Consider the following 54,680-nt stretch of genomic DNA (forward strand, 5'->3'; position numbering starts at 1 on the left):
CGTCGCTACCCGTCGCCGACGGCGCGACGATCGCCGCCAGCTCCGCATACAGCGGCGCGGCGGCCGGCGCGTTGAAGCGCAATACGTGCGGCAGCACGAGCGCATTCGACAGCCCGTGCGGCACGTGGAAAATGCCGCCGACCGGATAGGCCAGCGCATGCACGGCCGCCACCGGCGCGTTCGCGAACGCCTGCCCCGCGAACATCGCGCCGACCAGCATCGCTTCGCGCGCGTGACGATCGTTGCCGTCGTCGCAGGCCTTCAGCAGGTTGCGCGACAGCAGCGTCAATGCCTGCACGGCCAGCATGTCGGACACCGGGTTCTTCAGCCGCGACGACGTATAGGCCTCGATCGCATGCACCATCGCGTCGATGCCCGTGGCCGCCGTCGCCGCGCGCGGCAGCCCGAGCGTCAGTTCGGCGTCGAGAATCGCGACGTCCGCGAACAGGTGCGGCGACACGACCCCCATCTTGCGCGCCTCGCCGACCGTCACGATCGACACGGCCGTCACTTCGGAGCCCGTACCGGCCGTGGTCGGCATCTGCACGAGCGGCAGCCGCGACGTCGCGACCTTGTCGACGCCGTACATGTCGGCCAGCGCCTGCCGGCCCGGCGCGAGCACCGCGATCAGCTTCGCGACGTCCATCGACGAGCCGCCGCCGAGGCCGAGCACGATCTCGGCATCGGCCGCCACCGCCCGCTCGGTCGCTTCGAGCACCACGTGTTCGGGCGGATCGGCGATCACGTCGTCGATCACGCTCACCTGCCAGCCGTGCGCGGCGAGGCTCTCCAGGGCGGGCGCGAGCACGCCGCTGCGATGCAGGAACGCGTCGGTGACGACGCATAGCCGCACCAGCGCCGGAAAGCGTTCGCGCAACAGCGCGCCGAGCCGGCGCGCGGCGCCGAATTCGACGATCTGGGTCGGAACGGTACGGAATTGAAACGGGTTCATCGGCCATCTCCCGGTGGCGTCGCCGTGCCGGTGTCGGGCTGCACCATGTAGCGCGTCACGTCGCGGCGATCGAGCAACGGAATGATCGCTCCGACACCGATTCGCTGGAAATGCGGCGTTTCCCGATGCGTATCGAGCCCGTCGGCGTCGCGGTAACGCTCGAGGATCACGATGTGGTCGGGGTCGACCGGCGAGCGGAAGTACGCGTAGTCGAGGTTCTTCGGCTCGGCGCGCGTGGCCGGCGCGAGTTCGGTCAGCAGTTCGATCACGCGCTCGCCGTTGCCGGGTTTCGCGAAGTAATGGGCGATGACCTGCAGGTAAGGCTCGTTCATGCTGCGCTCCGGGTTCGACAGGGGGCCGTCACGACGGGTCGACGTTCAGGACGGCGGCGATCGTCCGCACGATATCAAGCAGACGGCTCGACGTCGCATTGTATTGAACCGGCGCGGCGTTCGCTGCGGGCCGCTCACCTGTCGAATACCGGCCGCGCCGATGCCGGTCGTCTCCCGCGTGTGGCGGTAGTCACCGATGCACCGGCTACTACCACGGCACGGTGCGCCCCAGGTAATCGAGGTATTCCAGCCCTGCCCGCCCCTGTTTTCCGACCAGCACGTTCACGAGGCTCGGCACGCTTTCCTCGATGGTCAGTCGCGCGTCGGGGCCGCCGAGTTCCGTGCGAACCCAGCCGGGCGCCATCAGCACCATCGCACGCGACGTGCCGGCCTGGCGTGCCGCGAAACTGCGCATGAACTGGTTCAGTGCGGCCTTGCTGCCGCGATAGACCTCGCGCATTCCGGTGACGTTGTTCGCGACACTGCCCTGCCCCGACGACATCGCACCGATCAGGCCATCCTCGGTCACGAGATCCTGCAGCGTCTCGATCACGCGCATCGGCGCCAACGCATTCGTGATCATCACGCGCACGAATTCATCGGTCGTCACTTCGCCGATCGTTTCGTTCGGGTCGTTGGTCGTTCCGGCATTCACGAACAGCATGTCGAAGCGCCGGCCCGACAGACGATCGCGCAGCGCGGCCAGTTGCTCCGGCTCGCAGATGTCGAGTGTCTCGATCTCGAGCCGGCCGTCGAAGCGCCCGGCGAGTTCGTGCAACTTCGTTCGCCCCGACCCTGCACGGACCGTGCCCGTGACACGCCAGCCCTTGCCCAGGAATTGCTCCGCCATCGCGAGGCCGAGCCCTCGTGACGCGGCGACGAGCAGGATCGAGGGTGCGCCCGGGTTCGATACAGTCGATTGCATGGTTTCGGCCTTTGTGGAAATCCGTCATGCAGCCACTATAGGTGTGCACGGCAAGCAGCACCAGACGCACCGAACTCAAGGAATAGTTGCACCGAACGCCATGCCAAACCGCGCAATGCCGTATGCTGACCGGATGGAAGACATCGACCTGAACCTCGTCACCGCGCTCGACGTGCTGCTGACCGAAAACAGCGTGACCGCCGCTGCGCGCCGGCTCGGGCTGAGCACGTCAGCGATGAGCCGCACGCTCACGCGGCTGCGCGTCGCCACCGGCGATCAGCTGCTCGTGCGGGCCGGACGCAAGCTCGTGCCGACGCCGCACGCAACGGCTTTGCGCGATCGCGTGCATGCGATCGCGAGCGACGCTCGCGCGGTGCTGCGGCCGGCCACGGCCGACCCGGACCTGTCGACGCTCGCGTCCACCTTCACCCTCCGCGCGGCGGCGTCGTTCATGGAAATGCTCGCCGGCCCGGTGGTCGCCGCGATCGGCGACATCGCGCCGGGCGTGCGCGTGCTTTTCGTCCCGAAGCCCGACCGCGATCCGGGGCCGCTGCGCGACGGCACGGTCGATCTGGAGATCGGCAAACGCGGCGACGATGCGCCCGAGCTGCACACGCACCCGCTCTTTCACGACTGGCACGTCGCGGTGGCACGTGCCGGGCATCCGCTGTTCGCATCGGGCAAGATCACGCCCGCGCGCTACGCGGCCTGCCGGCACGTGATCGCATCGCAGCTGGGCGATTTCAGCGGGCCGGCCGACGCTGCGACAGGCAAGCTCGCGCCCGCCCATGACGTCCACGTCGTCGTGCCCGGGTACCCCGATGCGATGCGCGTCGCGGCCGGCACCGACCTGGTTGCGCTCGTGCCGCGCTCGAGCCTCGGCAATGCATTCACGCCGGGGCTCGCACAAGCGCTGGGGCTGCGCAGCTTCGACATCCCCGTTCGACTGCCCGGGATCCTCGTTGCAGCGCTCTGGCACCCGCGCATGCACGGCGACCCAGTGCATCGCCGCCTGCGCGATACCGTCATCGACACCTGCAAGCGCGCGTATCCGGATTCCCGTCCGCCGCGCACGTCGGCACGCGGCACGGGTTCGCGCGCGGCCGGCTGAGGCCGCCGGCCCGCGCGAAACGCGCCCGCGTCACACCAGCCGGCCGTCCAGGACCTGATCGACGGCGGACGGCTCGTCCGGCTGCTGCCGAAATGGCAGATGAGCGTGCCGCACGCGCTGCATCTCGTGTACGCGTCGCGCCGCCATCTGCCGCTCAGGACCCGCACGTTCCTGCAGTACATGGAGCAACGGCTTCCCGAACTCCCCGGATTCCGCGCGACGCAGGCGCCATCGCAGCAAATACGCTGACGGGCACCGCGCATCCCCGCGATGCGCAGCGTCGCCAGAGCCCCTTTATGCTGATGACGGGCACGGGTACGCGAATCCGCTCGACCAGGTCCTGCAGCAATATCTGTCGGCTTGCGCTGACCAGGTGCGCAGCCGAGCCGCCGAATCCCCACTATTGCAGCGCGCCCGGGCGGCGCCGGCGGGCCCTTCGGCTAAAATGCCGCACTTTCCCTTTTGTCCGGCCCGCTCGCCATGCAACCCGCTTCCCCCGCTCGATCCGCCCCCCAAGGCGCCGACGCTACCGACCCGTCGCACGACCTCGTCTATGGCCCCAATGACCGGCCCGCGCCGATGGTCGCGTTCGTCGCCGCGCTGCAGCACCTGCTCGCGATCATCGTGCCGATCGTCACGCCCGGCCTGCTGATCTGCCAGGCGCTCGGCGTATCGAGCCGGGATACGACCCTGATCGTGTCGATGTCGCTCGTGATTTCCGGCATCGCCACCTTCGTGCAGTGCAAGCGCTTCGGCCCGCTGGGCGCCGGGCTGCTGATCGTGCAGGGCACGAGCTTCAACTTCGTCGGCCCGCTGATCGCCGGCGGCAGCGTGATGGTCAAGCAGGGCACGCCGGTCGAGACCGTGATGGCCGCGATCTTCGGCGTCGTGATCGCCGGTTCGTTCGTCGAGATGAGCGTGTCGCGCATCCTGCCGTTCGTGAAGCGCCTGATCACGCCGCTCGTCACCGGCATCGTCGTGCTGTTGATCGGCCTCACGCTGATCAAGGTCGGCCTCATCAGCATGGGCGGCGGCTACAGCGCGATGGCCAACGGCACGTTCGCGAGCGCCGGCAACCTGACACTGTCGTGCCTCGTGCTCGGCACGATCATCCTGCTGAACCGCGTGCCGATCGTGTGGGTGCGCAGCACCGCGCTCGTCATCGCGCTCGTGATCGGCTATATCGCCGCCGCGGTGCTCGGCCGCCTCGACTTCACCGGCGTGCACCAGGCCGCGCTGTTCCAGGTGCCGACCCCGCTGCACTTCGGCATCGGCTTCTCGTGGTCGCTGTTCATCCCGATGCTGATCATCTACCTCGTCACGTCCCTCGAGGCGATCGGCGACGTCACGGCCACCAGCAAGATCTCCAAGGAACCCGTCGAAGGGCCCGTGTGGATGCAACGGATCAAGGGCGGCGTGCTCGTCAACGGCGCGAACTCGCTGCTGGCCGGCGTGTTCAATACGTTCCCGAGTTCGGTGTTCGCGCAGAACAACGGCGTGATCCAGATCACCGGCGTCGCAAGCCGTTACGTCGGCATCTGGATCGCGGGCATGCTCGTGGTGCTCGGCCTGTTCCCGGTCGTCGCCGGCGTGCTGCAGGCCGTGCCGGAGCCCGTGCTGGGCGGCGCGGCGATGGTGATGTTCGGCGCGGTGGCCGCGTCGGGCATCAACATCCTCTCGGGCATCCCGCTCGATCGTCGCGCACTGCTGATCATCGCCGTGTCGCTCGCGCTCGGCCTCGGCGTGTCGCAGGTGCCGGACATCCTGAACAGCCTGCCGCACGCACTGAAGAACGTGCTCGAATCGGGTGTCGCAACGGGTGGCATCTGCGCGCTCGTGATGAACTGGTTCCTCCCGGAACAGAAGTAACGCTACGCACTCCATGACGATGCGGCCCGATCGACGGGCCGCATCGCGCCACACCGACTTGGCCGGATGCCCGACACTGGTTAGAATCGGTTCATGCCTCAAGCCCCCGTCTCCACGAATACCCCTGAAGTCGCCGTCGCTCCGGTCAAGGAGCGGGCCACCGTGCTCTGCTATCGCGACGAACAGGTCTTGCTCGTCGCCCGCGCATCGTCGCGCTGGGCGCTGCCCGGCGGCACGATCAAGCGAGGAGAAACACCGCTCGAAGCCGCGCACCGCGAATTGCAGGAAGAGACCGGCATGACCGGCCAGGATCTCGTCTACTCGATGCAGTTCACCGGGCTCGCGAAGATCCATCACGTGTTCTTCGCGGAAGTCGGCCCCGACCACATTCCGCAGGCGAGCAACGAGATCGAGAAATGCCGGTGGTTTCCCATCGACAGCGTCGACGAGTTGCGCGCGAGCATTCCGACGAAGCGGATCGTCGAACTCGTTTACCGGCACGAGCTGCACAAGTAGGTAGACACCCCAACCCCGCTGGCTCGCCCGAGCCGATATGATGCGCCCACGGTCCGTCGCCGCGTTCCCTTCCGAGCGAGCTGCAGATGAACAGTGCGTACACCTACCGCGGATATACGATCGATGTCCGCTGCGAATTCCGGCTCGACCTGCCGCGCGACCACGCGCCGCACGACCCGCTGCGGTTCGGGTTCGTCGCGATCGTGCAGGTGCGAGCGGCCGGCGTCGCGCCGCGCGTGCTGGCGCCGGTCCGGCTCGGCGACGAGGGCGGCCGCCTGTTCCGCAACACCCGCAACGCGATGCGCGCAGGCCGTGCAGCCGGCGAAATCCTCGTCGACGATCTGCTCGTCGGTTCGGGTTCGGCCGAAGGACGCGCGCACTCCTGAGCCGTCGGACGGCCCGATGCGTTTTCCGGCGCAACGATGCGCGTGCGCTCAGTGCAAGCGCTTTCTTCGCAGTTCGTGGGTGGAATAGACGACGAGGAAGATACCCAGCATCGCGACGCCGGATGCCATGAAGTCGTTCGCGCTTCCCGGGCCGTCCAGCGATTTCGGGAGAATGTCGAGACCCAGTCCTGCGACGGCGAGGAGCAAGCCTGCCGCCACACCCCAGACCGGTCCCGCGGTCTTTTCGATTATGTTTTTCATACAGCACCCGTCTACAGTCATTGCCCGGACGGTGTCGGCGCATGATGCATGCGTCGTCCGCCCGTGCTTCAACTATAGCGAGGAAATAATCGGTGCAAATTCGGGGCTTTTACCGACCAATATTCCGGTTGCGCGGTCGCTGTGCGGGGTGCCGCGGCGAAAAAGGCGCGTTCGGGAATCGGGAAAGAAAGCCCGGATGGCGGAAGGCAGCAAACTACAACTGCCGCTCGCACAGGTCCACCAGGTAAGACTCCCTCTATCCCAGATGGCTTCCTACCCACGATCCTACCCATAAATGCGCCATCGGCAATCAAATACTGTGACCCTGGCCCACAAAACTGCCCCACTTGGGAGTGGAAAATTCGCGGAATGCTGATCCATCCGACAGGGGAGCGCAATACGTCAGCATTCGGTACAGTGAACATTTGGCTGACGCGGGTATCGAGCCGTCCGTCGGCAGCCGTGGCGACAGCTACGATAACGCGCTGGCCGAAACGATCAACGGCCTGTACAAGACGGAACTGATTCATCGGCGCGCCCCGTGGAAAACGAGGGAATCCGTCGAACTGGCGACGCTGGAATGAGTGGCCTGGTACATGTATGGACGCCCCCGGTTTGCCAAGCACCGCGCGAGGCTGATAGTCAATAGGTAGATTGCAGCCATGTATCCGGATTTCGTTCGGGCACATGCCCGCGATCCCTGATGGAATCCGCTGACCGGTGCCCCATCAACCATGTGAACTCGAGGTTCGTTGTACCAGTCGGGCTTTGCCAGTCACGGTCTGACCTGTCTTGCCATCAATCTGTGCGTTGCCTGAGCAATCTATGGGGTGTGTAATTCGGCTCCGGGCTATAGGTTGATTGGACGTAAATCCACTCGGTTTCCGCTATGCAAGAACGCTGGCTTTCCCATGCGAGAAACCGGTGTGATCAGAAGTAGAATTTTCTTGTTGAGGGAGTTCTACGGAATGAAGAAATCGAGATTCACGGACAGCCAGATCATGGACGCGCTCAAGCGCGTGGAATCGGGGCTGTCGGTGCCGGACCTGTGCCGGGAGTTGGGCATCAGCACGGCGACGTTCTACAAATGGCGTTCGAAGTACGGCGGCATGGACGTTTCGCTGATCGCGCGGATGAAGGAACTGGAGGCCGAGAACGCCCGGCTGCGCAAGATGTACGTCGAGGAGAAGATCAAGGCCGAGATCGTAGCGGAGGCGCTCGCAAAAAAAGATTGAGGCCATCTTGCCGGCGTGAGATGGCCATGCATGCGGTGTGCAGCCGGGGCGTATCGATCCGGCTGGCATGTGAGGCATTTGGGATCAGCCAGGCCTGTTATCGGTACGTCGGTCGGCGCAGCGCCGAGAACGACGAGATTGCGAACTGGCTGCTGCGCCTGACGGACAACCACCGGAACTGGGGCTTCGGACTGTGCTTCCTGTACCTGCGCAACGTGAAAGGCTTCGGCTGGAATCACAAGCGCGTGTACCGGATCTATTGCGAACTGGAGTTGAACCTGCGAATCAAGCCGCGCAAGCGACTGGTCAGGCAGGTCCCGGAACCGCTGGCGGTGCCGTCTGCCGTCAATCAGGTCTGGTCGATGGACTTCATGCACGACCAACTTGCCGACGGACGTAGCATCCGGCTGTTTAACGTGATCGACGACTTCAACCGCGAGGCACTCGGCATCGAGATCGACTTCTCATTGCCGTCCGAACGCGTGATCCGTGCGCTGCGGCAGATCATCGGTTGGCGCGGCAGGCCCAAAGCGATTCGGTGCGATAACGGGCCCGAGTACCTGAGCGCGGCGATCATCGAATGGGCCCGACAGTACGGCATCAGGCTCGACTACATCCAGCCGGGCAAGCCGCAGCAGAATGCGTATGTCGAACGATTCAACCGGACCGTACGGTACGAATGGCTGTCGCAGTACCACTGGGAAGACTTGGACCACGTGCAGCGCTTCGCGACCGATTGGATGTGGACTTACAATCATGACCGCCCGAACATGGCCCTGGGCGGATTTACGCCAAAGCAGCGGTTGGCCATGGCCGCTTAGTTTCTACTTCTGAACCCCGTGGAAAACGGGGGGATTACCGTCCGGCCGCGATCCGCGCCCTAAATGGCTCGTCGTCAAGTTGCTACTATCTGGTCGAGCGAGCAGCGAAGCCGTGGCGACTCGAAAAGGACGCCTGACGCATAGCGACAGATATCTCGGATTCGATCGAGCATGCGCCCCCCCTATTGCTCAAGCGGCCCGAGACCAACGATCCGCCTGAGTTTCGATGGCATCGAAGCGATTGGATGGCGCCTGTTGGCCCGCGGCTGATCAACCGCAGTCTGTCGCAAGACACATGAGAGCGCATTTACCGGCATCCTGGTGCCGAGACAGCGGAGGTTCGCTTTCCGACGCGACTCTTGTCCAGCCCATGACCTGCTCGATCGCATGCGAACCGGGTCCGTGGCTACGGGATGCTACCGATCAGAGAGAGGTCGAGCGTACGTTCCCCAAGAATCGTGTATGTGGAGACGGCTCGTCCTCACGACGTAGCGCAGAACTTTGGAATCCCTTCCCCAAGACGCCTAGAATTCAGTCACGACTGCATTCCACGAGGAGGCTGTCATGACTCAGTCGATGGTTGGTTGGGTGGTTGGTCTTGCGGTGGTCGCGATGGTTGCCGTCGCGTTGGTGCGCCGTTACCAGAGCGAACATCCAAGTATGGAAGTCGTTCAGTGGTTGGATTCCCATCACTTGGGTTGGATGCATCGCAAACATTGACGTTTCCGCGCTGGCGGTAATAACCCTGCCTTGCCGAAGTTTACCGGGGACCAAACGCACAGATGCAGGCGGGCGCGCGAAGTCGACTATATCGTTATCTCACCAAGGGTCTTGGCAAGGAGGCCATATGGATGATGAAGTGTGTACAACACATACGCACGTGGCACGCCTTCGCGTAATGAAGACCGTGTCTGGGCGCTATCGCGGAATCGTCCACGTGCACCGCATTGGAGAGGATCCGGACTCCTCTGAGGAACACGATACCGAAGGGGATTTTGCAACGGACGTAGACGCGCGTGACGCCGCTCGAACGCTCGCGTGCAGTTTGCTCGACGAGCAAATCGAGGCGCACAAAAAAGTGCAAGGAATCGATTGAATCTGCGTCGGCGGATTGGTCTCTACTTAGCGTCGCTCGGCAACGCGACGTCCATCAGCGCGTAGCGCGCTAGTCGCACAATACAGCCGCTCGTCCGTTGATCTGCTTTGAGAGCAAAAAAAAAGAAATGTCGGTGTTACGACGCGAGCTTCCCGTTGACCGGCAGCATGGCATCGGCTCGCTCAATTTCAGATCGGGGCTCGAGTCTCCGATTGACGCGAGCGCCCATGCATTGCTGTTCAACAAAGAGCCGTATCAAAGAACTGCGTCGTGCATCCAATTTTCGCCTCGGTCCTGGTCGATAATTTCTTCTGCGTAACGTTGTGAGGCCCGGCGTGCGTCCCCGGCACTGGCAAATGGCGAACCGTCGACAAGCTTGAAGGTCTGGCTCCGGGTCAGCGTGGTGTCAGTGCCGCGCAAGCAGACTTTGACCGCCGCGTCGAAACCGGCTTCGTAGTTGTGAGTACGGCCAGCGCCTGCGTGAAAGTGAGGGTAAATCAGCGGATATATTTCGAATCCGCGATAGGTACGCATACTCATGACGAACTCCTGGTGATTGATAGCAACAAATTGCATAGTCGAGCGCAATCAATCCTGCACCGGCGCCACATACCGCGACAGATGAGGGCAGAGGGAATATGTCGACGTGGGATGCCGGCATCCCTGCATGAGTGACGAAACGCCACTCCAACGGTTAGCGTCGAGCAAATCGGTTTCACGGCGCACGGGGTTAAGCCCGTTCGTCTTTGTGCCGGAAATTGATACACCCTTTGGTCAGGTCATAGACTGACAATTCCAGCAGACCCAGTCGCCATCGAGAATACGAATGCGGTGTTTGCGTATGCGGCCCGGTGGTGCCTTGGGTGGCACCCAGTTCAGCGCCGCGCTGAGTACCGACAAATCCTTAGAGCGCCGTGGTCTCACGAGTGATTTTTTGTTGCGCAATTGACTCATGGTGCATGTTACCTCTATATGCGTCGATCGCGAATTCACGATGAATGAGCAGTCCGATCGTTCGCTGCCAGATACGCGCCTCCGCCCTCTTCCTTGGGATGTACATTCACAAATATCCGAGCAGGTCGTCTTGAGGCGAAACGGTAGCCACAGCAGGACTGTAGGCACCTGAGGCGGATGCGAAAAATCCCCGACCGATGACTACGTGACCGATTCCGCACGCAGGACCGGAGAATGATGTGGATTACTGACGAGTGATGTTCGAATCCTCCAACCCCTTGGGTCCGCGCTTCGTCTCGCAGCTGACCTTTTGACCTTCGTCCAGCGTCTTGAAGCCATCGCCGCAAAGCCCCGAGAAGTGCGCGAACAGATCATCGCTGCCGCTGTCAGGCGTGATGAAGCCAAAACCCTTGTTATCGTTGAACCACTGGACGGAACCGAAATCCATGGGAGTTCTCCTGATATTGAACAAACATATGCGCCCCGCTAGGGGTGCACGAAAAAAGGATCAAGGAGGGAGAGGACAACGAATACCGCGTTCCGCGGTTAGTGATGAGCAGCAATCGCGCTTCTTGAAGGCTTCACACATCGACCCTACGCGGGGCCACACACCCTGTCAAGCTGTTTCGACCGGAGCATTTCGGGTGGCAGCGCGAGAACCGCGATCGGCCCCGATTGTACCCCATTGGACCGGTGTTTTTTAGTTGCTTCGAACTTCTAATTGAAAATTCGACGATACCATCAGGACACAATCTCCTCGCGTATCGGCTATTGTTCACACGTGGCGGAGCGGGTCCGTCCTGCGCCCAATCGGGGCGGCATCCTATGCAGCGGTTCGCGCAGAACTTTCGCTGTACAAGTTCGCCAATGGGCGTAGGATGGATTTGTTGACTGACTCGCTACCGATTCCCGCACCACTCAAGGCGCGCCCCCTCCGAACGTGATCGGGCCTCTCATCGAAACCGCGCAATGTGGACGAGCGCGACGCGTATCGACTTCCTATACGAAGCGTCTGATCGATGCGTATCTACAGGACATGAGCGTGTTGGATAGCGCGCCCCGATCTCTTCCTCGGTCCGTCCTGCTTCTGCGTTCTCGGCAGTACCACAGACTCGAACACGCCTGGCGCATGGCACGCCGGCATCGGCGGGAGACTGAATATGAACAGGAAAGACCTATTTAAATGGATTCGACACGATGGTTCTGGCGTCATCGAGCAGTTCCTGCCGTATGACGCTCGTGCCGAGTTGGATGACGTCATTTTCGATCGTCGTCATGAAATCGATTAGGAAGCCTTTATGATGTTTTATCGATACACGCGCTATTTCTCAAAGGCGGAATGGCGTGACTCGAATCGGACCATGAGTCATGCTTATATAATTGCAATCCTAAATATTTGATGATCCCGCTCACGACGAAACACTCGCAGTTGCCACTGATGCCGCAGCGACTGAAGGAGGAAGGCAAATGCAGCTCGATTCAACCCGATTCCATATCGACCCGACACCGCGCAGAGCCGACGGGGAATACATGGCACACACGCGGATCAGCATCAATCGTTCGGATGGCAGTGAGTGTGACGTGCAACTGAGCGGAGATCTGGCTGGCTTCGATGTGCGCGAGGATGCGATTGTCTTTGCGAAAAGCTGGGCCGTCGAATGGCTCGAGGCGCATTGGGTCGACGAACTCCCAGCGTCATGATTTGAACTTCGGGTGACACGCCAGCAGCCCGAGCAATTAGGGAGTCGCCGGGATCGACGCGGACGGCAATATAGGCTGCTGGCAAGTCAGCAAGCACGCCCTTCAACGGGCTCATCAGCGCGAGTAGTGCGGTGATCGATGCTGCAGCCGTCTTTGTCTGTCTCGGCGCCTTCCTCAAGCCACGCCCAGCGATCCCGTCAACACTTTTGAGAACTGGCTCCCCCGCTTGGTCCGGTCGACCTCTGAAAGGAAGCGCCCCCACTGTGCCGCTCATCTTTCTCGCACTGACGCCATCGGGCCGCACGAGTCCCGCGTCCACGAAGTCCGCGACTTTCATAAACCGAACTTCCTCCCAAGTGCGGCGCGTCGGGATATCACGCCAGTCTATCGAAGGCACCCGCTTCGAGATCTTGCCTGAAATGCTGCAGCCAGTTGCTTTCGTCCCCGATCACGTATTCCTTCGTAATCTGCGTCGAGAACCTGGTTATGGTGACATAGCCCTGTAGACCGAGGTTCTCTTCACCCTTCGGGTCAGTCGTATCCGTTTCCTGCAGATCGAAATCGCCCTCTGCCACACCACGGCGCTCCAGCGGCGCTAGAAAGTCTCGGTGTTCATCCGGTTCGATCAGCCGCATATTCCGCCCCCTCGTGTTCAACGAGATGTCGCGGGGCTTGATGTCACGGGGCTGACGGCACCCGTTGGCGCAGCTCAAGCAGATCTGCGGCGTTGTGCGCTGCAATTCGGGTGCGGCGCCGGATAGCGCTTGATATGAGTCAAGGTGCTCGGTTGCCCAAGGAGCAAGATTGATTATGGGAGTGGTCAGGACGAAGCGTGACCGCCACGACTGCGATCCGAGGAGAATCGATCATGACAAACGCCCCCCGAAGGGGGGCGAGAGCAGAAGAGTCGCAACTAAAGGTTCAACACAGTTGCGGCGACCCTGCACGTGACGGACGGGTGCTCCATGCAATCGCCGTCAAGCGTTTCCCCACGTGACATCAAGCACCGTTAGCGCGGCTTGTGCGGCGCGAGTCTCAGGGCCTTGCGCAGACGATGGCGGTGAGAATGAACGGAATGACCTCATGCGCGACGGCCTTGCTGCCCGCAAGCCGAGAATGCTCTTCGACCGACTCGATCGGCGCCTTGACGACGACGCCGTAAATCGAGCCCGGCAGAGGGTGGCCGCTTCCTTGCCTGAACAGCGCGTCATACTGCTCATAGGCGAAAACGGCATAGACGTTGAAGCCGAACACCGTGAGCGCGGCGTCACTTGTAGGCCGGAATGCGTTGATCGAATTCTGTTCGACCCGCATCGGATCGCGATCGATATAGCCGTGATTAAACAGGCGCACGATGAACGCGTGCGCGTTGGTTTTACAGTCGAACTGAGCGTCTAGCGCATACGCGTGGCTCGGCGCAGGGGCAAGCCAGACTCCGCCCGCAAAGAATGCGGCCAGTGCATTGAAGAGGATTTTTCTCATGGCAGTTTGCGCGAACCTGATAGGTCCGCCGTGCTCGTCATCCGTACCACATGCCCCGGTTGGACAGGCACGCTCCAATCCGAGATCTTTCTGCCGATCTTGTCGCGCAGGTGCATGCCGACCGTCTTGCGATCCGACAACAGCGAGGCTGACATCGACGCCCCGATCATCTCTCGCACCGAGGCTTGCGCAACGCGCTCGATGGCTTGCCGATAGTCGGTAATGGCGAGCGTGGCCTTCTGCACGTCATGGACGTGCCAGAAGATAGCGGCGTCGACATTGACGGGCACGGTGTCCTTGGTCGGCGCTTGTTCGGTGTTGAAGGAGGTGGTTTGAATGCGTTCTTTGGTGCCCGCATCTACATTGTCAGGGATCGTGATGCGCATGAAAAAACCGGCACCCTCGACGCTCTGCATCTTTCTGATCCGCAGGATAACGAACTTCTCCAACACGTTAGCGCCCCGAACGGACAGCGCGATGAGGACGGCGATGATGCAGAGGAGAACCGCGGAGTTCAGGTTGTCCCACGCGCCGACCGCGAATGCCGCGGCGACAAGCGCGGCGGATAGAACCCGTGTGATGGCATTCATGGTGGCTCTCCGTTTCGGTGACGACGCCCGGCCGTAAGCGACGTAACGCGTCGCATCCCGAGTCGTCCTGCGCGCTCTGGCCACAGGGACCCCGGCGCTTGGTCCGAACGTGCGCCCGATCACTCGAAGCCGAACCGCACCGCCAACCTCCGATTTGCGAAACGATTTCTATGACGAATCGCAGTGCACCGGCGCTGGCGCTCGCGTATCTCGCAGGCTCGTCCCCAGCGCTACTGCTTGGTCTGCTGCCGCAGGTATTCGTCATATTTCACCTACATGTACTGTTGCCTATCCATTTCATGCAGTTGTCGCGGATATCGCTCGCTGGCGTCGAACCAGTCGGTCAGGCGTTGCTCGAGTCGCTTGTCGGGCGGGCTGGACAGCGCGCCGAGATACGCATCGATGGCCAGGTAGTAGCGCATCGTGTTGCGCTCCATGAGGCCGCGCATTCCGCCGATGTATTCCGCCTGAGCCGCGGACGGATTGGCGATGTTGGTGAAGCCGACCTTGCCGCGACCGAAGGCGGCCAGATAGGTTTTCATCGCAAGACGCCCGATCACGCCGTAACTATAGGCATAGGTCAGATGCAGGAACGTGCGGTTGTCGCCAAGCGCCACCGCTTCCAGCGCGATCCGATAATCGCGAGTGTTCAATGGTCCCCGGTCCGCATGGAGCTTGACCTGCAGGTATCCCGGGCCGGTGGTCGCCGCGTCGTATTCGAATTGCACCCGGTAAGTCGTGCTGAGCTCCTCGGCAACTTCCTTCTTGCTGACGTTCACGATCAGCGTATTGCCGCCGCCGCCGGCGTCGGCAGCACGGCAATACTTGATATTGGGGTGCAGGATTATTGCGTCGCACCGGTTCAACGGGCCTCGCGAATGGTCATTGAACGCGCCGTTGACGGTCGCGAACGGGTAGGCCATCACCGCGTAGACCTCGCCCTTGAGCGTGGAAGACGATTCCTCCGAGTCGAGATACAACGGGCGCTCGAACTGGTTGTGATCGAGCCGGGGAATCAGTTGCCGGTAAGCCTCTCGCAAGTTGGCCGCCTCGTCCGCACCGTCCGCAGGCGTCCCTCCCAGGCATGGCAGGCTGCACGCCATCAGCATCGACGCCATCAGCGCCGCCTTGCGTAGCGCGTGGCTGGTTGGGCTTCCGGCAGATGCACTCATCGATCTGCTCCGGCTCGCGACGGCATGCACGTTAGGCTGATCGAACGCGAGACATTTCTTTCGTCGACGCGGCTGGCGGATGTCGCAGCGCGTCGCGGCGCGCACGGGCTTGCCCGGCGCCAATAAGTTGGGTGAAAAACCTGCGCCCCTACGTTCTGTCCTGCAATCTGCGATACGAGGTAACGCCCGACTGCGGCGATTGTGCGGCGATGGATGCCGCAGTATCGCGGCATCCATCTGTCGCGGCCGACGCAACGATCAATGCGTCTTCTTCGCTTGCTTCGCCTGCTTCCTGATCGCTTCCATGGCGTCGCCGTACTTCTTCTGCACTTCTCCGACTGCTTGCTGGGCATCGCCTTTGACTTCCTGCTTCGTGTCGCCAGTGGCTCGGTCAATTTCCTCGTTGACCTTGCCCTTTGCCTTCTCCGCGACGCCCTTGACTTGATCCTTGTTCATTGCGAATGCTCCGGTCACAGCTGCTGGCTGGATGACCTGCCGCCCGTCGCGATGAGCGCATCGAGCGATGCACGCGATACGGCAGAATGTGAAAAAGCAGCAATCGCTCACCGCATTCCGCAGTCACGCTGGCGCGTGCATGGCGGAATGCCGGCCGAGCCTCCTGCTGACGTGCCGCTACATCGGCGGCGTATTACCCGAATGAAGCGCCCCGCTCCATTGCGAATCCGCCACCGCCGGCCAATGGTCCTTGTCGAATCCGGATGCGCTCTTCATCCGTTCTTCTGTTACGTCGAGCCGGAAGCATTTCTTGCCGGTATCGAGGGTGAATGCGCTCCACGGCACCGCGAAAAGTTTGTCGCCTATCCCGAGGAAACCGCCACACGACAGCACGGCGTACGCGATCCGGCCGCTGCCAACGTCTAGCATGATGTCTACGACCTTCCCGATCTCCTTGCCATCGGATGACAAGACGTTATCCCCAGTCAGCGTGGTTGCCGCCATGACATCAGGACCAGGCCCGCCTGTGGTGGTTGCGCGACCGATGATGCGTGCGCCGCTGCCGTTGCTCGGAAGTGGATTGCTGGGAGAAACAGGTGTCATGATCAGCTCCGGTATTCGTTGCACGAAATGCCGGCGAGCGTCGCCGGCCAGCGTGACGGTGCGAAGCGCGCGCCGATCCGGCTCTGTTCCGAGCCTGGACGATGCGCGCCTCGCCTGCAATCGCCCGCCGTCATTCGGGCCGAAAACATTCTCGATTCGAGCAGCGTTTCGGGCTGAAATGCGCGCTGGTTTCCGCGCTATGCCCAGCCTGGATCATTGCCGTATCACACTGCGCATCGCCTCGAGCAGCACCGGCTTTCGGCCCCGGTATCCATTGCTGTCGACGAGATGACATTGGAAGTGCGACGCATGTACGATGCGCGTCGACGTGCCATGGCGAGGCTCCCCCGGTGTCGATGTGTGCTCGGTGCGCGTACCGGGCATGCGGCTGGAGGACACATCCGAACTGTCGTGGCATGCGTACCAGTCAACTCAACCTACCCTATGCGTGAGCAGCCCGGGAGTCGGTACGCTGCCGTACCCATGGGAGAACGGCAGTGATGCGGTCGCATCGTGGGGGCGGTCACAGATCGCCTGTTGCGACGCTGTCTTGGTCTCAAGCGTCGATTGAAAACGGCATGCCGATTTTCGATCCATGCGGACATCGACAATGACGTATGCGCCTCCACCCTCCGCATACCGGGGTCACTCAAGACAAGTCGGGAACGGTCAGCCGGTGGCGGGCGACTTAACCGAAGTGATTCGGCGATTCGGGGATGGAAAGCGTGTTGCCGGTCAGTCCCTGTCGCTGCGCATCGTGAGAAATCATGCCGTCCTCCAGGATCGCGCACATTGCGACGAGCAGCATGATCGCGACAGCCACGAGTCCCGCATAGCCGATGATCCTGAGTGCTTTCATTTTGCTTCCTGCGATAAACGATGGCTGTCGCGACCTGGATCGTTTTGATCGCGGTCGTTGACCAGCCATCGCGTGACGAGCACGTAAACGAGATGCCCTATCTCAATCCCAAATAGCCGAGGACGAACAGAACGATGACCACGGCTCCAACGAGCCAGACAATGTTGTACACCCCTCAAGTTAGACGCCGACGTGATCTGCTGCGCGGCTTGTGGGCCACGAAGCCACGCGGGCGAAGCTTCCAGCGATACCCGGCGTTTTGTCGCAGCAAAGACTTGCGCGATTGAGCCGGTTATTGGTTCGAAGGCGCACCCCGCGACGGGGCAGGGAACCCGATGCGCGAAGGACGCAACTCGACGTTCTCACATTCTCACATCCAATAGCGGATGTCTGTACGGTAGTAGCCGCAGTGAGGTTGGCACGATGCGGAAGCACCGTGCGAGAGGGGAATAGCTCCCTCGTGAAGCCTCTGTGCCCAATCAGGTTTTTTTGACAGCTTCCTTGGCGTCGCCAAGATTCTTGCGCGCCTGGCCGGCTGCTTGCTGGAGATCGCCTTTGACTTCCTGTTTCGTGTTGTGCGTGGCACGGCCAATGACCTCATTCACCTTGCCTTTGACCTTCTCCGCAGTTCCCTTGACTTGATCCTTGTTCATGGTAGAGCTCCAATACGTAACTGATCTGTGGATGCTGCTGCTATCTGTTGCCGTCAGGTGATGACACCGTCCGACCGGTAAATCGGTATTCGATGAAAATCATCAGATATCCATATTTTTACCGTTTGGCAAGGGCGTTTCAATGTGCGGACGGACGATTCATGGCGACGTCTCGGGTCGCTGCCCAGTACGGCTGCCGATTGTAGAACTGGTGAAGCGACGAACCCCACTGCTCGTCCGCCATCGATGGCCAATGGTCCTTGTCGAACGCGGGGGCATTTTTCACGTGGTCTGCGGTAACGTCGAGCCGGAAGCATTTTTCGTCCGTGTCCAGGGTCAGCGCACTCCACGGAATGGCGTAAAGTTTTCCGCCGATGCCGAGAAAGCCCCCGCTTGACAGCACGGCATAGGCAACCCGGCCGCTGCGTACGTCCAGCATGATGTCTGAAATCTTCCCGATCTCCAGCCTGTCGGACGTGAAGAGCTTGTTTCCCTTGAGCGTATCGGCTTCCATCACGTTGGGGCCGGGCCCGTCGCCGGCCCCACTGCCGACAATCGCCGCACCTGTATCGCTGGTCGATGGCCGATGGGTCGGGTCTAGTATTGTCATGATTCCCTCCTGGGTTCATTTCGCGGGACGCCGGCGCGGATCGCCGGCTCGCCGCGATGGACAGCACGCACCGGTCACGCGATATGAACGGTTACGTGCCGGACAGGTGTCGCCTCTGGCCGCCCTACCCGCTGCGCACCTGCCGCTCACGCTGAGCGCCCGGTGCATTGAAGAGGGAGAACGAGTCGCAACGATGCGCGCAGCCGGGAGACGAAGTCGGTACGGCGCCGTACCGGGCCGAGAAAAGGAACGATCGGAGCCGATGCTCAGATGAAAACGAACATCGCGATCACGGCGGCGCCCATCACACCGGTTGAAAGCCACCCCACCCACCGCAGCAGCACGGGCGTGACGAAGGTGCCCATGACCTTTGGGTTCGACGCCATCAGCATCATCAGCACCATGATCGGCACCGACGTGACGCCGTTGATGACCGCGCTCCAAAACAGCGCCTTGATCGGGTCGATCGACGTGAAATCGAGCGCGAGGCCCACGACCGTCGCGAGCACGATGATCGCGTAGAACCGTTTCGCCAGTTGCGGCTCGAGCGCGAGACTGTTTTTCCACTTGAACGTGCCAGCCATCGCGTAGGCCGCCGAGCCGGCCAGCACCGGCAGCGCGAGCAGCCCCGTGCCGATGATGCCCAAACTGAAGAGCAGGAACGCAAACTGGCCGGCGATCGGTTTCAATGAGGAGGCGGCCTGCGCCGACGTCTGGATATCGGTGATATGGTGCGCATGCAGCGTGACCGCAGTCGTGAGAATGATGAAAAACGCAACGAGATTGGAAAATGCCATTCCGATCGACGTATCGAGGCGGATGCGGCTCAGGTTTGCCGGCCCTTGCGACGGCATTTTCGTCAGCGCCTGCTGTCCCTCCTTCGCCTGCAGTTCCTCGACCTCCTGTGACGCCTGCCAGAAGAACAGATACGGGCTGATGGTGGTGCCGAACACGGCGACTACCGTCGTGATGTAGCCGGTGCTCCACGAGCCGTGCGGAAGTACCGTGCGCAGCGCCACGGTCGCCCACGGGATCTGGACCGCAAAGATCACGCCGACGTAGGCGAACAGCGCCAGGGTGAGCCACTTGAGGATACGGACATACCTGCGGTACGGCACGAACATCTGTAACACCAGCGAAAACACGCCTAACACGACCGTGTAAGCCCGCGTGGGGCCGCCGACCAGCAGGTTGACGGCTGCGCCCATGGCCGTCAGGTCGGCCGCGATATTGATCGTATTCGCCACCAGCAGGAGGATGACGGTGCCATACAGCAGCCACCGCGGGTAATGACGTCGCAGATTCGTCGCGAGACCATGGCCGCTCACCCGGCCGATCCTCGCGCTCACGACCTGAATGGCAACCATCAGCGGATAGGTCAGCAGGACGGTCCACAGCATGTCGAAGCCGAATTGCGCACCCGCCTGCGAATAGGTGGCGATGCCGCTCGGATCGTCGTCCGCCGCACCGGTGATCAGTCCAGGTCCGAGCTTCGTCAGCCACGAGTCGGCCTGGCTATCGACATCGCTGCTGAGTGTTGCGGACGGAACCTTGTCGTATTCCATAAACGTCCCGAGCGGCGCGCCACCTGTTGATTGCATGAGCGAATCTGCTATTCATGCCGCGCACCAGTCTTGGTTTGGCACCCGCAGTGATTGACCAGGGCGCCACCGCGAACGCGTGCGGCGTGCCGCCGATTGAACTGTGCCGGAACGGCTGTCCATTGCGAAGCCGTAACATCGGACATGATGAAACGGGCCTCAAGGAACCTGACCGGCCGGGTTCACGTGATGACCGCAGCCGACCTACCATCCTTCCCGTTGCCCGGACCCATGCGCCCCCTGGTCATCGGCACGCCCCGAGTGATTCATGTGGTCACGGGAAGGGCCGCGTTGATTCCACCCGCTTTCGTGACCACCACCGTACGAGCCGCCATACCCCCCGCCTCGATCACCACGATAGCCGTCGCCGGGTACCCAGAGGCATCCGGCAAGCATGGTTGCAATGGCGGCAAGACCGACATAGATAGATGAACGCATGTTGCTCTCCTTACCAGTCGCATTCGAGTGTGGCGCTTCGTTTGATCGACCGGAGACGAATGACGGAATCATTCTCCACAGATGTGAACCACGTCGATGTTCGTGAAGAGATCGCGCACGAATGCATGGTCGCGGGAGACATCCTCCTGTAGACGAGGTTGCGTGTCTGTACGATGAAGGACGCTTGCGGTGGCGGACCGGTGGAAGCACGTTGTCGCCATCGCGATTCTCCGCAATGCGGTTTGACATACGTTGCCGGACCGGTTGCGCGACATTGACCGACACGGGCCAACCTTGTTGTCGGCTTGCCAAAAGCGACATGCCGGACGTGACGCGCGCCGACGATCGACATTCCGCCCACACGGCGGGCGTGCTGCAAAGCTGAACGAGACGCGGGCTAAGGCGGATGTTGCGTCTTTGTACGCTGTCGTACCGCGTCCGCGGCCGCCCTGGCGTAGCGTCGAAAACGCCATCAACAACCAGGAGACGATGATGCTGAGACGAACATTCATATTGGGTACGCCGGGATCCATCCTTGCCATTTCCCTTGCGGTTTCGGGTTGCACGACAACCGGCACATCCGACGCCAGCGGCCACCAGGCCGACAAACGCCACTCAATTGATACAGGTGTCGACGCGACCCTTGCACGTCTTTACACCAGCGCGAACGGCTCGCATGAGCTCGTCGGCAAGGCGCGTGGCGTGCTGGTGTTCCCGTCCGTCATCGCGGCCGGCTTCGTCCTCGGCGGCCAGTACGGCGAAGGATCGCTGCGCGTTGCCGGCAACACGGTTGGGTACTACAGCACCACGACCGGCTCGATCGGGCTGCAGATCGGCGCGCAATCAAAAGCCATCATTTTCCTGTTCATGACCGCGGATGCGCTTGATCGCTTCCGTAACAGCGAAGGCTGGTCGGTGGGCGGCGATGCATCGGTGGCGGTACTGAAAGTCGGCGCGAACGGCAATGTCGACACCAGCACCGCGACCGCGCCGATCGAAGCGTTCGTCCTGACGAACAGCGGGTTGATGGCCGGTGTGACGCTCGAAGGAACGAAGATCACGAAGCTGACGGCGCTGTAGCGCTCACGCTCAAGGCCTGCTGGACGAACGAACCGGCCAACACGTCGATCCGATGGCGCGGCGGCAGATCAGGGTTCAACACACCTGATACGCACATAGGCGTGCTCGTGCGCGGCGCTTGTCCGGCAACGTACCGGACGCACGCGAGTCATCGCGGCATACCGTTCCGCGGTCGACACCGGGTAGGGCTGGCGACCGCGATTTCCCGTCACCCGCTCCGTGAAATATCAGTTCCGTATCGAGCGCGCGAGATTGCGCGCACCTTGATGAGACATGTGTCGGCACTATAATTTTCGAAGGTAGGCTCGTATTCGAACGGCCATCCCGCACTCATCGAGAAAAGGGACACATTGCCGTCTTCCGCCGATTCCCGCAGCGCCCACGTCTGCCGGATGCTCGATCGTCAGCCGGACGCAAGCGCAGGAGCCACACATGCAGGACAACCCGCCCCTTACCGAAAATCACCTGCTTGCCGCGCTGCCCGAAAACGAGCGCGCCCACTTCGCCGAACACCTGACGCTCGTCGAGATGCCGTTGGGAAAAGTGCTGTACGAGTCGGGCGGCCAGCTTCATCACGTCTTTTTTCCGACCACGTCGATCGTTTCGTTGCTGTATGTGATGGAGGACGGCTCGTCCGCTGAAATCGCGATCGTCGGTCATGAAGGCATGATTGGCGTGTCGTTGTTCATGGGCGGCGAAACGACCCCGAGTCGCGCCGTCGTGCAAAGCGCGGGGCAAGCTTACCGCCTCGACGCGCGTATCCTGAAAGAAGAATTCCGGCGCGGTAATTCGATGCAACGCCTGTTGTTGCGCTATACGCAGGCGCTCATCACGCAGATGGCCCAGACCGCGGTGTGCAACCGGCATCACTCGATCGATCAGCAACTGTGCCGCTGGCTGCTGCTCAGCCTCGACCGCCTGCCTTCGAACCAGCTGCGCATGACGCAGGAGCTGATCGCCAACATGCTGGGCGTGCGCCGGTCGGGCGTGACGGAAGCTGCATTGAAGCTGCAGGACGCGGGTCTCATCCGCTACAACTACGGCCATATCGAGGTGCTGGACCGGCCCGGGCTCGAAGAGCGCGTGTGCGAATGCTACGGCGTGGTCAAGCGCGAATTCGATCGCCTGCTGCCCGATCTGAAGCGACTCTAGCCGCCTCTGCACCGCAGCGCGGCGCGAACGACTCCGAATGCTCGATTCCGTGACCATGCGACTGCCGGTGCGACGGAATCCCTACCCGACCTCATCTCATCCGACCACCCAGTACGGCGTCCGGTTGTAGTACTGGTGAAGCGACAATCCCCACTGTGATTGCGTCATCACCGGCCAATGCTCGTCGTCGAAGCCCGGGGTGCCCTTGACGTGGGCGGCGGTCACGTCCAGATGGAAACATTTGTCGTCGGTATCGTATTCCATCGCACTCCACGGAATGGCGCAAAGCATCTCGCCCGTTCCTCCGCTGCAAACAACCGCGTAGGCAATTTTGCCATGGTGCAAGTCGAGCACGATGTCGAAAACATTCCCGATATCCTCGCCGTCCGACGCGATGATCCTGCTGCCCTTCAACGCATCCGCGGTCGTCACCATATGACCGGATTCATCGCCGGTATCGCGTTCGACAAGCTTGGCCCCGTTGCTATCATCCTCAGATCGATTCGGGGTGTGGAGCATCCTCATGATGTCCTCCTTGGACAAGATCCGGGAATATCCATGGCGTGCACAGTCTCGACATTGACACCCAACGCACGAGAAAACGCTGCGCGCACCGGCATCGGAAGTCGGTACGGTTCCGCACCTGGACACACCAGGAATATCGGCTCGCCGTCGCTCTGACAGATACCCCTGCGTTCGTCGATATCGCTGAATACCGGTGACAACTCGATGGGTCCTGGTCACGCGAGGCGCCGATGAGCGCCGCGCAACCTGCGCTAACTGTGCTTGATGTTCGACGACTTCCGGTAATGCTTTCGATGGGCCGGGGTGGCACTCATCCTGGTGACACCGCCCATCGACGGCGGATCGCTGGCGGGGAACGTCCCCTCGGCGACTTCGTCGACATTGCGTTCGCTCTAGCCGCCGTTCGTATGCTGCTCTCGATACCTGCTGCGCATAACCGCCTCCAGGGAGCTGAGTGCCGGACGAGGCTGGCCCGGATTCGACGGGCTGCGTGCGGGCGACACGCCAGCGTGGAATGCCGTCGGTCACGACGCCAGCATAGGCCCGATTTGAAAACTCCACCGGGCACGCGCGCGGCTCGCGTCGCAGCCGGATCGGCCGTGATCTCGACTCATCTGGACTGCGCCGATAAGCGCGCATGCCGGTCCGCGCAAGCGCAAGGCCATTCCGGTTCCACTCGCCAGGTGGACCGGCAAACCGTTCGGCACCGGACAGACTGAGCCCGCGCATCCCGCGTAGAGTTGAGCTATCGGGCCGAATTCGCCGCCGACCGGATGCGTCGCGGTACATCGACTCCTTCCCGATTTTTACCAGGATCCGCCATGACACTCGCTCTTCTCCCCCTCCCCCGACAGATTGCCAGCGCGTTCGCCGTGGCGGCGACAGTTGCCCTCGGCACAGCCGTCTTCCCCGCGCTCTCGATTGCCGCCGGACCCGCACCGGGTCAATCACAGCCCCACGTCATGACCGTGGCCGCCCAAAAGTCGGTCGACGGGCGCATCAACAGCCTGCACCAGCGACTTGGCATCACACCCGGCCAGGAATCCCTGTGGCAGCCAGTCGCGCAGGTCATGCGCGATAACGCGAACGCGATGGAGACGCTCAGGAAGATCCGTAGCGATCATGCGAGCAGCATGAGCGCGATGGACGATCTCCACTCCTATGGCGATGTCGCCAACGTGCACGCCGATGGCGTCAAAAAGCTGACCACGGCATTTCAGCCGCTGTACGACAGCATGTCCAATACGCAAAAGCAGAACGCGGATGCGATTTTCCGTGGCAACGACCACCACCTGATCAAGAAACAATAGTTCCGGACCGTCCGCCGATACCGGCTGTCGATGGCAGTCACTGACCAGCGGATTCCGGATTCGTACACAGGAGAACATGATGGACGTTTCTATCGGACATGCACGTCGAACCACAATGGCGCCGAGATCGGGCATGCGACTCGTCGGCCTGATAGTCGCGATCGGCTGCCTTTTCGCCGCACCGCCGTTGCATGCGGAGAGAATGAATCACGGTTTGGACCAGGGCAATCACGCGCGCATGACACATCAGGATGGTCGTCACTACGGCCATTACCGGAACGGTGGCCACGACGGTTATAACGGCGACGAGGAGTATGCGTATGGCGCGCCTCCGATGGTTTACGCGCCGGTACCGGAACCGGGCATCTCGCTGTTCATGCCGCTGCGGCTGCGCTGAGACACGAACCGAATCCGGCAGCCTCGGTCGCCCGGCAGCCCGTCGACGTGTTGATCCTAACTGCTTCGCGATCCTGATGATGAAGACCGAGAGGATGTTCCGCGACATATCGGGAAGGGTGGCTCGCCGCCGGATGGATCACCCCCGTGCTCAAGCGGGTGCATGCTTTGTACGGTTTCGTACCGCATCGGCCATTCGGCGCGTGTAGCGTTTCAACCATGCCGACCATCCGAGGGTACGCGATCGGCAGGAATCGCTCCGCACCAACGGACGAACGACTGGATGCCACGGTGTGGCAGGCAGTTCAGCCAGATCACCGACGTGCCGGGCATCGCTCTGGCGAGGACATCATGTTGCGAAGCATCCGAAGATTGCATGGAGACACGGTTCGAGCGAAGGACGGCGATATCGGGCACATCCACCAGGCCTACTTCGACGATGACAACTGGTGCGTCCGTTACCTCGTCGTCGAGACGGGCGACTGGCTGCACGACAGGCCGGTGCTGATCTCGCCGTATTCAGTCACGCATGCCGAATTCCGCACGCTATATGTCAGCCTGACGCAACAGCAGGTGAGAGACAGCCCGAACATGGACACGCACAAGCCGGTATCCCGCCAGCACGAAATCGAGATCCTGCGTTACTACAACTACCCGACTTACTGGGGCGGCCCGAACCTTTGGGGAATGGGCGCGTACCCGGCTTTCGATCCCGCGGGGCCGTCGCAGGACCCTGAAGCGGGCGATCCCATTTTCTCGCATACTGCGCCGGCCAGCGCAGCGGCAGATACGCATCTGCACAGCACCGGCGAGGTCGACGGATATCGGCTCGAAGCCACGGACGGACATATCGGCCACGTGTCGGACTTCATTTACGACGATGAAGCCTGGGTGATCCGCTATCTGGCGATCGACACGTCGAGCTGGTGGTCGACCGGCAAGGAAGTGCTGGTCGCGACCCACTGGCTCGACCAGGTGGACTGGTCAACGGAAACGATATCGACCACGCTCACGCGCGATGCAATCCGCCGGAGCCCTCTATACGACGATTCGCAGCTCGTTCATCGCAGCTACGAAATCGAGTTGCACGACTTCTACGGCAAGCACGGCTATTGGCACGGAGACCGATGACGCAGACCCGCGCAACGGGTAGCCAACGCAACCACCATGCCGTACGGGATTTCCCGTGACCGGACGCCAGGGAGCAACTGCATGACCTCAGCCGTTTTCCCGCCAACCGAAGATTCGGCACTCGATACGCTTTGCATCAATACGCTGCGCTTCCTGTCGATCGATGCCGTGCAGAAAGCGGCGAGCGGTCATCCGGGCTTGCCGCTGGGCGCAGCACCGATGGCCTATTCATTATGGATACGCCATCTCAAGCATCATCCCGCCAATCCGGCGTGGCTTGATCGGGATCGCTTCGTCCTGTCGGCCGGACATGGCTCGATGCTGTTGTACAGTCTGCTTCACCTGACCGGCTACGACCTGCCACTCGACCAGATCGGTCGCTTCCGGCAATTGGGCAGCCTCACGCCCGGCCATCCGGAGCGCGGCCTGACGCTCGGCGTCGAAACGACAACCGGCCCGCTCGGCCAGGGCTTCGCCAACGCCGTCGGTATGGCGATTGCGGAGACACAGCTTGCTGCGTGCTACAACCGCCCCGGCTTCGAGATCGTCGATCACCACACCTACGCGCTCGTCAGCGACGGCGACCTGATGGAAGGCGTCGCAGCGGAAGCCGCATCGCTGGCCGGCCATCTCCGGCTCGGCAAGCTGATCTGCCTGTACGACGACAATCGGGTCACGCTGTCCGCCGGCACCGCGATCACCTTCACCGAAGATCGCGCGCAACGGTTCGACGCCTACGGCTGGCATACCGAAACGGTCGACGACGGCAACGATCTGGCCGCCATCGACGCGGCGTTGGTCAACGCGCGTGCCGAGCAACTGCGTCCGTCGTTGATCCTCGTGCGCACGCATCTCGGCTACGGCTCGCCCAACCGGCAAGACACGTACCAGGCTCACGGATCGCCGCTCGGCGACGCCGAGGTGCACCTGACCAAGCACAACCTCGGTTGGCCGCCCGACCCCGCGTTTCATATCCCCGCACCGGCGCTCGCGCATTTTCGCCGGGCGCTGGCGGAGGGGCAAATACGGGAAGCGCACTGGAACACCTTGTTCGCAGCCTATGCGCGCGTGTTTCCCGAGCTGGCGGAGATGCTGCTGAGCTCGGTGCGCGGCGCGCTGCCCGACAGTTGGGACCGCGATATCCCGGTCTTTCCGGCCGATCCGAAAGGCATGGCGACGCGGGTCGCATCCGGCAAGGTGCTGAACGCCCTCGCCCCCCGCGTCCCGTCGCTCATCGGCGGCTCCGCCGATCTGAATCCCTCCACCTTCACCGCGCTGACCGGGCACGGCGATTTCGAGGCCGCCGACATGAACGCGCTCGACCGGCAAGGTTCCGACGGCGGCGGCTGGAGCCGCAGCGGCCGCAATCTGCATTTCGGCGTGCGCGAGCATGCAATGGGCGCGATCCTGAACGGCCTGGCGGCCCACGGCGGCATCCTGCCGTTCGGTGCGACCTTCCTGATCTTTTCGGACTACATGCGTCCACCGATCCGGCTCGCCGCATTGATGCGTCTGCAGGTGATCTACGTGTTCACGCACGACAGCCTCGCCGTCGGCGAGGATGGTGCGACGCATCAGCCGATGGAACAGCTTGCCGGCCTGCGCGCGGTCCCAGGCCTGCTGGTGATTCGACCGGCCGATGCCAACGAAACGGCCGTCGCGTGGCGCGTGGCGCTCGAAGCGCGAGAACGGCCGACCGCGCTGATCCTGACCCGCCAGGACGTGCCGACCATCGATCGCCTCCGGTTCGCGCCGGCAGAGGGCTTGCGGCGCGGCGGCTACGTGCTCGCCGATGCCCCCGACGGTCGCCCCGCGCTGATCCTGATCGCGACAGGCTCGGAAGTCGGGCTCGCGCTGGCAGCGCACGCCGAGTTGCTCGCGCGCGGCGTGGCGGTTCGGGTGGTGTCGCTGCCCTGCTGGAGATTGTTCGACGCTCAGCCCCAGTCGTATCAGGACGCCGTGCTGCCGAAGTCGGTCGGTGCGCGGCTGGCGATCGAAGCGGGCGTGTCGCAAGGCTGGCACCGCTATGTCGGCGATCGTGGCGACGTACTCGGCATTGCGGGTTTCGGCGCGTCGGCGCCGGGCGCCGAGCTGATGCGCGATTTCGGCTTCACGGTCGAGAACGTCTGCGACCGCGCACTGAAACTGCTCGCGTGACCGTTGGGCGGCCCATGCGCGTATCAGGCGTTCGAGCCGCCACCGGCATCGCACGTGCCGGTTTCGAGCACCGCGTCGACCATCGACTGCGCATCGGACACGATGCGCGCCACGTGATCCTCTCCGTTGAAGCTTTCCGCATAGATCCGGTAGAGATCTTCGGTGCCCGACGGCCGCGCAACAAACCAGCCGTGCTCCGTCATCACCTTGATGCCCCCGATCGCGGCCCGATTGCCCGGCGCCCGATCGAGTATCCGGACGATCGCCTCTCCCGCCAGTTCGGTGTGCGTGAACTGATGCGGCGTTAGCCGCGCCAGCAGCGCGCGCTGCTCAGGTGTGGCTGCGGCCTGTACCCTCCGTTCGGCGGGCGCGCCGAAGCGGTGCGCCAGGTCGCGGTAATGCTCCGCCGGATCGCGGCCGGTTCGGATCGTGATTTCGGCCGACAGCAACGCGGGAACGATGCCGTCCTTGTCGGTCGTCCAGGGTTGCCCGTCGAGCTGCAGGCAGGTGGCCCCCGCACTCTCCTCGCCGGCGAACCCCAGCGTGCCGCCGAGCAATCCGCCGACGAACCACTTGAAGCCGACGGGCACTTCGTAGATTGCGCGATCGCGTGCGCTGGCGACACGATCGATCATCTCGCTGCAGACGACCGACTTGCCGACCGCCGCGCGAGCGGGCCATTTCGGCCGATGCGCGAGCAGATAGTCGACAAGCACCGCGAGATAGTGATTGGGCGGCAGCAAACCGTCGCTGCGTGTGACGATCCCGTGCCGGTCGTGGTCGGTATCGCACGCAAACGCGACATCGAATTGGTCTTTCCGCGCGATCAGGCTCTGCATCGCATACGGCGACGACGGATCCATGCGGATACGCCCGTCCCAGTCGACGCTCATGAAGCGAAAAGTCGGATCGACTTCCTCGCTGACGATCGCGAGATTCAGTTGGTAACGCTCGGCAATCGCACCCCAGTAGTGCACGCCGGCGCCGCCGAGCGGATCGACGCCGAGCCGGATCGGCGCGCCGCGCAGGATGTCCATGTCGATGACGCTGGCCAGGTCGTCGACATACGCCGCGAGGAAGTCGTACCGGTGCGTCGTGGCGGCATTCGATGCCGTCGACAACGAGGCGCGGCTCACCCCCGCGAGCCGCGCCTCGAGCAGATCGTTCGCGGCCGCTTCGATCCATCGGGTGACGTCCTCCCCGGCTGGGCCGCCGGTCGCCTGGTTGTACTTGATGCCGCCGTTGTCCGGCGGATTGTGCGACGGCGTCACGACGACGCCGTCGGCGAACCCGGCATTGCGTCCCCGGTTGTACGTCAGGATCGCGCGCGAAACGGCCGGCGTGGGCGTGTATTCACCCGGCGGCGCCAGCATGACCTCGACGCCATTGGCAGCCAGCACTTCAAGTACGCTCGCCTGCGCCGGTTCGGAAAGCGCATGCGTATCGATGCCGACAAACACCGGACCGTGGATGCCGTGCGAACGTCGATACCGGCAGATCGCCTGCGTGATCGCGAGGACATGCCACTCGTTGAAGCTGCGGGTCAACGCGGAACCCCGGTGTCCTGACGTGCCGAACGTCACGCGTTGCGCCGGGACTGCCGGGTCCGGCATATCGGTGTAGTACGCGGTCACGAGGCGGGGAACGTCGATCCACAGCGCGTAAGGCGCGAGCCGGCCTGCCAGCGGACTGACGGGCATCGCGGCCGGCGCGCCCGGCGGGTCGGATGTAGCGGGATTCAACATGCCTCCTGTCTGGGACACAGCCGCCATTCTCGTTCGAGCGCGAGCCATGACTACCGCCACGCGCCCGGCGGATGGCGGGCGCCGCCGCGCCCCCTCGAACGCGCGACGCGGCGGCCGTGCTCAATGCGCGGCCAGCTTGCCCGCTCGACGCTCGAGCATGAGGAGAAGGGCGATGATGCTGACGAGATGCATGCGTTCCGAGGGTGCCAAACGGCCATGTTCCAGAATCGATTCCAGCCGAATGCGCCAGAGGGCCCATGGCGCAGGCTCACCGAGCGTGACGCGTGCAATGAGTCGTTCAAGTGAACGTAGATCTCCCTCGATTGCTGTATGCGCCATGGCCATGCTCCGGTTGTCATGAGGATCGGCGAACAGTCTATGACGAAGCACTGCTCCGCTCTGCCCGCTACCGTACATCGCGTGCATGCCGCTTCGGGCGCGCCTTCCCGGCCGCGTCAGCCGCAGCCACGCGTCATTTCGATCGCGATGGTTGCGACGGTTGCGCCCGGTTCTTTGTCCGCCATCGGACAGACGCCGGACCGACTCGCTGCGAACGTGGTACGACCGGAGCGATATTGTGCGACGAATGCGAGACATCGACGCCCGGTCCGGTGTGTGCCGTCCCGCGCGTGCCGCGTGCAGCCTGGACGACACCGCATGGCGACATGCGCTCGACGCGCGGCGAGCGCGACGTTACCCATGCAGGACATTCAAAGTGACCGAAACCATCGGATGCCTCATCTTCGGAGCCCTGCTGATTTTCATGGGACTCATCGGGTCGTCGCTCAAGCGTCTGCCGCTGAGCGCGGCCATGGTGTATCTCGGGATCGGCTTTCTGATCGGACCGGCCGGCCTCGGCTTCCTGTCGCTGACATTGCCGGACGACGTCACGCACTTGCGCATCGCAGCCGAAATCGGTTTGCTGATTTCGCTGTTCGCGATCGGCCTGAGACTGCGTGTCCCTCCCGCCGATCCCCGCTGGATGCTGCCGCTGCGGCTTGGCATCGTCGCCATGATCTTCACCGTCGCGTCGATCGCCGCGCTCGGCGTGCTGGTGCTGCATTTGAGTCTCGGTGTCGCGGTGCTGCTGGGCGCGATGATCGCACCGACGGACCCGGTGCTCGCTCATGACGTCGGCGTGCGCGACGCGGGCGACGTCGAACTGGTGCGCTTTTCGTTGTCCGGCGAAGGCGGGATCAATGACGGCACGGCCTATCCGTGCGCGGTGCTCGGCCTGCTTTTGTGCGGTTCCGGCACGACGTCGGCGCTTCACTGGAGCATGGTCGGCGGCATTGCATGGGGCATCGCCTCCGGTGTAGGCGCCGGCTGGCTGCTCGGCCTGGCCACCGCCCGGCTCGTCGCGTTCCTGCGCAGCCGTCACGGACAGGCGCTCGGCCTCGAAGGGTTCTTCGCGCTGGGCCTGATCATGCTGTCATATGGCGTGGCGCTCGCCATTCATGGCTACGGGTTCCTGGCCGTGTTCGCTGCGGGCGTCGCGATGCGGCGCGTCGAGCATCGCACGAGCGGCCGGAAGACGTCGAAGGAGACGGTCGGCGTCGTGGACAGCGAGGATGTCGAAGCCACTTCCACCGACCCCGACAAAGCTCACGCCTTCGTCGCTGAATCGGTCATGGGATTCACGATCGAGCTGGAACACATCGCCGAAGCCGTGTTGATCCTGCTGATCGGCGCGCTCGTCTCCCGCTATTGGGCCGACATGCTCACCTGGACGGGCGCGGCCGTGGTCGTGACACTGCTGTTCGTCATCCGGCCGGCCTCTACCTGGCTCGCGCTGACCGGTTCTCGGGCGTCGCGCCACCAGCGCCGGCTGATCGGCTGGTTCGGCATCCGCGGCGTGGGTTCCCTGTATTACCTGATGCTGTCCCTCGAGCACGGGCCGCGCGCGGAACTGTTGCCGCTGGTTCCGCAGGTACTGGCCATCATCGCCGTGTCGATCGTGCTGCACGGCATTTCAGCCGCGCCGCTCATGCGCCGCTATGCGTGAGATCCGGGCGGACGCCGTGGCGCGCTGCGCGCCAGGGTCGAGCGGTCCGGTACGATGCCGTCCGGCACGCAAGGTGCCGGGCGGCCGTCTTTCCATGAACCTGCGGCGTCGATGATGTCCCGCGTCACAGCCTGCCCAGCAGCATCAGGACGAGCAATACGATCAATACCAGGCCCAGCAATCCGCTTGGACCATACCCCCAGCCGTTGCTATAGCGCCAGGTCGGGATCACCCCGATCAGCAGCAGCACGACAACGATCAGTAGAAGAAGTCCCAATGACATGTCGTCTCTCCTCAATCGATCATCCGGCCGGTCATCGCGCAGTGCCTTCACGCCGATGGCCACGGAATGCAATCGAACCGATGTTGCCGTCGATATGCTCCCGCCTCGACGCGCGCACACGCCGTTCGCGTTGAAATCTGCGGTGCCGTGTCTCGAATGCCGGAGTAGCCGGGACGTAAGCCGCCCTGCCCCTTCATGCAGGACACGTGCTCGATGCACCCGGTTCGGAACGTGCATCGATTCTTTCGATATCAAGGTAGACGGACGCGGGCGTGGAGTCTGTCCGGCAACGTACCGGACGCACACGGATCATCGCGGACATCGCCGAAAAGCACCCGCATGACGATTTGAAGCGACGCTAACCGCCACTGCACGGCATCGTACCGACTCTCCCCTTTGTCTCGCCCATTCTGTGTCTGCACGCATTCGCGGCAGTGGTCGATATCGATACGCAGTACGCTCCCGTCAGGAGGAACTATGAAACATCATTCAGGCACACCACTTGATCAACGCGATCAGGCGACCCGGCAGAAGCAGCGGGAAGATCTCGCCCGCGCCGACATCGAGCGGTCCGAAAAGCGCATCCGTCAGGATGCCGGCATCAATTCCAATGCGAGCAAATGGCGTTATTCGCGTCCCGACAATCGGGCGAGATGAGCGACGCTAGGCGCCTCGTGGCCGCCACGAGGCCGGGCCGGCGTTCAGCTCCGTGTCCGGGGCCCATACCGTCCGATTTTGCGAATGGTCCGGCAGCGCGGAAGGCCCTCCGGATTCAGTGGAGATGTCCGCCGAACAGCCCGAGCAACCCGATGACGATCAGGTAGATCGCAACGATGTAATTCAACAGACGGGGCACCACAAGAATCAGAATGCCCGCGATCAACGAAACCAGCGGGCCCGCGCTCGTGAGAGTGTGCATATACCCTCCGCAAGATTGAAAACGACCCATGGATCGTGGCGTTTGTCGAACTGGCGATCACCGGCGTCGGACCTGTCGGTCGCCATGCATCCCGAAACCGCGCGGCCAGTAGCCGGGATCGATCCCGGAGTGCCCGACGGCAACGCTCGTCGCTGCATGACTCGATCGAGGTTATTCATGGATATCCCTGACGCTACACACAGGCAAATGCGAATGCGGTACGAAAGCGTACCGACTGCCATCACGATGGCGCATAGCATGTGTTCGGGCGCCTTGGATGTCGTGCGCTAAGCGCCCGATACGAGGCTTCGATCGGTTCGTGGCTTCGTATCGGTGAAACAGGCGACCCATGCCAAGGAGCAATGTGATGAACAGGGATCAAGTGAAAGGCCGCATCGCGGAAGCAAAAGGCAAACTGAAGGAAATGATCGGCAAGGTCATGGGGAATCGAACGACCAGAATGCAGGGCACGGTCGAGCAGGTCGTCGGGAAGACGCAAGCCTCATTCGGTGACGCGAAAGCGCAATTTAAGAGGCGACCGTAGGGTGTTCGCTCGAACCGTTCCGAAGCGCCACGCGATCGGGAAAATTACGGTCGACTCGCCGGGTGCCGATAACACACATGGCACACGTCCGCACCCGGCACATTCCGTTTCCCGGCCGGCCGTCATGATGCGGCAGTGTGTCGGGCGTCGTCGCTGTGCGCGGCGGCAAGTGGTGTGTGCTGCTCGTCTCCCACGCCGGGAAAGAATGCGTTCCACACGTCTCGGACACCTTTCGCGGCAGTCGCATCCGCTCCAATCGTCTCCTGGTCGCTCGAACTGGCCGGATCGGCGCGCAAGCCTCGCCAGCGCGTAAAGGCGAGCACCGGCTTTTCCGTCCATTCGCCGTCGCCAAACTTCGCAAATGCCGTGTCGCCGCTCACCAGACGCACCTCATACCATCCGTCGCGAACAGGCGCATAGCGGTCCAGCACAAACCATCGTGTAGATTGGATTTTTACCATTCCTCATAGGTCCATGGATCGTTGTACAGGACAAAAACGCCGGTCCCGTACGGTCGGCGCGTGCGCGCTAATCGGCGCACCGATTCAGCCACATCCGGCCTGCGGCCGTCATATTGATCGAGCCGCCGGTACGCGATTCGTTCGCGAGACCGCGAGTCAACAGTTCATTGGCTATGGCGCGCGGGATATCGGCCTGGGAATCGGGAATTCGATCAAGTGATTTGAGGGCCTCGACGGCCTCGGGCGAAAGTGGGACGTACATGGCAGCCTCCTCGGTATCGAGTCCATCCTGAACCGGACGACACGCGCTGGTCTGTACGGCAGCGACTATTCTCTGAGGCGGGTTCTTCAGAAGCCGCTCTGCAACCCGGTGCTTCATCCGCATCGAAAATATGATTCGGCATCCGATGTTTTCATTGCGAAACCATTGTCGGGCGCGCACACTGAGGATACCTGCCGGTTTTTTGTCAAGGCATCGGCGCCCTTGAATCCTTCGGCGTCAACGGTTGCTCTGTCAGGAGCAAAGCATGACCATCCCCACTCTCGAATATCGCGGACATGAACTTCGTGTCTATTCACAAATGCTTTTCCCGCCGTTCGGCGATCCCCACGCCCCCGGTCCGAAGCGCTTCGGTTCGATCGTACGCATCGATACGATCCCGGCGACCTCGGCAGCGGCGCCACGGTACTCGACCATTTTCGAGCATGGCGCCCCGCAGACGGCGGCGCTCGCACTCGACCTGGCGATGCAATTCGGCAAGGACATCGTGGATGGCAAGATCGCCCCTCGAGCGATATGATTCGTCCGCCGCCCCCGTCTCGATGCGGGCACCGATTCCAATGCGAGCAAGTGGCGCCATTCGCGCCCTCGCATGCCGGTGTTCCGCATCGCGGGTCGCGGGCGGCCCCCGATAATCACGCATACCGGCACAGGCGCATCGAAAAATCGGCGATCGCGTCGATGCCGCTCTGGTCCGCGCAACGGCACCAATTCTTGTGCAGTTCTTCTCCGCCGATCACGATGCCCAGCGGGAAAAGGTTGGTGCTCGCATCGGACGTCGCGAAATTCCGATAACCGTTGAAGCGACCGCAACCGTTGACCACGCCGCCACGCCGGGCAGCCCGAACAGCCCGGCGTCGATCACGGCCAGCAGCCCGACGCCAAGATTCGGATAGCGGGCATAGACGCCGCGTTCGAGCCAGTCATCCGGCGTACCCGATCCGTATCGGCGCAGCGTTTCCTCGTTGCGCGCTTCCGCGCGGTACAGTTCCGCGCCGCGCAGCAGCACGGTCGCGAGGCCGCGGGTTCGCGGGCTGTGCGGATCGTCCGGAGTCTCGCTCCTCGCGTGATGCTTGCGATGCACCGCGACCCATTGCAGGGTCAGCATGCCGGTCGTCAACCACAGCCAGAACCGGAAGAAGTGATCGATGCACGGATGCAGATCCAGTGCGCGATGCGCCTGACAGCGGTGCAGGTACACCGTCACACCGACGACGGTGACATGCGTGAGCGCGATCACGACCCACGCAAGCTGCCACCAGGACAGCCTCAGCTCACCGTTCAGAAGAAATGCCGACATACCGCTCGCACTTCACGCCATGCTCGCATCCGCGCGCTTCGCCATGACGGCAGGTACGCGTACCGATTCCCTTCGGCCAACCTATTTCCCGACCTGATTGCCGACAACCCCGCCGACGGCCGCTCCGCCAACGGTGCCCAACGCACTGCCGCCCGTCAGGACCGCACCTGCGACGCCGCCGACACCGGCGCCGATCACGGTATCCGTTCCACGGTGGGACATATCGCCGCAACCCGCCAGCACGATCGTCGTCATGGTGACGATCGCCGTCCCGACCGCCACGGAATGTAGCTTTCTCATGATCATCTCCTCGGGTCGCCGCGGCGCCGTCCGGTCCGGCAAGGCGCGCAAAAACCCCTGGGCTGACGTCCCGATGAAATTCGGGACGTCGATTCACGATGGGGGGTAAATCGCGCGCAGTCCGTCCGCTAACGTACCCGCTCGCATCTCGACCGACCGTCTCACGGAAGCACTGCTTGCGCCGCGCCCAGCGCCAAGCCTGGCGTTGACCTGACTTCCTTGTAGGCGACACCGTGCGGCGAACGGCTCCGTGAGCCTTGCCGACCACGGCCGTCCCCGGCTCATCGGGAAATTGGGCATGTTTCGGCCACCGTACCGTCGAGTTGCGAGCGACGAGATACGATAGCGAATCCGGCTCAATCCCCGCTGCGCCCGAATCGACCGGACAACTCCGTCGCGCCAGATGCGAGCCCAGGAGCCACGCATGCCAGACAACCCGCCCGTCACCGAAAATCACCTGCTTGCCGCATTGCCGGAGGACGAGCTTGCACGCATCACCCCGAACCTGACGATCGTCGACATGCCGCTCGGAAAAGTGCTGTACGAATCGGGCGGCCAGCTTCAACACGTCTTTTTCCCGACCACGTCGATCGTCTCCCTGCTTTATGTGATGGGGGACGGTTCGTCCGCCGAAATCGCGATCGTCGGCCATGAAGGCGTGATCGGCGTGTCGCTGTTCATGGGCGGCGAAACGACCCCGAGCCGGGCCGTCGTGCAAAGCGCGGGGCAGGCGTATCGCCTCGACGCGCGCATCCTGAAAGAAGAATTCCGGCGCGGCGACGCGATGCAACGGCTGCTGCTGCGCTACACCCAGGCGCTCATCACGCAAATGGCACAGACCGCCGTATGCAACCGGCATCACTCGATCGATCAGCAACTGTGCCGCTGGTTGCTGCTCAGCCTTGACCGGCTTCCCTCGAACACGCTGCGCATGACGCAGGAACTGATCGCCAATATGCTGGGGGTGCGCAGATCGGGCGTGACGGAAGCGGCATTGAAGCTGCAGGACGCGGGCCTCATCCGCTACAACTACGGCCATATCGAGGTGCTGGACCGGTCCGGGCTCGAAAAGCGCGTGTGCGAATGCTACAGCGTGGTCAAGCGCGAATTCGAGCGCCTGCTTCCTGACCTGAAGCGGCTCTAGGAATCCGTCCGCAACGCGGCGCGGTCCGAGGCCGTCTGCTTCACCGATCCAGGACGGCCGCAAGAACCGGCGATACCATCAAACAGCGCAGCAATCCGACAACGGCTCCCGGCCTGCAACGGCGCTGGCCGACACTGCGCGGCATCGTACCGACTTCTTCGTCCTGCCCGGTCATCCTGTATTCGACACGCGTGCGTCGTCGATGCCGATACGCCCGTGCAAGACGAATTCACGGGAGCAGGCAGATGAACGACCGCAAGCAGAAAGACGACGCCGTCAGGCAGCAACGCCGTAAATACGAGCAGGACAACGCAACGGACGACGGTATGCCCGTCGCGCCCGAAGTGCCGACACATACGCGCCCGGCCGGGCAAGAGCGGCTGCGGACCGCGAAGCAACGAATCGCCGATTCGAGAAAGCGCTGGGGCATGACCTATCCGCAGAATTGAGCACGCACCGTGATAATGATGCGGCGTTGCTCCCGACACAGGCGGAGCATGACATTCGCGCTCCGCGTTGTCGTGCGTGCGTCCCGCAGGCTGCGTCGCCGATGCTCCGGCATCAGTCCTGCTGGCGCAGGCGGATCAAGAATTCGGCAATGGCCTTGACCCGCGCTGCAGTGACGGGCGGTAAAGTCATCGAGAAAGCCTGCCTTTTCAAGTTCGATTGAAGGCGGCGTCGTACGGAGCCTTGCCCGCGAGATGCGCCGGTCACACCAACTTGCGGAAAATGGCGTCGAATTTGTTTCTGGAAAAGCAACGGCCGGACAGTTCATCCCCGAACCGGTTGTCCTGGAACCACTGGATCAAGCTGTGCCACTGGCGCATCGATTCGACGGCGATCATGCGATAGGGAACCCCGGAGTCGTTCCGGACGGCGATCTGCATGCGGGGAAGCGACGCCCACAGGCGGACGGTCTCGATCGAAAGCCCCGCCACGATTTCTGCGTCGAACGTCGCGAGGCTCGCACCGGCGACGATGCGGCTTTTCGTGGCGACGAGCGGTAACGCGGCCTGGTCGGGGATCACGCCGGCGACATCCGATGGCGATGCGGGCAAACCTTCATCGCAAGCCATTGCCGTTCGTTTACAACGAAAGGCGTGCCCTCGGTCCAGCACACGATGACGTAACCGTTCGAATGCGCGAGGTATCGCAGGCGTCTGCCGCTGCCGGCATCGACGCGATCCCTGCAATCGAATGCCGGCTTCGTGACGGTAGCGGGCAAATCGTCGGGATTGAATCCGTCATGCACAACGGCAAATGAGCCCTTTTCCAGAACGAGGGCCGCGCGCTCGCCATTCGCCCGACAGCGCTTCAATTCAGCGAGCGCCAGTCCGGCCAGACTTTGCGGACCGAACGTCTGCGCCAGTCGGGCAGCCAGTGCTTCGGTATTCATGTGCCGCTCCCCCAGCAATCGCCTGGCCACCCTTCGAAGGATGGCTTAATCATCGATCGGTATGCCGATCGATCCGTCCGAGTGCTTGAGCAGTCTAGTATCGGGCGAACAATTCTTCTGTCCGCTACCGTGCCCGGGATTCGCAGCCGAGCGCAACACGCGGCCGCGCGGCATGGAGTAGCCGGTCAGCAGATTACGGGCGGTGCAGCCGGTTCAGGCGGGCTGCCGTCGGGCTCGTCGACGAGCATCCGGAGAATTCGCTGCAGTTGCCGAGCGCATCGGCGAGCATCCTCGGGAGCATTCGCATCGATCGCCTCGAGCAGGCTGACGAATGCAATGAGGAAGGAATCGGAGACGGGCGTCTCACGCGCATGCTCGCGCAGATAAGCGCTATAACCGAAAACGCGCTGAATGAATTCGATCTGGTGAGCGGCAAATTCGTCATCGCCCACGGAAGGCGGCACAACGGCGAGAACACTGTCGGACAACGAAGGAGGAAGACGGATGTAAGACGGGCGATCACTCATGCGGGTCTCGTGAAACGCACGAGCGCGGCGTGAATGCCCGAAGCACGGACGCTGTTTCACGACGGAAGGCGCCTATGCTATAAGTGTCTCTAGGATTTGACATGCCAACGCTCATCGTATTCTTTCATCGGCCACGCGTGATGTCAAATCAATTTGACACCAAACTTAACTATCGATCCATGCGATTTGATTGGGGCAAGTTGTTCGACGAACTGAAGCGCGAGGGACAGTTCGGCAGCGATGCGCAACTGGCCGACAGCCTGGGGCTGACGCGCGCGCAAATCTCGGCATGGCGCACCGGCAAAAGCGATCTCGGCATCCTGACCAAGATCAAGATCCTCGATGCGCTGGGCCACGACACGTTGCGTACGTCGCTGTCGAGCTTGCTGCCCGAGAAAAACCGGGAAACACAGGCCGTACAGCATGCGAAGCTGCTTGCGCGCATCGACCGAATCCGCTCGGGAGCAGACGTCGAGCCCGCCAAGCGGGGCGACGCAGCCTACTCGCCCGTAGCAGCGAACAATCTTCTTGGCGAATTGCCCTTGGACGAGCGCAAGCGCATCGAGCCCCATCTGTCGTGGGTCGCGCTGCCGCTTGGGCATGTGGTGTATGAACCGGGCGATCACCTGAGCCACGTCTACCTGCCGACGACCGCGATCATTTCGATGCTGTACGTGATGGAAAACGGTTCGTCCGCGGAGATTGCCGTGGTCGGACGCGACGGGCTGCTGGGCGTCGCGCTGTTCATGGGCGGTGAAACGATGCCGAACCGGGCCATCGTCCAGAGCGCGGGCGAAGCGTTCCGCCTGAGCGGACAGATCGTGAAAGAGGAATTCGCGCGCGGCGGCGCGTTGCAGCGCGTGTTTCTGCGCTACACGCAGGCGCTCATCACCCAGATGGCGCAGACGGCCGTGTGCAATCGCCATCACTCGATCGCGCAGCAATTCTGCCGCTGGCTGCTGCTGAGCCTCGACCGGCTGGATTCGCGCAACGTACGAATGACGCAGGAACTGATTGCCGACATGCTCGGCGTGCGCAGAGCCAGCGTGACGGAAACCGCAAAACGGCTTCAGGAAGAAGGCATCATCCGTTATTCGCGCGGATTGATCGAAGTCGTCGATCGCAGCGCCCTCGAGCGGCGCGTGTGCGAATGCTACATGGTAGTCAAGAAGGAAAGCGACCGGCTGCTGTCGCAAAAGTAGGTCATGCCCGGGCTGCGTCCCCCCATCGGCATGACCCGCATACCTGCCGAACGCGTTTCTCAGCCAGTCGATGTCCATGTCGTCCCAATCGCCCATGTACCGGGTCTTCCGAAAACGCCCGACCTATTTCCCGACCTGATTGCCGACAACCCCGCCGACGGCCGCTCCACCAACGGTGCCCAACGCACTGCCGCCCGTCAGGACCGCACCGGCGACGCCGCCGACACCGGCGCCGATCACTGTATCCGTTCCGCGGTGGGACATATCGCCGCAACCCGCCAGTACGATCGCCGTCATGGTGACTATCGCCGTCCCGACCGCCACGGAATGTAGCTTTCTCATGATCATCTCCTCGGGTCGCCGCGGTGCCGTCCGATCCGGCGAGGTGCGCGGAAGCCCATGCGCTGACATCCCGATGAAATTCGGGACGTCGGTTCATGATGGGCGGTGAATCGCGCGCAGTCCGTCCGCTAACGTACCGGCCCGGGTGCCGACCTGTCGCCTCACAGAAGCACCGCTTGCGCCGCCCCCAGCGTCACGACCACGCTGTGACGCCGACCGTCGTCCACGAGTCGCACCATCGCTTCTCCGGCGGCGAGCCGCACGCCATCCACGACGAGGCGGGACACGCCGCCGCTGACGTCGTCCGGATTCTCGACGACGATGTCGTAGCGCGACGCCCCGTGGCGCAGCGTTGCCCTGAAGCCCGGCCAGGATCGCGGTATGCACGGTTGAATGGACAGCATGTCGCCATGCCTGCGCAGGCCGAGCAGGCCTTCGACGCCCGCACGATATAGCCAGCCCGCCGAGCCGGTGTACCAGGTCCATCCGCCGCGGCCGACATGCGGCGCGACCGAATAGACGTCGGCCGCGACCACGTACGGCTCCACCCGATAACGATTCGCGCCGCTGCGCGTGCGGCTGCGATTGACTGGATTGAGCAGTGCGAACAGCTTCGCGGCGCGATCTCCGTCACCCATTTGCGCAAACGCAAGCACCGACCACGTGGCCGCATGCGTGTATTGGCCGCCGTTTTCCCGGATGCCCGGTGGATAGCTCTTGATATAGCCGGGATCGACCGGCGATCGATCGAACGGCGGCGCGAACAGCAATGCCAAGCCATCGTCGCGGCGGATCAACCGCGCTTCCAGCGCGTCCATTGCCTGCGCGGCGCGCGCCGGGTCCGCCGCGCCCGACAGCACGCTCCACGACTGCGCGATCGCGTCGATCGCACATTCGGCGTTGCCGGCCGAGCCGAGCGGCGTACCGTCGTCGAAGTAGCCACGCCGATACCACTCGCCATCCCACCCCGCATCGGCGAGCGCATCGCGCAACGCGCCGGCGCGCGTCAGCCAGCCCGCCGCCAGTTCGCCCGAGCCGCGCGCTGTGGCGAGCGGGGCGAACGCCGTGAGCGTCGCATGCAGGAACCACCCGAGCCAGACGCTTTCGCCCCGCCCGGCCTCGCCGACCCGGTTCATGCCGTCGTTCCAGTCGCCCGTGCCGAACAGCGGCAGACCATGCTCGCCGACCTGCGCGAGACTCGACTCCAGCCCGCGCACGCAATGCTCGAACAGCGACGCGCTCGTTTCCGAGATGCGCGGGATGAAGAACGCGTCGTGCTCGTCGGCGGCCAGCGGTCGCCCGTCGATGAACGGGATCGACGCATCGAGAATCGCGCGGTCGCCGCTGACGTCGACGTAGTGCGCAACCGCATGGGCGAGCCAGACGCGGTCGTCGGAGATCCGCGTGCGCACGCCGCTGCCGCTTTCGGGCAGCCACCAGTGCTGCATGTCGCCCTCGGGAAACTGGCGCGCCGCCGCCCGCAGCAGATGCTCGCGCGTCAGGGCCGGGCGGGCGACCGCGAGCGCCATGCCATCCTGCAGCTGGTCGCGAAAACCGTACGCGCCGCTCGCCTGATAGAAGCCCGCACGCGCCCAGATCCGGCACGACAGCGTCTGGTACAGCAGCCAGCGATTCAGCATCAGATCCATCGCGCGATCAGGCGTTTCGACCTGAACGGCGCCGAGCGTCTCGTCCCAGAACGCCGTCACGGCGGCGAATATCGCGTCGAGATCCGCCCGACGGTAACCCGCTCGGTGCGTGGGAGCCGACGACAGCCGGCGGCGGATCCGTGACGTATGTCGGCGGAACACCCGCGTCCGAGCTGGCCGCGATCTGGCACACGCGTACCGGTGATTGCTACGTCTGCCCGCACGGCAATGTCGGTGATCGGCTATGGGTTCGCGAAACGCACGAGGTACGCCGCATCGGTACCGAAACGTTCGAAGGCGGCCGTCCGACGCGTCGCTATGCCGGCATCGCTTACCAGGCTGACGACGGCCGCGCAGAGGTCGACATCGACCTCAACACGTTCCAAGCGCTCGACGCCAAGGAATCGCGTGGCTGGTCGCCGTCCATCCACATGCCGCAGTGGGCGTCGCGCATCACACTCGAGATCACCGGCGTGCGCGTCGAGCGGCTGCAGTCGATCAGTGAGGCCGACGCGCGCGCCGAAGGCGTGACGATCGCGGACCACCACATGCGCGGGTATTGCGGGGGCGCCTTTCGCGCCGCCGAGCATACGCGCCTTTCATGACCTATGGGACAGCCTGAACGCCGCTCGCGGGCATGGCTGGGATGCGAACCCCTGGGTGTGGGTTGTTGAATTCCGGACTGGACGGTGTCTTGAAACTACTCCTCCCCGAAACTCCCCTCGTCGATGAGCAAATGAGAGTAGGCGTCGGAGGCGTCGAGTGCCAGGCCCTCCGAAATGAAAGTGCCAGGCACGCTCATCTGCGAAATCACGGTTTCGGTGGTGCCGTTCCAATGGCGCCGAAGAACATCTATCGTGCCGCGCCACTGGCCATCGTCGCCGAAATTTGCAGAGACTCGGTAGAAATAGCCACGATATGGCTTGAATCCGTCCAGGTCCATTGCTCCCCCCGCTCGCCGAGCAATCATCGTAGCACGCGGCGGCGACTGAGATTTCGGGAAGCGGCACACTGTTTGAGGTTGACAGCGCACTTTGGCAGGCGTGACGCGAAATTTACGACGCCACCGCTGTATCCGGATCTCGCTTGGTCACCTCAATCTCGACGTCGTCGCAGAGATAGGTGTTGCTCCTGCTCCGTCACGCGTACCGGCTCAGCCATTCTTCAGAAAAATTCTTCGCGTAGGCGACAGCCTCGGCTTCGGTGCCAAACACGCCAAGATTCCGGAACGCAGCTTCCCGGCTAAATCCCAACTTCGTTACCTCTACCTGGGCGGCGTACTTGCCGTCCTCCGTCGCGCGCGGTTCGCAGTTCATCTCGTACCCGCGCATCAAGAATTTCTTCTGCATCGGTTCAACACCTTTTTGAGACCAGAGGATCGCAGCATGGACCTATCCAAAGGCAAACGCGTGAGCGCGAAGGAGGCCGCAGCGGTCCTTGGCGTCCCTTACCAGAACATCAGCCGCATCGACCGAAGCTGTACGGTTATACAACGATTCAAGTTGGGGCACAAAACCTACGTCTACGATCTCGATTCGCTATACAGGTACCTCGCATCATGCCTATCGAAACCATCACAAAAAATGGCCGCAGGCGCTTCCGCTGGACGTTCGAACGCGTCATTGAAGGCTCGCGCATCCGTAAAACAAAACTCATCCCTGCGGGACTTTCTGCGCGCGAAGCTGACGAATTAGGCCGCCAATGGGACGTGGAGGTCTATGCGGTCGCAAGCGGGGCGCGTAAGCCCGTCGTCACAATTGGCGAGTGCGTCCGGATTCACGTCACTGACAAAGGCGCCGAATGGAAGGATCGGAAGGCTCGCCTGCAAATTCTGACGAAGTACGCGGCCGAATACGAAGATCAAGATGCTCTCGACCTGTACGATTGGTCGATTCAATTTGCAGGATTCATGCGCTCGAGCGTTGATCGTCAGGGGCATCAGAAGAAGCCGAGTGCCGATGGAACGATTCACAACACGCTCGGCTATCTCCGGGCTGCGATCAAATACGCCCACAAGATTGGCAAGCTCGAATACGATCAAACTGCCAAAATGGTCATACCGAAACAGTCGGAGGAGCGTCACCTTTACAAAGGCCGTCGCGAAATGCTACAGATCGCCAAGGCATGCACGCACCGACAAACCCGTGCTGCAATCCGCGTCGCGTTCTACTCCGGAATGAGAATGAGCGAAATTCTGCGGGCCGTCCCGACGAGAGATGGATTCTCCCTCGGCAGGACAAAAAATGGGCGCCCCAGACTGATCCCCATTCACCCGCGCATTGCCGTCGTCGCTCGGCGCGTGAAATTCGACGTTCCACCGTGGAAAGTAAAGGACGAGTGGATAAAAGCCCGGAGGAAATCGGGCCACATCGACGTCCGGTTTCACGACCTCCGGCACAGCGCTGCTTCGGAAATGATCAACGGTGGGATTGACCTCTATACGGTAGCCGGCGTGCTCGGCCACAAGACGACCACGTCGACCAAGCGATACGCGCACCTTGTGACGGATCGGCTTGCCGAGGCCGTCAAGAAAATCGGCCGCTCATAACCCGCAAACACGAATCAGGCAGAAAAACCCACACCTCAGGCGGAAATGACATTCCACGCGGAACGTCAAAATTGCTTGAAACCCTTGTGGCGGAAGGCAGCAGGAGTCGAACCTACCCGGGAGCGTCTGACGCCCCCAACCGGATTTGAAGTCCGGCCGTACCACCGGATACGAATGCCTTCCGTGGGGAAAAAACCAAAAAGAGCGAGAAGAACGACGAGCGCCTACGCCTGAATACTCACCCAACCGCTGTCAGGCCGCAGGAAGTGAAGATCGCGGTGGAAGCGAGTATACCCAACCCGATCGAAGAACTCGAGAATCTGGATCGCCCGCTTGCGGCCGAGCCCGGTCGCGTCGCGAAACGTCGCCGCGTCGAGCCCGCCGCCGCGCGTCGGCGCGAGATGCGCCACCAGCCCGGCCAGCTCGCGCACGACATCCGCGTGATAGAACAGGTCGCGCACGACCTGATGCACGTCGCCGCGCCGCGCGAGCTTGCGCAGCAGCGTGCGCACGGCGTCCTCGGCCGCGCCGGTGTCGCGCGCCAGGTCGCGTACCCACGGCGGATCGAAGCGCCCCGCATGAATCAGCGGCAGCAGTTGCCGTGCCAGCGCTTCCTCGCGCGCATCGAAGCTCACCGAATGCGACGCCAGATGCAGCCACGGCCCGCTTCGCGCGACGTCGCCGCCCGTCACCAGCGCATCGACGAGCGCACGCCACAATGCATCGCCGACGAGCGGCGCCGCCATCCGTCGCAGACGTGCCGCATCGAGCCCCTGCTCGTCCGGCATCCGCTCGTGATACGCACGCAGCGTGTCGATCGCCCGCGCCTGCAGCGCATGCCAGTGCGTGCGCGCCATCACCGTGCCGTCGCCCGACGCCGCATCGCGCTGGCCGATCGCCAGCGCCTCGTCCGGCAGCGCCAGCGCGTCCGGCGCGAACCCCGTCAGATGCATCAGCATCGTGCGTGCGATGCCGAGCGGCGCCTGCGCGAGCAGCGCATCGAGCCGCCCTTCGTCGAGCCACACGGCCAGCGCGTCGAGCCATGCGCGGCGCGCTGGCGTGCGCCGCTTGCGCGCGGGCCCGAACGGATCGAGCACGCGGCCGCCGCCGACGGTGCGCGTCGCTTGCGGATTGCGGACGATGAAGTGATCGCCCGGCAGCGCGAATACCGGTTCGTCGAACACCAGTTGCACGCGCATCTTCTGGCCGGCCGCGAGCGTATCGCCGTCGAGCAGCGCGACGTGCGCGACGCGATGCAGCGTGCCGAGATGAACGTGCAGCGGTGCCCAGTGCGTCAGCGTCAGCCCCGCATCGGCCAGCAGCGTCAGTTCGACGTCCAGCCGCGGCGACGTCGCGGCGAGCCGCGCATCCGCGACGGTATCGCCACGCTCGACGTCCGCCTTGTCGACGCCGGCCAGGTTCAGCGCGCAGCGCTCGCCCGCACGGCCCGCTTCGACCGGCCGGTTCTGCGCATGGATGCTGCGCACGCGTGCCGCGTCGCCGGAGCGGACGACCGCGAGCGTGTCGCCGGTCGCCACGCGGCCCGCGAACGCGGTGCCCGTCACGACGGTCCCCTGCCCCGCGAGCGTGAACACGCGATCGACCGCGAGCCGGAACAGGCCGTCGTCGCGGCGCGCGCGCCACGCGAGCGCCGCGTCGGCGAGGTATCGCTTCAACGCGGCGACGCCGGGATCGTCCGCACGCGTCGCGCAGGTTTCGAAGATCGTTGCGCCGTCGAGCGTCGAGCCGTGCAGCCACACAGCGATCTCGTCGCGCACGGCGGACAGACGCGCGGCGTCGACGCGATCGCACTTCGTCAGCGCGACCACGCCGTGCGTGACGCCGAGCAGTTGCAGGATCGCGAGATGCTCGCGCGTTTGCGGCATCACGCCGTCGTCGGCGGCGATCACGAGCAGCGCGAAGTCGATCCCGCACGCGCCGGCCGCCATCGTATGAATCAGCTTCTCGTGGCCCGGCACGTCGATCAGGCCCAGCACGTCGCCGTTCTCGAGCGGCGTATACGCATAGCCGAGTTCGATCGAGATGCCGCGCGCCTTCTCTTCCTTCAACCGGTCGGTGTCGACGCCCGTCAGCGCCCGCACGAGCGTCGTCTTGCCGTGGTCGATATGTCCTGCAGTCCCGACGATCATGCAGCCGGCCCCGCGATCAGCGCGCATTGCGCGACGAGTGCCGCTTCGTCCGCGGCCTCGAGACAGCGCAAATCGAGCCGCAGCGCGTTGTCGGCGACGCGGCCGATCACCGGGCGCGGCCATTCGCGCAACCGCTTCTCGAGCTGCGCGAGCGCGCGGCCGCTACGCTTGCCGTCCGGCGTGCGCACGACGAGCCCGGCGCTCGGCAACTGGTCGACCGGCAGCGCCCCGCTGCCGATCTGGCTGAACATCGGTTCGATGCGCACGTCGAAACCGCTGCCGAGCGCGGCCTGCAATACCGGGCGCACGCGCTCGGCGGCTTCGGCGATGTCGTGCTGCGGCCGCGTCAGCAGCCGCAGCGTCGTGAGCCGTTCGCGCAGGAATTCCGGCGCCTGATAGAGCCGCAGCACGGGTTCGAGCGCAGCGAGCGTCAGCTTGCCGACGCGCAGCGCGCGCTTGAGCGGATGCTTCTTGATTTTCGCGACGAGCGCGCGATCGCCGGCGATCAGGCCGGCCTGCGGGCCGCCGAGCAGCTTGTCGCCGCTGAACGTGACGAGGTTCGCGCCGGCCGCGACGGTTTCCTGCACGGTCGTCTCGTGCGGCAAGCCCCATTGCGACAGGTCGGCGAGCGTGCCGCTGCCGAGGTCGACCGCCACCGGCAGCCCATGCTCGCGCGCGAGCGGCGCGAGTTCGGCGAGCGCCACCTCCTTCGTGAAGCCGCTGATCGCATAGTTGCTGCAGTGCACCTTCATCAGCAGCGCCGTGCGCGGGCCGATCGCGTCCGCATAGTCGCGCAGATGCGTGCGGTTGGTCGTACCGACTTCGTGCAGCTTCGCACCCGCGCGGCTCATGATGTCGGGAATGCGGAACGCGCCGCCGATCTCGACCAGTTCGCCGCGCGACACGATCACTTCGCGTTTCGGCGCAAGCGCGGACAGGGTCAAAAACACGGCCGCCGCATTGTTGTTGACGACGGTCGCGGCTTCCGCGCCCGTCAGTTCGCACAGCAGATCGTCGATCAGGTCGTCGCGGTCGCCGCGACGGCCGGTGCCGAGATCGAATTCGAGGTTCACGGGTTGCGTGAGCGCGGCGACCACCGCGTTCACTGCATCGTCGGGCAGCAGCGCGCGCCCGAGATTGGTATGCAGCACGGTGCCGGTCAGGTTGAACACCGCGCGCACGGCGCCCACGCTCTGCGCGGCCAGCGTACGGGCGACGGCCGCTGCGATGTGCGGCTCGTCGAGCGGCTCGGCCGACGACGGATCATGCTGCGCGGCGGTACGCCAGCGCTCGAGTTCGGCGCGCACCGCGTTCAGCACGCGGGTGCGGCCATAGTCGGCGAGCAGCGGTTGCAGCGGCGCCGACGACAGCACGCGCTCGACCGACGGCACGCGCGCGAGGACGGCATTCAGTTCATTCAAACCCGGTTCGGTCACGTAATCGTGGCTCCATTTCGATGCACGGCAGGCAACCGGGGCCGGCGCTTGTTCGCCCGCCCCGGCTGCGTGCCGTCAGTCCGCTTCGCGCGACATGTCCGGCCACAGCAGCGGGTTCGGCGAACTGCGCTGGTAGCCGGCTTCGTTCATCAGCAGATCGAGCGTGAGGCTCGCGAGATCGTCCGCCAGCGGCTCGAACTCGTAGTCCTTCTCCTGGTAGCCGATCTTGCGATACGTCTTGCACTCGTCGCACGACTCGGCCTTGACGGCTTCGCTGCCGCCCTCGATCCCGTGATATGCGATGCCCTTGGTCGAGTCGCAGTGCGAACATTTCGTGCGCACCATGTGCCACTCGGTCGTGCAGAGCCCGCACTGCAGGAAACGGTAGCCCTGGAACTGGCCGCCGACACGCACGACGCTCGCGACCGGATGCGAGCCGCACACCGGGCACAGCCCCGGCTGGTCGAGATACGGAATGTCGGCCGGCGCGACGCGGCTGGCGAGATCGGTCCACACGACCTGCAGCGCGGCCATCAGGAACGGTGCGGTGGCCGGGTCGACTTCGGCGAAGCGCAGCGCGAGGATCGCGTCGGCCTGCGCGTCGAGTTCGGCGGGCGACATCAGGCGCAGCCGGTCGAGCAGCTTCGCGAGCGACGGATTGACGAGCCCGGCGCTGTCGACGCGATCGAGCAGTTCATACAGCACGGCCCGCCACTGCGGATCGCGCTCGCCGTCGAGCGCCGGCACGAGCGGCATCGAATGCGCCTGCGCGCGTGCGATCGCTTCCGGCGACGGCAGCGGCAGGTTCGACTGCTGCAGCGTCGCGTGCTGCGCGTCGGCAACCGTGGCCATCAGCCGCAGGTAGCCGCTGATCGGGTTCAGGTCGGCAAGCTTGCGCAGCCGCGTGGCGCGCGCCGCGAAGGCGGTGCCGCGCTCCGGCAGGCGAAAGCGGGGAATGGCGGAATGATCGAGCGCCGAGATCTCGGTCGGTTCGAGAATGCGTTGTGTCACGAAAATGTCATCCAAAAAAACAAGCGCCGACAAATCGGCGCTTTTCAGGCGATTCCGACGGTGGCGGAACGGTACGCCACGATGGCGCGCCGCCCCGCTCCGGAGCGCTACTTCACGCTTTCACGGAACCACTTCGGGTGATGCTTGCGTGCCCAGCCCAGCGTGACGGTGCCGCGCACCATCGCGCCGATCGAGCCCTTCACCCACAACGCCGCGTAAATGTGCACGATGATGCTCGCGATCAGCACGAACGCCGCCACTGCATGCACGACGGCCGCCGCGCGGATCACCTCGATCGGAAAATAGAACGAGAAGTAGCGCCGCCAGATCACGATCCCGGACAGCAGGAGCAACAGCAGGCACGCTACCAGCGTGAAGAATAGCAGCTTCTGCCCGGCGTTATACCGGCCGACGGGCGGCAGCTTGTCTTCCTGGTTGGTCAGCACGTCGCCGATCTGCTTCAGCCATTGACGATCGTCCGCGTCGAGCGCGTTGTGGTGCCAGAACCGCACCACGAGAATCGCGAACGACACGAACATCACGAGACCGACGAACGGATGCAGGATCCGCGTCCACTGGCCGCCGCCGAACAGCGCGGTGAGCCAGAACATCGACGGGTGGAACAGCGCGAGCCCGGACAGCGCAAGCAGCACGAACGTGATCGCGGTGATCCAGTGGTTCGTGCGCTCGTTCGGCGTGTAGCGGACGATCAGGTTGGGGTCGTCGTGCTTCATTTTGCGTCCTCCTTGATGCGTCGCGCCTCGTCGCGGGCGGCGGCTTCTTCCTCGTCGCTGACCTCGTTCGGACCGACCCGCGTGTAGTGGAAGAATCCGGCCAGCGCAGTCAGCGCAAGACCGGCGACCGCCAGCGGCTTCGCGATCCCCTTCCACAGCTTCACCATCGGGCTGATCGACGGATTGTCGGGCAGGCCGTGATACAGCGACGGTTTGTCGGCGTGGTGCAGCACGTACATCACGTGCGTGCCGCCGACGCCCTGCGGATCGTACAGCCCCGCATGCTCGAAACCGCGCTCCTTCAGGTCCTCGATCCGCTCGGCCGCGTGCTGCTTCATGTCCTCCTTGGTGCCGAACACGATCGCGCCCGTCGGGCAGGTCTTCACGCAGGCCGGCTCCTGGCCGACCGCGACGCGGTCGGAACAGAGCGTGCACTTGTACGCGCGATGATCCTTCTTCGAGATCCGCGGCACGTTGAACGGGCAGCCGGTCACGCAATAGCCGCAACCGATGCAGTTCTCCTCGTGGAAATCCACGATCCCGTTGTTGTACTGCACGATCGCGCCCGGCGACGGGCATGCCTTCAGGCAGCCCGGATCCTCGCAGTGCATGCAGCCGTCCTTGCGGATCAGCCATTCGAGGTCGCCCGCCGGGTTCTCGTATTCGGAGAACCGCATCACCGTCCACGAGTGCTCGGTCAGGTCGGCCGGGTTGTCGTACACGCCGACGTTCGTGCCGATCTCGTCGCGCAGGTCGTTCCACTCCATGCATGCCGTCTGGCATGCCTTGCAGCCGATGCACTTCGATACGTCGATCAGCTTCGCGACGCTCCCGGTCACCGGTTCGCGCACCGTGGGCGGTGGCGTCGTGGTGGCCGAGACGCGCTTGATATCCAGCGATTGCAATGCCATCTCTTCCCCCTTACGCCTTTTCGACTTTCACCAGGAACGACTTGAATTCCGGTGTGTACGAGTTGCCGTCACCAACGGACGGAGTCAGGGTATTGGCGAGATAGCCGGGCTTCGCGAGACCCTTGAAGCCCCAGTGCAACGGGACGCCGACCGTCTGGACCGTCTTGCCCTCGATCGTCAGCGGCTTGATCCGCTTCGTGACGAGCGCGACCGCGACGATGTAGCCGCGCTTGGACGACACCTTCACGCGCTCGCCATGCGCGACGCCGACTTCCTTCGCGAGTTCTTCGCCGATCTCGACGAATTGCTGCGGCTGGATGATCGAGTTCAGTCGCGCATGCTTGGTCCAGTAGTGAAAATGCTCGGTCAGCCGGTACGTCGTCGCGACGTGCGGGAACTCGGACGCCTTGCCGAACGACGCGCGGTCGTCCGCGAACACGCGGGCGGCCGGGTTGTTCAGCGCCAGCGGGTTGTCCGGGTGCAGCGGATTCGCGGCGAGCGGCGTCTCGAACGGCTCGTAGTGCTCCGGGAACGGACCTTCGTTCATCGCCGCACGCGCGAAGAAGCGCGCGACGCCTTCCGGGTTCATGATGAACGGATTCATCCCGTTCTCGGGCGGTTCGTCGACCTTGAAGTCCGGCACGTCGGCGCCCTTCCACGCGCTACCGTTCCAGCCGATCAGCTTGCGGGTCGGGTCGAACGGCTTGCCGCTCACGTCGCACGATGCGCGGTTGTACAGGATCCGCCGGTTCGCGGGCCACGCCCACGCCCAGTTCAGCGTCTGGCCGATGCCGGTCGGGTCGGCGTTGTCGCGCCGCCCCATCTGGTTGCCGGCCTGCGTCCACGCCCCGCAGAAGATCCAGCAGCCGCTCGCGGTCGAGCCGTCGTCCTTCAGTTGCGCGAACGCGGCGAGCTGCTCGCCCTTCTTCACGAGCACCTTGGCCGGGTCCTTCGGATCGGTCTGGTCGGCGAGCGCGCGCCCGTTGAACTCCATCGCGAGCTCTTCGGGTGTCGGGCTTTCCGGGTTCGCGTACGGCCACGTCAGATTCAGGATCGGATCCGGATACTTGCCGCCGTCCGTCTGGTACATCTTGCGCATGCGCAGGAACAGCCCCGACATGATCTCGAGATCGCTCTTCGCCTCGCCCGGCGGCTCCGCGCCCTTCCAGTGCCATTGCAGCACGCGGCTCGAACTCACGAGCGAGCCGTTTTCTTCCGCGAAGCACGTGGTCGGCAGGCGGAACACCTCGGTCTGGATCTTCGACGCATCGACATCGTTGAAGTCGCCGTGATGCTTCCAGAACTCGGACGTCTCGGTCGCAAGCGGATCCATGACCACGAGCCACTTCAGCTTCGCGAGGCCCGCGGCCGTCTTCACCTTCGACGGCGCCGCCGCGAGCGGGTTGAAGCCCTGGCAGATGTAGCCGTTCATCTTGCCGTCATTCATCAGCTCGATCGCCTGCAGCAGGTCGTACTGCTTGTCCAGCTTCGGCAGGTAGTCGTAGCCCCAGTTGTTCTCGGCGGTCGCCGCATCGCCCCACCACGACTTCATGAAGCTGACGTGGAACGCCTTGTAGTTCTTCCAGTAGCTCAGCTGGTTCGGACGCAGCGGCAACTGCACGCGCTTCTTGATGTACGCGTCGAAATCCTGCTCGGCCTGCATCGGCAGCGTCATGTAGCCCGGCAGCAGGTTCGACATCAGCCCGAGATCGGTCAGCCCCTGGATGTTCGAGTGGCCGCGCAGCGCGTTCATCCCGCCGCCGGCGATGCCGATGTTGCCGAGCAGCAGCTGCACCATCGCGCCGGTGCGGATGATCTGCGCGCCGATCGAGTGGTGGGTCCAGCCGAGCGCGTACAGCACCGTGCCGGCGCGACCGGGTACGGCCGTCGTCGCGAGCATCTCGCAGACCTTCAGGAATTTCTCATTCGGCGTGCCGCAGACTCGCTGGACCAGCTCCGGCGTATAGCGCGCGTAGTGCTGCTTGAGCAGGTTGTACACGCAGCGCGGATGCTGCAGCGTCGGATCGACCTTCACGAAGCCGTCGTCGCCGCGCTCGTAGTCCCAGCTCGATTTGTCCGGATACGCGTGTTTCTCCGCGTCGTAGCCGGAATAGATGCCGTCGTTGAACGCGAAATCCTCGCGCACGATGAACGAGAAGTCCGTGTAGTTCTTCACGTACTCATGCTGGATCTTGTCGTTCGTCAGCAGATAGTTGATGACGCCGCCCAGGAAGACGATGTCGGTGCCGGTGCGGATCGGCGCGTAGTAGTCGGCCACCGAGGCCGTACGCGTAAAGCGCGGGTCGACGACGATCAGCCGCGCCTTGCGGTGCGCCTTCGCCTCCGTTACCCACTTGAAACCGCACGGATGGGCTTCGGCTGCATTGCCGCCCATCACGAGAATCACGTCCGCGTTCTTGATGTCGACCCAATGGTTCGTCATCGCTCCACGGCCAAACGTCGGGGCAAGACCTGCCACCGTCGGGCCATGTCAGACACGCGCCTGATTGTCGAATGCGAGCATTCCGAGGCTGCGGACAGCCTTGTGCGTCAGGTAACCGACTTCGTTGCTGCCCGCCGATGCGGCCAGCATGCCGGTCGTGAGCCAGCGGTTGACCTTCGCGCCGTCTTCGGCCGTCTCGACGAAGTTCGCGTCGCGGTCGGCCTTCATCAGCTTCGCGATGCGGTCGAGCGCGTCATGCCACGAGATCGGTTCCCATTTGTCCGAACCGGGCGCGCGATACTCGGGGTGCGTCAGGCGGTTCGGGCTGTGGATGAAGTCGATCAGGCTCGCGCCCTTCGGGCACAGCGTGCCGCGATTGACGGGGTGATCGGGATCGCCTTCGATGTGGATGATGCTCGGCTGCGCGTTCTTCGCGCCGTCGCCCAGGCCGTACATCAGGATGCCGCAACCCACTGAACAGTATGGACAGGTGTTGCGCGTTTCGGTGGTGCGCGCCAGCTTGTACTGTCGGACTTCGGCAAGCGCTTCCGTCGGAGAAAAGCCCATCAGGGCGAGACTCGATCCGGCAAGCGACGTGGCCGTCACCTTCAGGAACTGGCGCCGGGACATTTGTAGCATGATGGTCTCGGCGGTTTTGTGGGGTAGGGGGAAACTGAAAGGATTATAGACAGTCAGCGCAACTTTGATGGAATCTTCGGATCAATACTGATTTATCTGATCAGCCGATATCCGCGTTCAGCACACAATCGAATCGCCATGAAACGACAGATCACCTCGGAAGCCACCCGTCTCGCGCAACAACAGGCCAACTGGGCACTCAACGCGTTCAAGCGCTTCTCCTCCGACCGCTGCTCGGCGATGGCCGCGAGCATCGCGTTCTTCTCCGCGTTCTCGCTCGCACCGACACTCGTGATGGTGATCGCGGTGGCCGGCTGGTTCTACGGCGACGATGCCG

General features: G+C 63.4%; 62 protein-coding genes, 1 tRNA gene and 3 pseudogenes (2 of these 66 only partly in view). 26 read left to right on the forward strand and 40 right to left on the reverse strand.

Features of this window, described 5'->3' with window-relative positions; translation table 11 throughout:
• The 3 genes from BX604_RS20795 to BX604_RS20805 form a co-directional block, all read right to left on the reverse strand.
• Nucleotides 1–952: the 5' portion of an iron-containing alcohol dehydrogenase gene (locus BX604_RS20795; RefSeq protein ID WP_098552456.1), read on the reverse strand. The gene continues 206 nt to the left of window position 1, outside the view; only the first 952 of its 1,158 coding nucleotides appear in the window; the start codon lies at nt 950–952; its stop codon lies beyond the left edge, outside the window.
• Complete coding sequence (locus BX604_RS20800) at nt 949–1,284, reverse strand: putative quinol monooxygenase (protein ID WP_098552457.1); 336 nt, start codon at nt 1,282–1,284, stop codon at nt 949–951. Before BX604_RS20800 ends, BX604_RS20795 begins: the two co-directional genes overlap by 4 nt.
• A 208-nt stretch (nt 1,285–1,492) precedes the next feature.
• The gene (locus BX604_RS20805) at nt 1,493–2,209 is read right to left on the reverse strand and encodes an SDR family oxidoreductase (RefSeq protein WP_098552458.1); all 717 of its coding nucleotides are present in this window, start codon (nt 2,207–2,209) and stop codon (nt 1,493–1,495) included.
• 133 nt (nt 2,210–2,342) lie between these two features.
• Between BX604_RS20805 and BX604_RS20810 the strand changes: the two genes are divergently transcribed.
• The 5 genes from BX604_RS20810 (at nt 2,343) to BX604_RS20830 (ending at nt 6,091) form a co-directional block, all read left to right on the forward strand.
• Complete coding sequence (locus BX604_RS20810; RefSeq protein ID WP_098552459.1) at nt 2,343–3,320, forward strand: LysR family transcriptional regulator; 978 nt, start codon at nt 2,343–2,345, stop codon at nt 3,318–3,320.
• Nucleotides 3,321–3,419: 99 nt separating this feature from the next.
• A complete protein-coding gene (locus BX604_RS20815; RefSeq protein WP_179894831.1) occupies nt 3,420–3,569 on the forward strand; it encodes a hypothetical protein in 150 nt (49 codons plus the stop codon).
• 231 nt (nt 3,570–3,800) lie between these two features.
• Nucleotides 3,801–5,189, forward strand: a complete 1,389-nt coding sequence (locus BX604_RS20820) for a nucleobase:cation symporter-2 family protein (RefSeq protein WP_098552460.1) — start codon at nt 3,801–3,803, stop codon at nt 5,187–5,189.
• A gap of 93 nt (nt 5,190–5,282) precedes the next feature.
• Nucleotides 5,283–5,705 carry an NUDIX hydrolase gene (locus BX604_RS20825; RefSeq protein WP_098552461.1) on the forward strand — a complete coding sequence of 141 codons (423 nt, stop codon included), beginning with the start codon at nt 5,283–5,285 and terminating at the stop codon, nt 5,703–5,705.
• Between the two features lie 86 nt (nt 5,706–5,791).
• Nucleotides 5,792–6,091 (forward strand): hydrogenase maturation factor, encoded by a 300-nt coding sequence (locus BX604_RS20830; RefSeq protein WP_098552462.1) that lies wholly within the window; start codon nt 5,792–5,794, stop codon nt 6,089–6,091.
• Between the two features lie 48 nt (nt 6,092–6,139).
• On the opposite strand, the gene BX604_RS20835 is transcribed toward BX604_RS20830, so the two are convergent.
• A complete protein-coding gene (locus tag BX604_RS20835) occupies nt 6,140–6,352 on the reverse strand; it encodes a hypothetical protein (RefSeq protein WP_098552993.1) in 213 nt (70 codons plus the stop codon).
• A gap of 380 nt (nt 6,353–6,732) precedes the next feature.
• Here BX604_RS20835 and BX604_RS20840 point away from each other — a divergent pair.
• The 4 genes and pseudogenes from BX604_RS20840 to BX604_RS20850 form a co-directional block, all read left to right on the forward strand.
• A pseudogene (locus BX604_RS20840) lies at nt 6,733–6,933 on the forward strand (IS3 family transposase); the annotation flags it as partial.
• A 387-nt stretch (nt 6,934–7,320) separates the two neighbouring features.
• Nucleotides 7,321–8,408, forward strand: a protein-coding gene (locus BX604_RS20845) for an IS3 family transposase (protein WP_098552463.1) whose coding sequence is annotated in 2 segments (ribosomal slippage) — nt 7,321–7,582 and nt 7,582–8,408 — 1,089 coding nt in all. Because the reading frame shifts where the segments join, the coding sequence is not laid out codon by codon here.
• A 564-nt stretch (nt 8,409–8,972) separates the two neighbouring features.
• The gene (locus tag BX604_RS39045) at nt 8,973–9,128 is read left to right on the forward strand and encodes a hypothetical protein (RefSeq protein WP_179894832.1); all 156 of its coding nucleotides are present in this window, start codon (nt 8,973–8,975) and stop codon (nt 9,126–9,128) included.
• A 127-nt stretch (nt 9,129–9,255) separates the two neighbouring features.
• Complete coding sequence (locus tag BX604_RS20850) at nt 9,256–9,504, forward strand: hypothetical protein (protein ID WP_257146369.1); 249 nt, start codon at nt 9,256–9,258, stop codon at nt 9,502–9,504.
• A 255-nt stretch (nt 9,505–9,759) separates the two neighbouring features.
• On the opposite strand, the gene BX604_RS20855 is transcribed toward BX604_RS20850, so the two are convergent.
• The 3 genes and pseudogenes from BX604_RS20855 to BX604_RS20865 all read right to left on the reverse strand — a co-directional run bounded on the left by BX604_RS20855 (nt 9,760) and on the right by BX604_RS20865 (nt 10,906).
• Complete coding sequence (locus BX604_RS20855; RefSeq protein ID WP_098552994.1) at nt 9,760–10,044, reverse strand: hypothetical protein; 285 nt, start codon at nt 10,042–10,044, stop codon at nt 9,760–9,762.
• A 190-nt stretch (nt 10,045–10,234) separates the two neighbouring features.
• Nucleotides 10,235–10,353, reverse strand: a pseudogene (locus BX604_RS39700) (translation initiation factor IF-1); the annotation flags it as partial.
• 349 nt (nt 10,354–10,702) lie between these two features.
• Entirely contained in the window at nt 10,703–10,906 is a 204-nt protein-coding gene (locus tag BX604_RS20865; protein ID WP_098552465.1) for a cold-shock protein, read from the reverse strand.
• Nucleotides 10,907–11,925: 1,019 nt separating this feature from the next.
• On the opposite strand from BX604_RS20865, the gene BX604_RS20875 reads away from it, so the two are divergent.
• Nucleotides 11,926–12,159, forward strand: coding sequence for a hypothetical protein (locus BX604_RS20875; RefSeq protein WP_098552466.1), 234 nt, complete (start codon nt 11,926–11,928; stop codon nt 12,157–12,159).
• A 374-nt stretch (nt 12,160–12,533) separates the two neighbouring features.
• Here BX604_RS20875 and BX604_RS20880 read toward each other — a convergent pair whose 3' ends face one another.
• From BX604_RS20880 to BX604_RS20920, 10 genes are all read right to left on the reverse strand, one after another.
• Nucleotides 12,534–12,794 carry a transcriptional regulator gene (locus tag BX604_RS20880; protein WP_098552995.1) on the reverse strand — a complete coding sequence of 87 codons (261 nt, stop codon included), beginning with the start codon at nt 12,792–12,794 and terminating at the stop codon, nt 12,534–12,536.
• Between the two features lie 400 nt (nt 12,795–13,194).
• Nucleotides 13,195–13,641 (reverse strand): hypothetical protein, encoded by a 447-nt coding sequence (locus BX604_RS20885; RefSeq protein WP_098552467.1) that lies wholly within the window; start codon nt 13,639–13,641, stop codon nt 13,195–13,197.
• The gene (locus tag BX604_RS20890) at nt 13,638–14,231 is read right to left on the reverse strand and encodes an SPFH domain-containing protein (protein ID WP_098552468.1); all 594 of its coding nucleotides are present in this window, start codon (nt 14,229–14,231) and stop codon (nt 13,638–13,640) included. Before BX604_RS20890 ends, BX604_RS20885 begins: the two co-directional genes overlap by 4 nt.
• A gap of 272 nt (nt 14,232–14,503) precedes the next feature.
• Nucleotides 14,504–15,403 (reverse strand): hypothetical protein, encoded by a 900-nt coding sequence (locus tag BX604_RS20895; protein ID WP_098552996.1) that lies wholly within the window; start codon nt 15,401–15,403, stop codon nt 14,504–14,506.
• Nucleotides 15,404–15,661: 258 nt separating this feature from the next.
• Nucleotides 15,662–15,859 carry a CsbD family protein gene (locus BX604_RS20900; protein WP_098552469.1) on the reverse strand — a complete coding sequence of 66 codons (198 nt, stop codon included), beginning with the start codon at nt 15,857–15,859 and terminating at the stop codon, nt 15,662–15,664.
• A gap of 177 nt (nt 15,860–16,036) precedes the next feature.
• The gene (locus BX604_RS20905; protein ID WP_098552470.1) at nt 16,037–16,462 is read right to left on the reverse strand and encodes a PRC-barrel domain-containing protein; all 426 of its coding nucleotides are present in this window, start codon (nt 16,460–16,462) and stop codon (nt 16,037–16,039) included.
• Nucleotides 16,463–17,150: 688 nt separating this feature from the next.
• On the reverse strand, nt 17,151–17,321 hold the full coding sequence (locus BX604_RS39050; RefSeq protein ID WP_179894833.1) for a hypothetical protein: 171 nt from the start codon (nt 17,319–17,321) through the stop codon (nt 17,151–17,153).
• Between the two features lie 479 nt (nt 17,322–17,800).
• The gene (locus tag BX604_RS20910; protein ID WP_098552471.1) at nt 17,801–17,974 is read right to left on the reverse strand and encodes a CsbD family protein; all 174 of its coding nucleotides are present in this window, start codon (nt 17,972–17,974) and stop codon (nt 17,801–17,803) included.
• Nucleotides 17,975–18,113: 139 nt separating this feature from the next.
• Nucleotides 18,114–18,584, reverse strand: coding sequence for a PRC-barrel domain-containing protein (locus tag BX604_RS20915; protein WP_098552472.1), 471 nt, complete (start codon nt 18,582–18,584; stop codon nt 18,114–18,116).
• A gap of 266 nt (nt 18,585–18,850) precedes the next feature.
• Entirely contained in the window at nt 18,851–20,149 is a 1,299-nt protein-coding gene (locus BX604_RS20920; RefSeq protein ID WP_098552473.1) for an NRAMP family divalent metal transporter, read from the reverse strand.
• 966 nt (nt 20,150–21,115) lie between these two features.
• On the opposite strand from BX604_RS20920, the gene BX604_RS20925 reads away from it, so the two are divergent.
• Both BX604_RS20925 and BX604_RS20930 read left to right on the forward strand, forming a co-directional pair.
• The gene (locus tag BX604_RS20925; protein ID WP_098552997.1) at nt 21,116–21,703 is read left to right on the forward strand and encodes a BPSL1445 family SYLF domain-containing lipoprotein; all 588 of its coding nucleotides are present in this window, start codon (nt 21,116–21,118) and stop codon (nt 21,701–21,703) included.
• Nucleotides 21,704–22,135: 432 nt separating this feature from the next.
• A complete protein-coding gene (locus BX604_RS20930; protein WP_098552474.1) occupies nt 22,136–22,855 on the forward strand; it encodes a Crp/Fnr family transcriptional regulator in 720 nt (239 codons plus the stop codon).
• A gap of 96 nt (nt 22,856–22,951) precedes the next feature.
• Here BX604_RS20930 and BX604_RS20935 read toward each other — a convergent pair whose 3' ends face one another.
• Entirely contained in the window at nt 22,952–23,380 is a 429-nt protein-coding gene (locus BX604_RS20935; RefSeq protein ID WP_098552998.1) for a PRC-barrel domain-containing protein, read from the reverse strand.
• A gap of 821 nt (nt 23,381–24,201) precedes the next feature.
• On the opposite strand from BX604_RS20935, the gene BX604_RS20945 reads away from it, so the two are divergent.
• From BX604_RS20945 to tkt, 4 genes are all read left to right on the forward strand, one after another.
• Nucleotides 24,202–24,690 (forward strand): Spy/CpxP family protein refolding chaperone, encoded by a 489-nt coding sequence (locus BX604_RS20945; RefSeq protein WP_098552475.1) that lies wholly within the window; start codon nt 24,202–24,204, stop codon nt 24,688–24,690.
• Between the two features lie 79 nt (nt 24,691–24,769).
• Nucleotides 24,770–25,087 carry a hypothetical protein gene (locus BX604_RS20950; RefSeq protein ID WP_098552999.1) on the forward strand — a complete coding sequence of 106 codons (318 nt, stop codon included), beginning with the start codon at nt 24,770–24,772 and terminating at the stop codon, nt 25,085–25,087.
• Between the two features lie 350 nt (nt 25,088–25,437).
• Nucleotides 25,438–26,217 (forward strand): PRC-barrel domain-containing protein, encoded by a 780-nt coding sequence (locus BX604_RS20955; protein ID WP_098552476.1) that lies wholly within the window; start codon nt 25,438–25,440, stop codon nt 26,215–26,217.
• Nucleotides 26,218–26,298: 81 nt separating this feature from the next.
• Nucleotides 26,299–28,374: a transketolase gene (gene tkt, locus BX604_RS20960; protein WP_098552477.1), complete on the forward strand. Its 2,076-nt coding sequence runs from the start codon at nt 26,299–26,301 to the stop codon at nt 28,372–28,374.
• 23 nt (nt 28,375–28,397) lie between these two features.
• On the opposite strand, the gene pgm is transcribed toward tkt, so the two are convergent.
• Nucleotides 28,398–30,074, reverse strand: a complete 1,677-nt coding sequence (gene pgm / locus BX604_RS20965; RefSeq protein ID WP_098552478.1) for a phosphoglucomutase (alpha-D-glucose-1,6-bisphosphate-dependent) — start codon at nt 30,072–30,074, stop codon at nt 28,398–28,400.
• Between the two features lie 165 nt (nt 30,075–30,239).
• Nucleotides 30,240–30,458: a hypothetical protein gene (locus BX604_RS20970; protein WP_089448720.1), complete on the reverse strand. Its 219-nt coding sequence runs from the start codon at nt 30,456–30,458 to the stop codon at nt 30,240–30,242.
• A gap of 376 nt (nt 30,459–30,834) precedes the next feature.
• On the opposite strand from BX604_RS20970, the gene BX604_RS20975 reads away from it, so the two are divergent.
• Complete coding sequence (locus BX604_RS20975) at nt 30,835–32,124, forward strand: cation:proton antiporter (RefSeq protein WP_098552479.1); 1,290 nt, start codon at nt 30,835–30,837, stop codon at nt 32,122–32,124.
• A 124-nt stretch (nt 32,125–32,248) separates the two neighbouring features.
• On the opposite strand, the gene BX604_RS20980 is transcribed toward BX604_RS20975, so the two are convergent.
• Nucleotides 32,249–32,407 carry a DUF3309 family protein gene (locus BX604_RS20980; RefSeq protein ID WP_098553000.1) on the reverse strand — a complete coding sequence of 53 codons (159 nt, stop codon included), beginning with the start codon at nt 32,405–32,407 and terminating at the stop codon, nt 32,249–32,251.
• A 477-nt stretch (nt 32,408–32,884) separates the two neighbouring features.
• Between BX604_RS20980 and BX604_RS20985 the strand changes: the two genes are divergently transcribed.
• Nucleotides 32,885–33,064 (forward strand): hypothetical protein, encoded by a 180-nt coding sequence (locus BX604_RS20985; protein WP_098552480.1) that lies wholly within the window; start codon nt 32,885–32,887, stop codon nt 33,062–33,064.
• A 115-nt stretch (nt 33,065–33,179) separates the two neighbouring features.
• Here the strand turns inward: BX604_RS20985 and BX604_RS20990 are convergent, their stop codons facing one another.
• A complete protein-coding gene (locus BX604_RS20990) occupies nt 33,180–33,326 on the reverse strand; it encodes a DUF3096 domain-containing protein (protein ID WP_098552481.1) in 147 nt (48 codons plus the stop codon).
• 367 nt (nt 33,327–33,693) lie between these two features.
• Between BX604_RS20990 and BX604_RS20995 the strand changes: the two genes are divergently transcribed.
• A complete protein-coding gene (locus tag BX604_RS20995) occupies nt 33,694–33,870 on the forward strand; it encodes a CsbD family protein (protein ID WP_098553001.1) in 177 nt (58 codons plus the stop codon).
• Nucleotides 33,871–33,992: 122 nt separating this feature from the next.
• Here BX604_RS20995 and BX604_RS21000 read toward each other — a convergent pair whose 3' ends face one another.
• Both BX604_RS21000 and BX604_RS21005 read right to left on the reverse strand, forming a co-directional pair.
• Nucleotides 33,993–34,331 carry a hypothetical protein gene (locus BX604_RS21000; RefSeq protein WP_098552482.1) on the reverse strand — a complete coding sequence of 113 codons (339 nt, stop codon included), beginning with the start codon at nt 34,329–34,331 and terminating at the stop codon, nt 33,993–33,995.
• 67 nt (nt 34,332–34,398) lie between these two features.
• A complete protein-coding gene (locus BX604_RS21005) occupies nt 34,399–34,593 on the reverse strand; it encodes a hypothetical protein (protein WP_098553002.1) in 195 nt (64 codons plus the stop codon).
• 265 nt (nt 34,594–34,858) lie between these two features.
• Here BX604_RS21005 and BX604_RS21010 point away from each other — a divergent pair, with 265 nt between their 5' ends.
• Entirely contained in the window at nt 34,859–35,131 is a 273-nt protein-coding gene (locus BX604_RS21010) for a hypothetical protein (RefSeq protein ID WP_098553003.1), read from the forward strand.
• A gap of 190 nt (nt 35,132–35,321) precedes the next feature.
• On the opposite strand, the pseudogene BX604_RS21015 reads toward BX604_RS21010, so the two are convergent.
• Both BX604_RS21015 and BX604_RS21020 read right to left on the reverse strand, forming a co-directional pair.
• A pseudogene (locus tag BX604_RS21015) lies at nt 35,322–35,911 on the reverse strand (fatty acid desaturase); the annotation flags it as partial.
• 81 nt (nt 35,912–35,992) lie between these two features.
• On the reverse strand, nt 35,993–36,211 hold the full coding sequence (locus tag BX604_RS21020) for a glycine zipper 2TM domain-containing protein (RefSeq protein ID WP_098553004.1): 219 nt from the start codon (nt 36,209–36,211) through the stop codon (nt 35,993–35,995).
• Nucleotides 36,212–36,635: 424 nt separating this feature from the next.
• Between BX604_RS21020 and BX604_RS21025 the strand changes: the two genes are divergently transcribed.
• Nucleotides 36,636–37,355, forward strand: a complete 720-nt coding sequence (locus BX604_RS21025; RefSeq protein ID WP_098552483.1) for a Crp/Fnr family transcriptional regulator — start codon at nt 36,636–36,638, stop codon at nt 37,353–37,355.
• A 245-nt stretch (nt 37,356–37,600) separates the two neighbouring features.
• On the forward strand, nt 37,601–37,804 hold the full coding sequence (locus tag BX604_RS21030; protein WP_226279825.1) for a hypothetical protein: 204 nt from the start codon (nt 37,601–37,603) through the stop codon (nt 37,802–37,804).
• A 261-nt stretch (nt 37,805–38,065) separates the two neighbouring features.
• On the opposite strand, the gene BX604_RS21035 is transcribed toward BX604_RS21030, so the two are convergent.
• The 3 genes from BX604_RS21035 to BX604_RS39060 form a co-directional block, all read right to left on the reverse strand.
• Nucleotides 38,066–38,383, reverse strand: coding sequence for a hypothetical protein (locus BX604_RS21035; RefSeq protein ID WP_257146370.1), 318 nt, complete (start codon nt 38,381–38,383; stop codon nt 38,066–38,068).
• Entirely contained in the window at nt 38,380–38,751 is a 372-nt protein-coding gene (locus BX604_RS39055; protein ID WP_179894835.1) for a hypothetical protein, read from the reverse strand. The genes BX604_RS21035 and BX604_RS39055 overlap by 4 nt, the downstream gene beginning before the upstream one ends.
• A gap of 185 nt (nt 38,752–38,936) precedes the next feature.
• Nucleotides 38,937–39,278, reverse strand: a complete 342-nt coding sequence (locus BX604_RS39060; protein WP_179894836.1) for a hypothetical protein — start codon at nt 39,276–39,278, stop codon at nt 38,937–38,939.
• A 179-nt stretch (nt 39,279–39,457) separates the two neighbouring features.
• Between BX604_RS39060 and BX604_RS21045 the strand changes: the two genes are divergently transcribed.
• A complete protein-coding gene (locus tag BX604_RS21045; protein WP_098552486.1) occupies nt 39,458–40,480 on the forward strand; it encodes a helix-turn-helix domain-containing protein in 1,023 nt (340 codons plus the stop codon).
• Between the two features lie 123 nt (nt 40,481–40,603).
• Here BX604_RS21045 and BX604_RS21050 read toward each other — a convergent pair whose 3' ends face one another.
• Nucleotides 40,604–40,822, reverse strand: coding sequence for a glycine zipper 2TM domain-containing protein (locus BX604_RS21050; RefSeq protein WP_244110368.1), 219 nt, complete (start codon nt 40,820–40,822; stop codon nt 40,604–40,606).
• A 161-nt stretch (nt 40,823–40,983) separates the two neighbouring features.
• Nucleotides 40,984–42,531 (reverse strand): GH36-type glycosyl hydrolase domain-containing protein, encoded by a 1,548-nt coding sequence (locus tag BX604_RS21055; protein WP_257146371.1) that lies wholly within the window; start codon nt 42,529–42,531, stop codon nt 40,984–40,986.
• A gap of 80 nt (nt 42,532–42,611) precedes the next feature.
• On the opposite strand from BX604_RS21055, the gene BX604_RS21060 reads away from it, so the two are divergent.
• The gene (locus BX604_RS21060; protein WP_179894837.1) at nt 42,612–43,076 is read left to right on the forward strand and encodes a hypothetical protein; all 465 of its coding nucleotides are present in this window, start codon (nt 42,612–42,614) and stop codon (nt 43,074–43,076) included.
• Nucleotides 43,077–43,171: 95 nt separating this feature from the next.
• Here BX604_RS21060 and BX604_RS21065 read toward each other — a convergent pair whose 3' ends face one another.
• A complete protein-coding gene (locus BX604_RS21065) occupies nt 43,172–43,414 on the reverse strand; it encodes a hypothetical protein (protein WP_098552488.1) in 243 nt (80 codons plus the stop codon).
• 196 nt (nt 43,415–43,610) lie between these two features.
• Complete coding sequence (locus BX604_RS21070; protein WP_098552489.1) at nt 43,611–43,820, reverse strand: hypothetical protein; 210 nt, start codon at nt 43,818–43,820, stop codon at nt 43,611–43,613.
• 209 nt (nt 43,821–44,029) lie between these two features.
• On the opposite strand from BX604_RS21070, the gene BX604_RS21075 reads away from it, so the two are divergent.
• A complete protein-coding gene (locus BX604_RS21075) occupies nt 44,030–45,019 on the forward strand; it encodes a tyrosine-type recombinase/integrase (RefSeq protein WP_098552490.1) in 990 nt (329 codons plus the stop codon).
• Between the two features lie 87 nt (nt 45,020–45,106).
• On the opposite strand, the gene BX604_RS21080 is transcribed toward BX604_RS21075, so the two are convergent.
• The 7 genes from BX604_RS21080 to fdnG form a co-directional block, all read right to left on the reverse strand.
• A tRNA-Sec gene (locus BX604_RS21080) sits at nt 45,107–45,202 on the reverse strand.
• 41 nt (nt 45,203–45,243) lie between these two features.
• Nucleotides 45,244–47,169, reverse strand: a complete 1,926-nt coding sequence (gene selB, locus BX604_RS21085) for a selenocysteine-specific translation elongation factor (RefSeq protein ID WP_098552491.1) — start codon at nt 47,167–47,169, stop codon at nt 45,244–45,246.
• The gene (gene selA, locus BX604_RS21090) at nt 47,166–48,605 is read right to left on the reverse strand and encodes an L-seryl-tRNA(Sec) selenium transferase (protein ID WP_098552492.1); all 1,440 of its coding nucleotides are present in this window, start codon (nt 48,603–48,605) and stop codon (nt 47,166–47,168) included. Before selA ends, selB begins: the two co-directional genes overlap by 4 nt.
• A 75-nt stretch (nt 48,606–48,680) precedes the next feature.
• Nucleotides 48,681–49,616 (reverse strand): formate dehydrogenase accessory protein FdhE, encoded by a 936-nt coding sequence (fdhE, locus tag BX604_RS21095; RefSeq protein ID WP_175776274.1) that lies wholly within the window; start codon nt 49,614–49,616, stop codon nt 48,681–48,683.
• Between the two features lie 107 nt (nt 49,617–49,723).
• Nucleotides 49,724–50,350 carry a formate dehydrogenase subunit gamma gene (locus BX604_RS21100; protein ID WP_096503886.1) on the reverse strand — a complete coding sequence of 209 codons (627 nt, stop codon included), beginning with the start codon at nt 50,348–50,350 and terminating at the stop codon, nt 49,724–49,726.
• A complete protein-coding gene (fdxH, locus tag BX604_RS21105) occupies nt 50,347–51,261 on the reverse strand; it encodes a formate dehydrogenase subunit beta (RefSeq protein WP_098552494.1) in 915 nt (304 codons plus the stop codon). Before fdxH ends, BX604_RS21100 begins: the two co-directional genes overlap by 4 nt.
• Before the next feature lie 10 nt (nt 51,262–51,271).
• Nucleotides 51,272–54,343 (reverse strand): formate dehydrogenase-N subunit alpha, encoded by a 3,072-nt coding sequence (fdnG, locus tag BX604_RS21110; protein WP_098552495.1) that lies wholly within the window; start codon nt 54,341–54,343, stop codon nt 51,272–51,274.
• A 138-nt stretch (nt 54,344–54,481) separates the two neighbouring features.
• Between fdnG and BX604_RS21115 the strand changes: the two genes are divergently transcribed.
• Nucleotides 54,482–54,680 carry the 5' portion of a YihY/virulence factor BrkB family protein gene (locus BX604_RS21115; RefSeq protein ID WP_098552496.1) on the forward strand. Its footprint extends 734 nt past the window's final position, so only the first 199 of its 933 coding nucleotides appear in the window; its start codon is at nt 54,482–54,484; its stop codon lies off the right edge, out of view.

The sequence above is a fragment of the Burkholderia sp. JKS000303 genome, assembly GCF_002563755.1.
Lineage (GTDB): Bacteria > Pseudomonadota > Gammaproteobacteria > Burkholderiales > Burkholderiaceae > Burkholderia > Burkholderia anthina_B.

Bases quoted from the DNA above. Each gene is read 5' to 3' on its own strand.
- BX604_RS20800 (WP_098552457.1), bottom strand. From the start codon at position 1,284: ATGAACGAGCCTTACCTGCAGGTCATCGCCCATTACTTCGCGAAACCC.
- BX604_RS20805 (WP_098552458.1), bottom strand. From the start codon at position 2,209: ATGCAATCGACTGTATCGAACCCGGGCGCACCCTCGATCCTGCTCGTC.
- BX604_RS20810 (WP_098552459.1), top strand. From the start codon at position 2,343: ATGGAAGACATCGACCTGAACCTCGTCACCGCGCTCGACGTGCTGCTG.
- BX604_RS20815 (WP_179894831.1), top strand. From the start codon at position 3,420: ATGAGCGTGCCGCACGCGCTGCATCTCGTGTACGCGTCGCGCCGCCAT.
- BX604_RS20820 (WP_098552460.1), top strand. From the start codon at position 3,801: ATGCAACCCGCTTCCCCCGCTCGATCCGCCCCCCAAGGCGCCGACGCT.
- BX604_RS20825 (WP_098552461.1), top strand. From the start codon at position 5,283: ATGCCTCAAGCCCCCGTCTCCACGAATACCCCTGAAGTCGCCGTCGCT.
- BX604_RS20830 (WP_098552462.1), top strand. From the start codon at position 5,792: ATGAACAGTGCGTACACCTACCGCGGATATACGATCGATGTCCGCTGC.
- BX604_RS20835 (WP_098552993.1), bottom strand. From the start codon at position 6,352: ATGAAAAACATAATCGAAAAGACCGCGGGACCGGTCTGGGGTGTGGCG.
- BX604_RS39045 (WP_179894832.1), top strand. From the start codon at position 8,973: ATGACTCAGTCGATGGTTGGTTGGGTGGTTGGTCTTGCGGTGGTCGCG.
- BX604_RS20850 (WP_257146369.1), top strand. From the start codon at position 9,256: ATGGATGATGAAGTGTGTACAACACATACGCACGTGGCACGCCTTCGC.
- BX604_RS20855 (WP_098552994.1), bottom strand. From the start codon at position 10,044: ATGAGTATGCGTACCTATCGCGGATTCGAAATATATCCGCTGATTTAC.
- BX604_RS20865 (WP_098552465.1), bottom strand. From the start codon at position 10,906: ATGGATTTCGGTTCCGTCCAGTGGTTCAACGATAACAAGGGTTTTGGC.
- BX604_RS20875 (WP_098552466.1), top strand. From the start codon at position 11,926: ATGCAGCTCGATTCAACCCGATTCCATATCGACCCGACACCGCGCAGA.
- BX604_RS20880 (WP_098552995.1), bottom strand. From the start codon at position 12,794: ATGCGGCTGATCGAACCGGATGAACACCGAGACTTTCTAGCGCCGCTG.
- BX604_RS20885 (WP_098552467.1), bottom strand. From the start codon at position 13,641: ATGAGAAAAATCCTCTTCAATGCACTGGCCGCATTCTTTGCGGGCGGA.
- BX604_RS20890 (WP_098552468.1), bottom strand. From the start codon at position 14,231: ATGAATGCCATCACACGGGTTCTATCCGCCGCGCTTGTCGCCGCGGCA.
- BX604_RS20895 (WP_098552996.1), bottom strand. From the start codon at position 15,403: ATGAGTGCATCTGCCGGAAGCCCAACCAGCCACGCGCTACGCAAGGCG.
- BX604_RS20900 (WP_098552469.1), bottom strand. From the start codon at position 15,859: ATGAACAAGGATCAAGTCAAGGGCGTCGCGGAGAAGGCAAAGGGCAAG.
- BX604_RS20905 (WP_098552470.1), bottom strand. From the start codon at position 16,462: ATGACACCTGTTTCTCCCAGCAATCCACTTCCGAGCAACGGCAGCGGC.
- BX604_RS39050 (WP_179894833.1), bottom strand. From the start codon at position 17,321: ATGAAAGCACTCAGGATCATCGGCTATGCGGGACTCGTGGCTGTCGCG.
- BX604_RS20910 (WP_098552471.1), bottom strand. From the start codon at position 17,974: ATGAACAAGGATCAAGTCAAGGGAACTGCGGAGAAGGTCAAAGGCAAG.
- BX604_RS20915 (WP_098552472.1), bottom strand. From the start codon at position 18,584: ATGACAATACTAGACCCGACCCATCGGCCATCGACCAGCGATACAGGT.
- BX604_RS20920 (WP_098552473.1), bottom strand. From the start codon at position 20,149: ATGGAATACGACAAGGTTCCGTCCGCAACACTCAGCAGCGATGTCGAT.
- BX604_RS20925 (WP_098552997.1), top strand. From the start codon at position 21,116: ATGCTGAGACGAACATTCATATTGGGTACGCCGGGATCCATCCTTGCC.
- BX604_RS20930 (WP_098552474.1), top strand. From the start codon at position 22,136: ATGCAGGACAACCCGCCCCTTACCGAAAATCACCTGCTTGCCGCGCTG.
- BX604_RS20935 (WP_098552998.1), bottom strand. From the start codon at position 23,380: ATGAGGATGCTCCACACCCCGAATCGATCTGAGGATGATAGCAACGGG.
- BX604_RS20945 (WP_098552475.1), top strand. From the start codon at position 24,202: ATGACACTCGCTCTTCTCCCCCTCCCCCGACAGATTGCCAGCGCGTTC.
- BX604_RS20950 (WP_098552999.1), top strand. From the start codon at position 24,770: ATGGACGTTTCTATCGGACATGCACGTCGAACCACAATGGCGCCGAGA.
- BX604_RS20955 (WP_098552476.1), top strand. From the start codon at position 25,438: ATGTTGCGAAGCATCCGAAGATTGCATGGAGACACGGTTCGAGCGAAG.
- tkt (WP_098552477.1), top strand. From the start codon at position 26,299: ATGACCTCAGCCGTTTTCCCGCCAACCGAAGATTCGGCACTCGATACG.
- pgm (WP_098552478.1), bottom strand. From the start codon at position 30,074: ATGCCCGTCAGTCCGCTGGCAGGCCGGCTCGCGCCTTACGCGCTGTGG.
- BX604_RS20970 (WP_089448720.1), bottom strand. From the start codon at position 30,458: ATGGCGCATACAGCAATCGAGGGAGATCTACGTTCACTTGAACGACTC.
- BX604_RS20980 (WP_098553000.1), bottom strand. From the start codon at position 32,407: ATGTCATTGGGACTTCTTCTACTGATCGTTGTCGTGCTGCTGCTGATC.
- BX604_RS20985 (WP_098552480.1), top strand. From the start codon at position 32,885: ATGAAACATCATTCAGGCACACCACTTGATCAACGCGATCAGGCGACC.
- BX604_RS20990 (WP_098552481.1), bottom strand. From the start codon at position 33,326: ATGCACACTCTCACGAGCGCGGGCCCGCTGGTTTCGTTGATCGCGGGC.
- BX604_RS20995 (WP_098553001.1), top strand. From the start codon at position 33,694: ATGAACAGGGATCAAGTGAAAGGCCGCATCGCGGAAGCAAAAGGCAAA.
- BX604_RS21000 (WP_098552482.1), bottom strand. From the start codon at position 34,331: ATGGTAAAAATCCAATCTACACGATGGTTTGTGCTGGACCGCTATGCG.
- BX604_RS21005 (WP_098553002.1), bottom strand. From the start codon at position 34,593: ATGTACGTCCCACTTTCGCCCGAGGCCGTCGAGGCCCTCAAATCACTT.
- BX604_RS21010 (WP_098553003.1), top strand. From the start codon at position 34,859: ATGACCATCCCCACTCTCGAATATCGCGGACATGAACTTCGTGTCTAT.
- BX604_RS21020 (WP_098553004.1), bottom strand. From the start codon at position 36,211: ATGAGAAAGCTACATTCCGTGGCGGTCGGGACGGCGATCGTCACCATG.
- BX604_RS21025 (WP_098552483.1), top strand. From the start codon at position 36,636: ATGCCAGACAACCCGCCCGTCACCGAAAATCACCTGCTTGCCGCATTG.
- BX604_RS21030 (WP_226279825.1), top strand. From the start codon at position 37,601: ATGAACGACCGCAAGCAGAAAGACGACGCCGTCAGGCAGCAACGCCGT.
- BX604_RS39055 (WP_179894835.1), bottom strand. From the start codon at position 38,751: ATGAATACCGAAGCACTGGCTGCCCGACTGGCGCAGACGTTCGGTCCG.
- BX604_RS39060 (WP_179894836.1), bottom strand. From the start codon at position 39,278: ATGAGTGATCGCCCGTCTTACATCCGTCTTCCTCCTTCGTTGTCCGAC.
- BX604_RS21045 (WP_098552486.1), top strand. From the start codon at position 39,458: ATGCGATTTGATTGGGGCAAGTTGTTCGACGAACTGAAGCGCGAGGGA.
- BX604_RS21050 (WP_244110368.1), bottom strand. From the start codon at position 40,822: ATGAGAAAGCTACATTCCGTGGCGGTCGGGACGGCGATAGTCACCATG.
- BX604_RS21065 (WP_098552488.1), bottom strand. From the start codon at position 43,414: ATGGACCTGGACGGATTCAAGCCATATCGTGGCTATTTCTACCGAGTC.
- BX604_RS21070 (WP_098552489.1), bottom strand. From the start codon at position 43,820: ATGCAGAAGAAATTCTTGATGCGCGGGTACGAGATGAACTGCGAACCG.
- BX604_RS21075 (WP_098552490.1), top strand. From the start codon at position 44,030: ATGCCTATCGAAACCATCACAAAAAATGGCCGCAGGCGCTTCCGCTGG.
- selB (WP_098552491.1), bottom strand. From the start codon at position 47,169: ATGATCGTCGGGACTGCAGGACATATCGACCACGGCAAGACGACGCTC.
- BX604_RS21100 (WP_096503886.1), bottom strand. From the start codon at position 50,350: ATGAAGCACGACGACCCCAACCTGATCGTCCGCTACACGCCGAACGAG.
- fdxH (WP_098552494.1), bottom strand. From the start codon at position 51,261: ATGGCATTGCAATCGCTGGATATCAAGCGCGTCTCGGCCACCACGACG.